This is a genomic window from Streptomyces colonosanans (assembly GCF_001866645.1).
GTDB classification, from domain to species: Bacteria; Actinomycetota; Actinomycetes; order Streptomycetales; family Streptomycetaceae; genus Streptomyces; species Streptomyces colonosanans.
Map to the genome: position 1 here is coordinate 1 of NZ_MLYP01000003.1, position 56075 is coordinate 56075.

General features: G+C 71.6%; 53 protein-coding genes and 4 pseudogenes (1 of these 57 running past the window's edge). 22 read left to right on the forward strand and 35 right to left on the reverse strand.

From position 1 onward, the window contains the following. Window positions 1-86: 86 nt before the first annotated feature. Complete coding sequence (locus tag BIV24_RS00915; RefSeq protein WP_071364157.1) at window positions 87-365, reverse strand: heavy-metal-associated domain-containing protein; 279 nt, start codon at window positions 363-365, stop codon at window positions 87-89. Between the two features lie 169 nt (window positions 366-534). Between BIV24_RS00915 and BIV24_RS00920 the strand changes: the two genes are divergently transcribed. The 6 genes from BIV24_RS00920 to BIV24_RS00945 all read left to right on the forward strand — a co-directional run bounded on the left by BIV24_RS00920 (window position 535) and on the right by BIV24_RS00945 (window position 7997). Next, window positions 535-1485, forward strand: coding sequence for a hypothetical protein (locus tag BIV24_RS00920; protein WP_071364158.1), 951 nt, complete (start codon window positions 535-537; stop codon window positions 1483-1485). Window positions 1486-1714: 229 nt separating this feature from the next. Next, the gene (locus tag BIV24_RS00925; protein ID WP_071364159.1) at window positions 1715-2395 is read left to right on the forward strand and encodes a hypothetical protein; all 681 of its coding nucleotides are present in this window, start codon (window positions 1715-1717) and stop codon (window positions 2393-2395) included. Then, window positions 2392-2934 (forward strand): SixA phosphatase family protein, encoded by a 543-nt coding sequence (locus BIV24_RS00930; protein ID WP_071364160.1) that lies wholly within the window; start codon window positions 2392-2394, stop codon window positions 2932-2934. Before BIV24_RS00925 ends, BIV24_RS00930 begins: the two co-directional genes overlap by 4 nt. A 92-nt stretch (window positions 2935-3026) precedes the next feature. Beyond that, a complete protein-coding gene (locus tag BIV24_RS00935) occupies window positions 3027-3653 on the forward strand; it encodes a YigZ family protein (RefSeq protein WP_071364212.1) in 627 nt (208 codons plus the stop codon). Window positions 3654-3855: 202 nt separating this feature from the next. Continuing rightward, complete coding sequence (locus BIV24_RS00940) at window positions 3856-5007, forward strand: exonuclease SbcCD subunit D (protein WP_071364161.1); 1152 nt, start codon at window positions 3856-3858, stop codon at window positions 5005-5007. Then, window positions 5004-7997, forward strand: coding sequence for an AAA family ATPase (locus BIV24_RS00945; protein ID WP_071364162.1), 2994 nt, complete (start codon window positions 5004-5006; stop codon window positions 7995-7997). The genes BIV24_RS00940 and BIV24_RS00945 overlap by 4 nt, the downstream gene beginning before the upstream one ends. Before the next feature lie 6 nt (window positions 7998-8003). On the opposite strand, the pseudogene BIV24_RS31105 reads toward BIV24_RS00945, so the two are convergent. The 3 genes and pseudogenes from BIV24_RS31105 to BIV24_RS00955 all read right to left on the reverse strand — a co-directional run. Next, window positions 8004-8150, reverse strand: a pseudogene (locus tag BIV24_RS31105) (Lrp/AsnC ligand binding domain-containing protein); the annotation flags it as partial. A 176-nt stretch (window positions 8151-8326) separates the two neighbouring features. Continuing rightward, on the reverse strand, window positions 8327-10021 hold the full coding sequence (locus BIV24_RS00950) for a DUF885 domain-containing protein (RefSeq protein ID WP_071364163.1): 1695 nt from the start codon (window positions 10019-10021) through the stop codon (window positions 8327-8329). A 55-nt stretch (window positions 10022-10076) separates the two neighbouring features. Next, window positions 10077-10580, reverse strand: a complete 504-nt coding sequence (locus BIV24_RS00955) for an Lrp/AsnC family transcriptional regulator (protein ID WP_071364164.1) — start codon at window positions 10578-10580, stop codon at window positions 10077-10079. A gap of 60 nt (window positions 10581-10640) precedes the next feature. Here BIV24_RS00955 and BIV24_RS00960 point away from each other — a divergent pair, with 60 nt between their 5' ends. Beyond that, window positions 10641-11864 (forward strand): trans-sulfuration enzyme family protein, encoded by a 1224-nt coding sequence (locus BIV24_RS00960; protein WP_071364213.1) that lies wholly within the window; start codon window positions 10641-10643, stop codon window positions 11862-11864. Between the two features lie 147 nt (window positions 11865-12011). Further along, window positions 12012-12647, forward strand: coding sequence for a LysE family translocator (locus BIV24_RS00965; RefSeq protein ID WP_071364165.1), 636 nt, complete (start codon window positions 12012-12014; stop codon window positions 12645-12647). Here the strand turns inward: BIV24_RS00965 and BIV24_RS00970 are convergent. Continuing rightward, window positions 12624-13091, reverse strand: a complete 468-nt coding sequence (locus BIV24_RS00970; RefSeq protein ID WP_071364166.1) for a hypothetical protein — start codon at window positions 13089-13091, stop codon at window positions 12624-12626. The genes BIV24_RS00965 and BIV24_RS00970 overlap by 24 nt on opposite strands. Window positions 13092-13285: 194 nt before the next feature. Further along, complete coding sequence (gene pdxR / locus BIV24_RS00975) at window positions 13286-14776, reverse strand: MocR-like pyridoxine biosynthesis transcription factor PdxR (protein WP_071364167.1); 1491 nt, start codon at window positions 14774-14776, stop codon at window positions 13286-13288. Window positions 14777-14823: 47 nt separating this feature from the next. Between pdxR and BIV24_RS36645 the strand changes: the two are divergent. Further along, a pseudogene (locus tag BIV24_RS36645) lies at window positions 14824-15228 on the forward strand (EamA family transporter); the annotation flags it as partial. Between the two features lie 492 nt (window positions 15229-15720). On the opposite strand, the gene BIV24_RS00985 reads toward BIV24_RS36645, so the two are convergent. After that, window positions 15721-16551, reverse strand: coding sequence for an alpha/beta fold hydrolase (locus tag BIV24_RS00985; RefSeq protein ID WP_071364169.1), 831 nt, complete (start codon window positions 16549-16551; stop codon window positions 15721-15723). 331 nt (window positions 16552-16882) lie between these two features. Here BIV24_RS00985 and BIV24_RS00990 point away from each other — a divergent pair, with 331 nt between their 5' ends. Both BIV24_RS00990 and BIV24_RS00995 read left to right on the forward strand, forming a co-directional pair. Then, on the forward strand, window positions 16883-17767 hold the full coding sequence (locus tag BIV24_RS00990; RefSeq protein WP_071364170.1) for an RNA polymerase sigma-70 factor: 885 nt from the start codon (window positions 16883-16885) through the stop codon (window positions 17765-17767). A gap of 253 nt (window positions 17768-18020) precedes the next feature. Then, complete coding sequence (locus tag BIV24_RS00995) at window positions 18021-18782, forward strand: GntR family transcriptional regulator (protein WP_071364171.1); 762 nt, start codon at window positions 18021-18023, stop codon at window positions 18780-18782. Window positions 18783-18866: 84 nt separating this feature from the next. On the opposite strand, the gene BIV24_RS01000 is transcribed toward BIV24_RS00995, so the two are convergent. Then, entirely contained in the window at window positions 18867-20024 is a 1158-nt protein-coding gene (locus BIV24_RS01000; protein WP_071364172.1) for an ROK family transcriptional regulator, read from the reverse strand. A gap of 80 nt (window positions 20025-20104) precedes the next feature. Continuing rightward, a pseudogene (locus BIV24_RS01005) lies at window positions 20105-20428 on the reverse strand (response regulator transcription factor); the annotation flags it as partial. Window positions 20429-20468: 40 nt separating this feature from the next. On the opposite strand from BIV24_RS01005, the pseudogene BIV24_RS31115 reads away from it, so the two are divergent. Further along, a pseudogene (locus tag BIV24_RS31115) lies at window positions 20469-20654 on the forward strand (ABC transporter permease); the annotation flags it as partial. 34 nt (window positions 20655-20688) lie between these two features. Here BIV24_RS31115 and mug read toward each other — a convergent pair. The 11 genes from mug to bioB form a co-directional block, all read right to left on the reverse strand. Then, on the reverse strand, window positions 20689-21261 hold the full coding sequence (gene mug, locus BIV24_RS01010; RefSeq protein WP_079167930.1) for a G/U mismatch-specific DNA glycosylase: 573 nt from the start codon (window positions 21259-21261) through the stop codon (window positions 20689-20691). Beyond that, a complete protein-coding gene (purB, locus tag BIV24_RS01015; protein ID WP_071364174.1) occupies window positions 21258-22700 on the reverse strand; it encodes an adenylosuccinate lyase in 1443 nt (480 codons plus the stop codon). The genes mug and purB overlap by 4 nt, the downstream gene beginning before the upstream one ends. A gap of 132 nt (window positions 22701-22832) precedes the next feature. Further along, window positions 22833-23615, reverse strand: coding sequence for an SGNH/GDSL hydrolase family protein (locus BIV24_RS01020; protein ID WP_071364214.1), 783 nt, complete (start codon window positions 23613-23615; stop codon window positions 22833-22835). A 118-nt stretch (window positions 23616-23733) separates the two neighbouring features. Next, complete coding sequence (locus tag BIV24_RS01025; protein ID WP_071364175.1) at window positions 23734-24747, reverse strand: hemolysin family protein; 1014 nt, start codon at window positions 24745-24747, stop codon at window positions 23734-23736. Beyond that, window positions 24744-26069, reverse strand: coding sequence for a hemolysin family protein (locus BIV24_RS01030; RefSeq protein ID WP_071364176.1), 1326 nt, complete (start codon window positions 26067-26069; stop codon window positions 24744-24746). Before BIV24_RS01030 ends, BIV24_RS01025 begins: the two co-directional genes overlap by 4 nt. Window positions 26070-26209: 140 nt before the next feature. After that, complete coding sequence (locus BIV24_RS01035; protein ID WP_071364177.1) at window positions 26210-26665, reverse strand: GNAT family N-acetyltransferase; 456 nt, start codon at window positions 26663-26665, stop codon at window positions 26210-26212. A 119-nt stretch (window positions 26666-26784) separates the two neighbouring features. Continuing rightward, on the reverse strand, window positions 26785-29352 hold the full coding sequence (locus BIV24_RS01040; RefSeq protein ID WP_071364178.1) for an ABC transporter permease: 2568 nt from the start codon (window positions 29350-29352) through the stop codon (window positions 26785-26787). 12 nt (window positions 29353-29364) lie between these two features. Next, complete coding sequence (locus BIV24_RS01045) at window positions 29365-30189, reverse strand: ABC transporter ATP-binding protein (protein WP_071364179.1); 825 nt, start codon at window positions 30187-30189, stop codon at window positions 29365-29367. 139 nt (window positions 30190-30328) lie between these two features. Beyond that, window positions 30329-31093 (reverse strand): dethiobiotin synthase, encoded by a 765-nt coding sequence (bioD, locus tag BIV24_RS01050; protein ID WP_079167931.1) that lies wholly within the window; start codon window positions 31091-31093, stop codon window positions 30329-30331. A gap of 1 nt (window position 31094) precedes the next feature. Beyond that, window positions 31095-32375: an adenosylmethionine--8-amino-7-oxononanoate transaminase gene (locus BIV24_RS01055; RefSeq protein WP_071364180.1), complete on the reverse strand. Its 1281-nt coding sequence runs from the start codon at window positions 32373-32375 to the stop codon at window positions 31095-31097. Then, window positions 32368-33564 carry a biotin synthase BioB gene (gene bioB / locus BIV24_RS01060; RefSeq protein WP_071364181.1) on the reverse strand — a complete coding sequence of 399 codons (1197 nt, stop codon included), beginning with the start codon at window positions 33562-33564 and terminating at the stop codon, window positions 32368-32370. Before bioB ends, BIV24_RS01055 begins: the two co-directional genes overlap by 8 nt. A gap of 147 nt (window positions 33565-33711) precedes the next feature. On the opposite strand from bioB, the gene BIV24_RS01065 reads away from it, so the two are divergent. Then, window positions 33712-34839 carry an 8-amino-7-oxononanoate synthase gene (locus tag BIV24_RS01065; protein ID WP_071364182.1) on the forward strand — a complete coding sequence of 376 codons (1128 nt, stop codon included), beginning with the start codon at window positions 33712-33714 and terminating at the stop codon, window positions 34837-34839. Window positions 34840-34905: 66 nt separating this feature from the next. On the opposite strand, the gene BIV24_RS01070 is transcribed toward BIV24_RS01065, so the two are convergent. The 4 genes from BIV24_RS01070 to BIV24_RS01085 all read right to left on the reverse strand — a co-directional run bounded on the left by BIV24_RS01070 (window position 34906) and on the right by BIV24_RS01085 (window position 37460). Beyond that, complete coding sequence (locus BIV24_RS01070; protein WP_071364183.1) at window positions 34906-35442, reverse strand: DUF6328 family protein; 537 nt, start codon at window positions 35440-35442, stop codon at window positions 34906-34908. Between the two features lie 80 nt (window positions 35443-35522). Next, window positions 35523-35996, reverse strand: coding sequence for a C40 family peptidase (locus BIV24_RS01075; RefSeq protein ID WP_071364184.1), 474 nt, complete (start codon window positions 35994-35996; stop codon window positions 35523-35525). A gap of 518 nt (window positions 35997-36514) precedes the next feature. Beyond that, window positions 36515-36817: a hypothetical protein gene (locus tag BIV24_RS01080; RefSeq protein ID WP_071364185.1), complete on the reverse strand. Its 303-nt coding sequence runs from the start codon at window positions 36815-36817 to the stop codon at window positions 36515-36517. Window positions 36818-36824: 7 nt separating this feature from the next. Continuing rightward, on the reverse strand, window positions 36825-37460 hold the full coding sequence (locus BIV24_RS01085) for an ATP-dependent Clp protease proteolytic subunit (protein WP_071364186.1): 636 nt from the start codon (window positions 37458-37460) through the stop codon (window positions 36825-36827). Between the two features lie 156 nt (window positions 37461-37616). Here BIV24_RS01085 and BIV24_RS01090 point away from each other — a divergent pair, with 156 nt between their 5' ends. Together BIV24_RS01090 and BIV24_RS01095 are read left to right on the forward strand one after the other, a co-directional pair. Further along, window positions 37617-37892 carry a type II toxin-antitoxin system Phd/YefM family antitoxin gene (locus BIV24_RS01090; RefSeq protein WP_071364187.1) on the forward strand — a complete coding sequence of 92 codons (276 nt, stop codon included), beginning with the start codon at window positions 37617-37619 and terminating at the stop codon, window positions 37890-37892. A 524-nt stretch (window positions 37893-38416) separates the two neighbouring features. Then, window positions 38417-40018 (forward strand): alpha/beta hydrolase, encoded by a 1602-nt coding sequence (locus BIV24_RS01095; RefSeq protein ID WP_071364188.1) that lies wholly within the window; start codon window positions 38417-38419, stop codon window positions 40016-40018. Between the two features lie 83 nt (window positions 40019-40101). Here the strand turns inward: BIV24_RS01095 and BIV24_RS01100 are convergent, their stop codons facing one another. Next, window positions 40102-40827, reverse strand: a complete 726-nt coding sequence (locus tag BIV24_RS01100; protein WP_071364189.1) for a lysophospholipid acyltransferase family protein — start codon at window positions 40825-40827, stop codon at window positions 40102-40104. 182 nt (window positions 40828-41009) lie between these two features. Then, window positions 41010-41192: a hypothetical protein gene (locus BIV24_RS01105; RefSeq protein ID WP_071364190.1), complete on the reverse strand. Its 183-nt coding sequence runs from the start codon at window positions 41190-41192 to the stop codon at window positions 41010-41012. Between the two features lie 230 nt (window positions 41193-41422). Between BIV24_RS01105 and BIV24_RS01110 the strand changes: the two genes are divergently transcribed. Continuing rightward, on the forward strand, window positions 41423-41899 hold the full coding sequence (locus BIV24_RS01110) for a TIGR00725 family protein (RefSeq protein ID WP_071364191.1): 477 nt from the start codon (window positions 41423-41425) through the stop codon (window positions 41897-41899). A gap of 81 nt (window positions 41900-41980) precedes the next feature. Here BIV24_RS01110 and rocD read toward each other — a convergent pair whose 3' ends face one another. From rocD to BIV24_RS01125, 3 genes are all read right to left on the reverse strand, one after another. After that, on the reverse strand, window positions 41981-43201 hold the full coding sequence (gene rocD, locus BIV24_RS01115; RefSeq protein ID WP_071364192.1) for an ornithine--oxo-acid transaminase: 1221 nt from the start codon (window positions 43199-43201) through the stop codon (window positions 41981-41983). Then, entirely contained in the window at window positions 43198-44010 is an 813-nt protein-coding gene (gene ddaH, locus BIV24_RS01120) for a dimethylargininase (RefSeq protein WP_071364193.1), read from the reverse strand. Before ddaH ends, rocD begins: the two co-directional genes overlap by 4 nt. A gap of 123 nt (window positions 44011-44133) precedes the next feature. Further along, window positions 44134-44649 (reverse strand): Lrp/AsnC family transcriptional regulator, encoded by a 516-nt coding sequence (locus tag BIV24_RS01125; RefSeq protein WP_071364194.1) that lies wholly within the window; start codon window positions 44647-44649, stop codon window positions 44134-44136. 99 nt (window positions 44650-44748) lie between these two features. On the opposite strand from BIV24_RS01125, the gene BIV24_RS01130 reads away from it, so the two are divergent. The 4 genes from BIV24_RS01130 to BIV24_RS01145 are packed head-to-tail and all read left to right on the forward strand — an operon-like array spanning window position 44749 to window position 48820. Beyond that, window positions 44749-45507, forward strand: coding sequence for a LytR/AlgR family response regulator transcription factor (locus BIV24_RS01130; RefSeq protein ID WP_071364195.1), 759 nt, complete (start codon window positions 44749-44751; stop codon window positions 45505-45507). Window positions 45508-45514: 7 nt separating this feature from the next. Then, window positions 45515-45895 carry a hypothetical protein gene (locus BIV24_RS01135; protein ID WP_071364196.1) on the forward strand — a complete coding sequence of 127 codons (381 nt, stop codon included), beginning with the start codon at window positions 45515-45517 and terminating at the stop codon, window positions 45893-45895. A 10-nt stretch (window positions 45896-45905) separates the two neighbouring features. Continuing rightward, entirely contained in the window at window positions 45906-47618 is a 1713-nt protein-coding gene (locus BIV24_RS01140) for a sodium/solute symporter (protein ID WP_071364197.1), read from the forward strand. Next, window positions 47615-48820 carry a sensor histidine kinase gene (locus BIV24_RS01145; RefSeq protein ID WP_071364198.1) on the forward strand — a complete coding sequence of 402 codons (1206 nt, stop codon included), beginning with the start codon at window positions 47615-47617 and terminating at the stop codon, window positions 48818-48820. Before BIV24_RS01140 ends, BIV24_RS01145 begins: the two co-directional genes overlap by 4 nt. Window positions 48821-48823: 3 nt before the next feature. On the opposite strand, the gene BIV24_RS32900 is transcribed toward BIV24_RS01145, so the two are convergent. From BIV24_RS32900 to BIV24_RS01165, 5 genes are all read right to left on the reverse strand, one after another. Continuing rightward, a complete protein-coding gene (locus BIV24_RS32900; RefSeq protein ID WP_107459133.1) occupies window positions 48824-48982 on the reverse strand; it encodes a hypothetical protein in 159 nt (52 codons plus the stop codon). Window positions 48983-49118: 136 nt separating this feature from the next. Then, a complete protein-coding gene (locus BIV24_RS01150; protein WP_071364199.1) occupies window positions 49119-50078 on the reverse strand; it encodes a cytochrome c oxidase assembly protein in 960 nt (319 codons plus the stop codon). Window positions 50079-50459: 381 nt separating this feature from the next. Next, window positions 50460-51485: a 6-phosphofructokinase gene (locus BIV24_RS01155; protein WP_071364200.1), complete on the reverse strand. Its 1026-nt coding sequence runs from the start codon at window positions 51483-51485 to the stop codon at window positions 50460-50462. Between the two features lie 162 nt (window positions 51486-51647). Further along, window positions 51648-52376, reverse strand: coding sequence for a type 1 glutamine amidotransferase (locus tag BIV24_RS01160; RefSeq protein ID WP_071364201.1), 729 nt, complete (start codon window positions 52374-52376; stop codon window positions 51648-51650). 31 nt (window positions 52377-52407) lie between these two features. Next, window positions 52408-53646, reverse strand: coding sequence for a MurT ligase domain-containing protein (locus tag BIV24_RS01165; protein WP_071364202.1), 1239 nt, complete (start codon window positions 53644-53646; stop codon window positions 52408-52410). A gap of 143 nt (window positions 53647-53789) precedes the next feature. Here BIV24_RS01165 and def point away from each other — a divergent pair, with 143 nt between their 5' ends. Beyond that, window positions 53790-54347 carry a peptide deformylase gene (gene def / locus BIV24_RS01170; protein WP_177198596.1) on the forward strand — a complete coding sequence of 186 codons (558 nt, stop codon included), beginning with the start codon at window positions 53790-53792 and terminating at the stop codon, window positions 54345-54347. A gap of 7 nt (window positions 54348-54354) precedes the next feature. Here def and BIV24_RS01175 read toward each other — a convergent pair whose 3' ends face one another. After that, window positions 54355-54999, reverse strand: coding sequence for a TetR/AcrR family transcriptional regulator (locus BIV24_RS01175; protein WP_071364204.1), 645 nt, complete (start codon window positions 54997-54999; stop codon window positions 54355-54357). Between the two features lie 189 nt (window positions 55000-55188). On the opposite strand from BIV24_RS01175, the gene BIV24_RS01180 reads away from it, so the two are divergent. Then, window positions 55189-56075 carry the 5' portion of an acyl-CoA dehydrogenase family protein gene (locus BIV24_RS01180; protein ID WP_071364205.1) on the forward strand. It continues 343 nt past the right edge of the window, so only the first 887 of its 1230 coding nucleotides appear in the window; its start codon is at window positions 55189-55191; its stop codon lies beyond the right edge, outside the window.

Genomic DNA, 56075 nt, shown 5'->3' on the forward strand with positions numbered 1-56075 from the left:
GCGTGGTGGTGGTCATGTCTGCTCCTCGCAGTGCGGTGGGGGGCGGGGCCGGACGAAGGTGAGGCGGCCCCGCCCCGGTTCGCGGGTCAGGCGGTGACGGTGGCGCGGCCGGCGAAGTCGTACCCGGCCTCGTCGACGGTCTTCGCGATCAGGGCGTCGAGCGCCTCGTCGGGCTCGGCCGCGGTGGTCACCGTGACCAAGCCGGTGCCGATCTCGACTTCGACAGCCTTGATCGCGTCAAGGTCGCCCACCGCCTTGGAGACGACGCCCTGGCAGTGGGCGCTGCCCACACCGTCGACCTTGTAGGTGGTCTTTGTCTCCGCCTTGGTGTGGCAGCTTCCGTCGGGGGTGCAGCAGTCAGCCATGGGATCTTCCTTGTCTCTTGATACCCCTGGGGGGTATGCCGTCGGTCTCTATGTATACCCCCCGCCCATATCTTGAGCAAGGTGGATCGAGAGGTTGACTTCATACCCCTGGGGGGTATGTTGGGTGTGCAAGCCGCCGGTAGGGCGGCATGGGACGAAGGAGTGAGCCATGAACACAGGACTGCGGATCACCGTCTTCGCTGCCGCGCTGGCCGCGACGTTCGGAGCCACCTACGGTGTGGGCAACGCGGTCGGCCCGATCTCACCCGAGGCGAAGGGCAGCGCTCACGGAGGGGCCCACGCCCACGGCCATGAGTCCGGCGGACATGAGCAGCACGAGGCGGCGCTACCCGGAGGCCTCGAGGTCTCCCAGGGTGGCTACACACTCGATCTGAAGACCCCGCACATCGAACCCGGAAAGGCGGGCGAGCTGCGCTTCGCCATCGTTCAGGACGCGACGGGCCGCGCGGCCACCGGGTTCGAACGCGAGCACGGCAAGGAACTGCTCCTGATCGTGGCCTCACGCGACCTGACCGTCTATCGCCACCTGCACCCGACGCAGGCCGCCGACGGCACCTGGTCCACCCCGGTGGAGTTGCCCAAGGCCGGCGCCTACCGTGTCTTCGCCGACTTCAAGCCCAAGGGTGGCGAAGGGCTCACACTCGGCGCCGACCTCGCCGCGCCCGGGACGTACCAGCCCGCCTCACTGCCGACGCACAACACCACCGCCCAGGTGGACGGCTACGAGGTGAAGCTCGGCGGAGCGCTTGCCGCCGGTACGGGTGGCGACCTGAAGCTGACCGTGACCAGGAACGGCACGCCCGTACGGGACCTCGAGCCCTACCTCGGCGCCTACGGGCACCTGGTCGCGCTGCGCGCGGGCGACCTCGCTTACCTGCACGTCTATCCGAACGGCGAGCCCGGGGACGGCGAGACCAAGCCGGGACCCGAGGTCTCCTTCATGGCGACGGCGCCGAGCACCGGCATGTACCGCCTCTTCCTGGTCTTCAAGCACGAGGGCAAGGTCCACACGGCGGCCTTCACGGTGCACGCGAGCGGAGCGGAAGGCGGCCGGCAGCAAACCTCGTCCTCGGAGGGGGAACACCACCAGGGGCACTGAACCGGGCCGCACCGGACGTCCCGGAGATCGCCGAGATGAAGAAGATGCCTGGTCAGCGGTGACTCACACGGTGCGGGGCAGCCGACACGGCGCTGCCCCGCACCGGCATGCCGCGTCCTGGCGCAGGACCGATCGGGCCACGGAGGCGCGCGTGCTCGGCCGGGGCGCGTCTGTCCGGAATGGGTCCAGGCTCCCTGCGCCGGGGCCGTCGCCCGCCTACGCTCGCCTCGTGCTCCGTATCACCGACGCCCGCAGCGGCGAGACCGTCGACATCCGCGGGCTGACCCGCGTCCACGCGCACGTCGCCGGGGCCGACACCTCGGCCCTGAGGGTGCTGCTGATGGCCGACGTGCTGGCCCGGGCCCTGGAACTCGGGAGAACGCCCGTCGTCACCGTCGCCGACGTACCCGCCGCGCTCCGGGCACGCGCCGACGATCTCGGCATCCGACGCGCCGAGCCGGACGCGCCGGGCGTCGGACGGGACCTGCACGTCACGGGGGTACAGGGCGCCGTCCCCGAGGGTGTGTGCGTCGAGGTCGCCCCGGCGACCGGACCCGCCGACACCACCGCCCCCTCGTCGGCCGTGCGCCTCGCCCTGCTCGCCCACCCCCGCCGGGATCCCGTCGACCTCGGCCCGGCCGCCCTGACCGAGGCGGAGGACACACTGGTGCGCTGGCGCAAGGCCGTCGCCACCTGGGCGACCCGGCCCTCCAAGCCCATCCCCGACCGGGTACGCAACGACCTTCGTGCCGCCTGGGAGGACGATCTCGACGTACCGGCCGTCCTGGAGGTGCTGCGACGCGTCGAGAGCGCCGAGGACGTGCCCGACGGGGCGCGGTTCGAGACCTACGCCTACGCGGACCGGCTGCTGGGCCTCGACCTGGCCCGGGAGATCGGAGCCTGGACATGATCGGCCGGGCCGCGGCGGGCCCGCTGCGCAGACTCGTCGTGCTGCGGCACGCCAAGTCCGCCTGGCCCGCCGGCGTCGACGACCACGAACGGCCGCTCGCGCCGCGTGGCCGCCGGGACGCGTCGGCTGCGGGCCGCGCGCTCGCCGAGGCCGACTGCCTGCCCGACCTCGCGCTGTGCTCCACCGCCGTCCGCGCCCGGCAGACCTGGGAGCTGGCCTCGGCCCAGTGGGGCACCCCGCCACCGCTGCGACTGGAGCCGCGGCTGTACGCCGCCGACGTCTCCGACCTGCTCGAGGCGGTGCACGCGGTGCCCGCGGAGGTGGGGACGCTGCTGCTGATCGGACACAATCCGGGGCTCGAGGATCTGGTGCTCGCCCTCGCCGGGGACGCGCTCGACGACGCGCTGGCCCGGGTCCGCACCAAGTTCCCGACTGCGGCGATCGCCGTCCTCGCCTGGCACGGCAGCGACTGGGGCTCCCTCGCCCCCGGCACGGCTCTGCTGACGGGCGTGACCGTGCCGAGGGGCAAGAAGAATTAGCGCGTGCCGCCGGTCCCGCGCCGGACGCGTGTGTGACCATCCGCTCGGGGTCGGCCTGCGGCGTCGGTGCGGCGAGCGCATACGCTGGCGTGATGCAGGACGAGTACCGCACAGTCGCCCGCGCGGGCGTGCACGAGACAGAGATCAACCGTTCCCGTTTCCTGTGCGCCCTCGCCCCGGCCGCCACCGAACAGGAGGCCCAGGACTTCATCGCCGGCGTCCGCAAGGAACACGCCGACGCCACGCACAACTGCTACGCCTACGTCGTCGGCGCCGACGCCGCGATCCAGAAGGCGAGTGACGACGGCGAACCGGGCGGCACCGCGGGTGTCCCCATGCTCCAGATGCTGCTGCGCCGTGACATGCGCTACGTCGTCGCCGTCGTCACCCGCTACTACGGCGGAGTGAAGCTGGGCGCGGGCGGGCTCATCAGGGCGTACGGGGGAGTGGTGGGCGAGGCCCTGGACGCGCTCGGCACGATCACCCGCCGCCGCTTCCGGCTCGCCACGATCACGGTCGACCACCAGCGGGCGGGCAAGGTGCAGAACGGTCTGCGGGCGACCGGCCGCGAGGTGCGGGACGTGCGCTACGGGGAGGACGTCACGATCGAGATCGGGCTGCCGGACGCCGATGTGGAGGCCTTCCAGGCATGGCTCGCCGACGCCACCGCCGGCACGGCCGGGTTCCGGCTGGGCGGAGAGGCGTACGGAGACGCGTGATACACGAACGAAAGATGTGAACCGGGCGTCACGGACATTTCCGACGGTCAGGCATCGGATGTGGGTGGCAGATCCGAGGTCCGTGGTGGTTCAGGTGCCGGCAGGCGTTAGCGTGGTAGGTGCCGACGGTGAGCCTGTGCCGGCTCGTGTCGGGATTCAGAGCGTGTGCGGTAGGGGGACAGGTGCGGGTCGGAGCGGTTTCTTGAGATTGCTGCACACATCCGACTGGCACCTGGGCCGGGCGTTCCACCGGGTGAACATGCTCGGCGCCCAGGCCGAGTTCATCGGCCATCTCGTCACGACCGTGCGCGAGCGCGACGTGGACGCGGTGATCGTGTCGGGAGACGTGTACGACCGCGCGGTGCCTCCGCTGGCCGCGGTCGAGCTGTTCGACACCGCCCTGCACCGCCTCGCCGATCTGGGCGTGCCCACGGTGATGATCTCCGGGAACCACGACTCGGCGCGCCGTCTGGGCGTCGGCGCGGGACTCATCGACCGAGCCGGCATCCATCTGCGTACGGAGCCCGCGGCCTGCGGAACACCGGTCGTACTGAGTGACACCCACGGTGACGTGGCCTTCTACGGTCTGCCGTATCTCGAACCCGCCCTGGTGAAGGACGAGTTCGGCGTCGAGCGGGCGGGCCATGAGACGGTGCTCGCGGCCGCCATGGAACGTGTCCGCGCCGATCTCGCCACGCGCGCGGCCGGTACCCGATCCGTCGTCCTCGCCCATGCCTTCGTCACCGGAGGCGAACCCAGCGACAGCGAACGGGACATCACGGTCGGCGGCGTGGCCGCGGTTCCGGCCGGTGTCTTCGACGGAGTGGACTACGTGGCGCTGGGCCATCTGCACGGCAGCCAGACCATCACCGACCGCGTCCGCTACTCGGGCTCTCCTCTGCCGTACTCCTTCTCCGAGGCCAGGCATCGCAAGAGCATGTGGCTCATCGATCTGGGAGCCGACGGCGCGGTCGAGGCGGAGCGCGTCGACTGCCCCGTGCCGCGCCCCCTCGCCAGGATCCGGGGGCGTCTGGAGGAACTGCTCGCAGGCCCCGGGCTGGAGTGCCACACGCAGGCGTGGGTGGAGGCCACGCTCACCGACCCGGTGCGGCCCGCCGAGCCCATGGCCCGGCTGACCGAGCGTTTTCCGCACACACTCAGCCTTGTCTTCGACCCCGAGCGCGCCCCCGAGGACCCCGGCGTGTCCTACGCGCGACGGCTCGCGGGCCGCTCCGACCAGCAGATCGCGGAGGACTTCGTGGCCCACGTGCGCGCAGCGGGCCCCGACGAGCGTGAACGGGCCGTGCTGCGGGAGGCGTTCGACGCGGTGCGCGCCGACGAGGGGGTCCTGTGAGGCTGCACCGGCTCGACATCACCGCCTTCGGCCCCTTCGGCGGCACCCAGAAGGTCGACTTCGACGAACTCTCCGCCGCCGGGCTGTTCCTGCTGCACGGACCGACCGGCGCCGGCAAGACTTCCGTCCTGGACGCCGTTTGCTACGCGCTGTACGGGGCCGTGCCCGGCGCCCGGCAGAGCGGCCAGGGGCAGACCCTGCGCAGCGACCACGCCGCGCCGCTCACGCGCACCGAGATCCGGCTCGAACTCACCGTCGCAGAACGCCGGTTGGAGATCACCCGGCAGCCGCCGTGGGAGCGCCCGAAGAAGCGCGGTACAGGCACGACGACGGACAAGGCACAGACGTGGCTGCGTGAGTACGACGCCGCGGCCGCCGCCTGGAAGGACCTCAGCCGCTCCCACCAGGAGATCGGCGAGGAGATCACCCAACTGCTCGGCATGAGCCGCGAGCAGTTCTGCCAGGTCGTGCTGCTGCCCCAAGGCGACTTCGCCCGCTTCCTGCGCGCGGACGCCGAGGCCCGCGGCAAGCTGCTGGGCCGCCTCTTCGACACCCACCGCTTCGCCGAGGTCGAGAAGCGCCTCGCCGAGCGGCGTAGGGCGGCGGAGACCGAAGTACGCGACGGGGACGCCGCGTTGCTCGCCGACGCCCACCGGATGCAGCAGGCGGCGGGGGACTCCGCGTCGCTGCCGGACCTCGCCCCGGGCGACCCCGGGCTCGCCGACTCCGTCCTGACCTGGGCCGCGGTGGCCCGCAGCACTGCCCGCGAACGGCTGACCATCGTGCACTGCGGGCTTACGGCCGCGGAGACCGCGCGGGCAGCCGCCGAGCGGGCCCTCGGTGACGTACGCGAAACGGCGCGGCTGCAACGCCGGTTCGCCGAGGCCCGGCAGCGGGCCGCGCTGCTCGAGGAGCGGGCCGAGGCCTACCAGGAGGCGCTGGCGCGCATGGAGCGCTCCCGCAAGGCCGAGGCCGTGGCGCCCGCCCTCGACCTGCGCGAGATCGCCGAGACCGAGCACCGGCGCGCCGACGAGGAGGAGGCACGCGCGCGTGCCCGGCTCCCACAGAGCTACGCGGACGCAGGAGCGGCCGGGCTCGCCGCCGCCGCGCGCCGCGCCACCGAGGAACTCGGCGGCCTGGAGTCCGCGCGTCGCGCCGAGCGACGCCTCGCCGAACTCGTCGCCGAGCGGGTCGACTTGGACCGCGAGGAGCGTGCCGACGAGGTTGTTCTCGACGATGCGGAAGGCTGGCTCGCCGCATGGGAGGAGACCCGTGCCGCCCTGCAGGAGCGGATCGACTTCGCCCAGCAGGCCGCCACCCGGGCCGAGCAGCTCGCGGTGCAGCGGGAACCCGCGCGGACGCGGCTGGCGGCGGCCCGTCAGCGCGACCGGCTCACCGAGGAAACCGAAACGGCCCGGGCCCGCGTACTCGCCTCCCGTGAAACCGCGCTGAAGGCCCACGAACACTGGCTCGACCTCAAGGAGCAGCGCCTCAGGGGGATCGCGGCGGAACTCGCCGCCGGGCTCGTCGACGGTGAACCCTGCGCCGTCTGCGGTGCCACCGACCACCCCGCGCCCGCGCGGAAGGTCGCCGGACACGTCGACCGGGAGACCGAGGAGCGAGCCCTCGCCGCCTACCGGGACGCCGATGAGGAGCGCGCCGAGGACGAACGGCGGCTCGCTGCCCTGCGCGAAACGCTGGCCGCCGCCACCGCCGAGGCCGGTGACGCCCCGACCGCCCGACTGGCCGAGCAGGCCGAGGAGTTGGAGAGGCTGTACGGCGCCGCACGGGAGGGCGCCGCACGGCTGCATGCCGCGCAGGAGGAGCTGAGGCGGGCCGAGGACGAGCGGGAACGGCGTACCGCGGCCCAGCAGCAAGCCGCACTCCGGGCGGCGGCCCGCGTCTCACGACGGGACACGCTGGATGGGGAACGCGCCACGCTGGAAGAGGAATTGAGCCGCGCCCGGGGTGGCGCCGGCAGCGTCGCCGAGCGCTTCGCCCACCTGGAGGAGCGGGCCGCCCTGCTGACCGAGGCTGCCGACACCGCCCGCACCGCCGAGGATGCCGCGCAGCGGCTCAAGGCCGCCGACGCGCGCCTGGCCGACGCGGCCTTCCGCGCCGGGTTCGACACCCCGCAGGCCGCGGCCGCCGCCCTCCTCGACGCCTCGGCCCACCGCGAGCTGCAACGCAGGCTGGACGCCTGGCAGCAGGAGGAGGCCGCCGTGCGCGCGGTCCTTGCCGAGGCCGACACGGCCGTCGCCGCCCAGCGGCCGCCCGCCGACCTCCAGGGCGCCGAACGGGCCACCGAGGCCGCGGCCCGGCGGCTCCAGGAGGCGGTCTCCGCCCAGGACGCGGCGGCCCGCCGCTGTACCGAACTCGACCGGCTCTCCGTGCGTGCCACTGCGTCCGCACACCGTCTCGCACCGCTGCGCGAGGAGTACGACCGGGTGGCACGCCTGGCGTCCCTGGCGGCCGGCACCTCCGCCGACAACGAACGCAAGATGCGCCTGGAGTCGTACGTGCTCGCCGCCCGCCTGGAACAGGTGGCCGCCGCCGCGACCGTACGGCTGCAACGCATGTCCTCGGGCCGCTACACCCTCGTCCACTCCGACGGCCGCTCCGGACGCGGCCGCAGCGGTCTCGGACTTCATGTCGTCGACGCCTGGACCGGGCGGGAGCGCGACACGGCGACCCTCTCCGGCGGCGAGACGTTCTTCGCCTCCCTCGCCCTCGCCCTCGGCCTCGCGGACGTCGTCACCGAGGAGGCCGGCGGGGTCCGCCTGGACACCCTCTTCATCGACGAGGGGTTCGGCAGCCTCGACGACCAGACCCTCGACGAGGTCCTCGACGTGCTCGACTCCCTGCGGGAGCGGGACCGCAGTGTGGGTATCGTCAGCCATGTCGCGGACCTGCGGCGGCGCATCCACGCCCAGCTCGAGGTCGTCAAGAGCCGGACGGGTTCGGCCGTCCGGCAGCGGGGAGTCGGCTGAGGCGGCTCAGCGGCCGAGGGGGCGGCGGGGGAGAGGTGAGGAGTACACCACGTTCGTCGTCACCGAGCCCAGCGTGCCGATCCTGCCCGACACCTCCTCCAGATGCCGCATCGAACGCGCCGCGACCTTGATGACGAAGCAGTCGTCACCGCTGCTGAGGCGGCGGAAGGCATACGGGCGGCGTACGTGGAACCCGGGCCGGAGGCGTGGACGGGGCTCGTACAGGTGCGGCGGCCCGGATCAACGGGCAGGTCATCGACACGGAGGGTGGCTTCTGACGCCGGCGGCCGGGCCCACCGCGTGATGGGGGCCCGGCCGCTGCGGCGCGGTCAGAGCGCGGACAGTTCGTCCACCAGGTCGTCCAGACCGAGCGAGCCCTGCGAGAGCGCCGCCATGTGCCAGGCCTTCGCGTCGAACGCGTCGCCGTGGCGCTTCCGCGCGTTCTCGCGGCCCTGCAACCAGGCGCGTTGGCCGAGCGTGTAACCGATCGCCTGGCCGGGCATCGAGAGATAGCGGATCAGCTCGCTCTCCACGAAGTCCGCCGGACGGCTGCTGTGCGCGCCGAAGAACTCCTGCGCCAGCTCCGGCGTCCAGCGCTCGCCCGGGTGGAACGGCGAGCCCGCCGGGATCTCCAGCTCCAGGTGCATGCCGATGTCGATGATGACGCGCACCGCCCGCATCATCTGCGCGTCCAGGTAGCCGAGCCGCCGCTCCGGGTCCGTGAGGAAGCCCAGTTCGTCCATCAGGCGTTCCGCGTACAGCGCCCACCCCTCGGCGTTGGCGCTGACCATGCCCACCGTCGCCTGGTAGCGCGAGAGGTTCTCCGCCACGTGCGTCCACTGGGCGAGTTGGAGGTGGTGGCCGGGGACGCCCTCGTGGTACCAGGTCGAGACCAGGTCGTACACCGGGAACCGGGTCTGTCCCATGGTCGGCAGCCAGGTCCGGCCCGGACGGGAGAAGTCCGCGGACGGCTGCGTGTAGTAGGGGGCCGCGGCGCCGCCGGGCGGCGCGATACGCGACTCCACCCTGCGCACCCGCTCGGCGAGTTCGAAGTGGGTGCCGTCCAGGGCGTCCATCGCCTCGTCCATCAGGCCCTGCAGCCAGACGCGGACCTCTTCGACTCCCTCGATGTGCGTGCCGTGCTCGTCGAGGTGCGCGAGCGCCACCCACGGGGTCTCGGCGCCGGGAAGGACCTTCTCGGCCTCCGCCTTCATCTCGCCGAGGAGGCGGTGATACTCGGACCAGCCGTACGCGTACGCCTCGTCGAGGTCCAGGTCCGTCCCGTTGAAGTAGCGCACCCAGCGGGCGTAGCGCTCCCGGCCGGCCGTGTCCGGCGCAGCCTCGATCGTCGGCGCGTACACATCGCGCATCCAGTCCCGCAGCTCGACGACGGCCGCGGTCGCCGCACGGGCGGCCTCGCCCAGCTCCGCCCGCAGTGCGCCGGGGCCCTGGGAGACGAAGTCCTCGAACCAGCCGCGGCCCTGGCCGTCCGTGTCCGACCAGTCGGTCAGCTGCCCGATGAAGGTCGCGGTCGCGCGCGGCCCGCCGTACAGCTTGCGCTCCAGACCGACGGCGAGGGACTCGCGGTAGCCGCGCAGCGCGGCCGGCACGGCGCGCAGCCGCTCGGCGACCGCCGCCCAGTCCTCCTCCGTCTCGGTGGGGGTCACCGTGAAGACCTCACGCACGGAGTGCACGGGGGAGTGCAGATTGCTCACCGTCCTCAGGCCCTCGTCGGCCTCGTGCACGGCGAGTTCGGCGGTGAGCCGCTCGCGCAGCAGACGTGCGCACCGGCGCTCGATGTCACTGTCCGCGCCGGGTCGGCGCTCCGCCTCGTCCAGCCGCGCCAGGGTCGCCCGCGCCAGCTCGGCGAGCGCCTCCTGGCCCGCGGGCGATGTGTCGGGCAGCTTGCGTGAACTCTCCTTCGCACCGAGGTAGGTACCGGTGACCGGATCGAGGGCGACGAGGGCGTCGACGTACGCGTCGGCGACTTCCCGGGGCAGGGGGCTCTTGGTGGTTTCTGACATGCGGACAATCCTCATACGGGGACATGGTCCGCGTCACGGAGATTCCGTGCCCGGTTTACCCCTGGGCGGCGCGTGCCGGCACGGCCTGTCCGGGCGGCAGCAGCGGACCGCAGTCCCACTGCTGGAAGATCAGCCGCGTCTCCACCCGCGCCACTTCGCGCCGCGCCGTGAATTCGTCGAGGACCAGCCGCTGCAGATCTGTCATGTCCGCCACCGCCACATGGACGAGATAGTCGTCCGGTCCCGTGAGGTGGAAGACGGTACGGGACTCGGGCAGCGCCCGGATCCGCTCAACGAACGGCCCCACCAACTCCCGCCGGTGCGGCCTGACCTGCACCGACAGCAGCGCCTCCAGACCGCGCCCCAGCTTCGCCGGGTCGAGCCTCAGCTGATGGCCGAGAATCACTCCCGAGCGGCGCAGCCTGGTCACCCGGTCCAGACAGGTCGAGGGTGCGACCCCGACCTGTGCCGCGAGCTCGCGGTAGGTCGTCCGGGCGTCGTTCTGCAACAGCCGCAGCAGATGGAGATCCACCGGGTCCAGTACGACGGTTTCGGCCATGTGTCGAACGTAACACGGTGTTCGGCGCCGTGACCCCGGCCGGTGTTCAGGCTGCGGTCCATGGACTCCCGTACTCATGACGCGTACGCAGCGCAGAACGGACACGCCACCGGGGACCTCCCGGCGCGCCGGGCGCTCGCCACCGAGGCCGTGCACGCCGGACGCGAGGACCTCGCCGAACTCGGGCTGCACGCCCCGCCCCTCGACCTCTCCACGACCTACCCCTGCCGCGACAGCCGTGCCGAGGCCGCCCGTATCGACGCCTTCGCTGCCGACGGTGCGGAGATGACCGGCCCGCCCGTCTACGGCCGGATCGGCAACCCGACCGTCGCCCGCTTCGAGACGGCGCTGGCCCGGCTCGAAGGCACCGAGAGCGCCGTCGCGTTCGCGAGCGGCATGGCCGCGCTCAGCGCCGTCCTGCTGGTACGGAACGCGCTGGGACTGCGCCATGTCGTGGCCGTGCGGCCGCTGTACGGGTGCAGCGACCATCTGCTGACCGCCGGGCTGCTGGGGTCCGAGGTGACCTGGACCGACCCCGCGGGCATCGCGGATGCGCTGCGCCCCGACACCGGTCTCGTCATGGTCGAGTCCCCGGCCAACCCGACGCTCGCGGAACTCGACCTGCGCGCGGTCGCCCACGCCTGCGGTTCGGTGCCGCTGCTGGCGGACAACACCTTCGCGACCCCGGTGCTGCAACGGCCCGCCGAGCAGGGGGCGCGACTGGTGCTGCACAGCGCCACGAAGTACCTCGGCGGGCACGGCGACGTGATGGGCGGGGTGGTGGCCTGCGACGAGGAACTGGCGCGCCAGTTGCGCCAGGTGCGCTTCGCGACGGGCGGGCTGCTCCATCCGCTGGCCGGGTATCTGCTGCTGCGCGGTCTGTCGACGCTGCCGGTACGGGTCCGGGCCGCGTCCTCCACGGCCGCCGAACTCGCCCGCCGCCTCGCCGCCGACCCGCGCGTCGCCCGCGTCCACTACCCGCGGATCGGGGGCGCGATGATCGCCTTCGAGGTGCACGGCGACCCCCACGCGGTGATCGGCGGAGTCCGTCTGATCACTCCCGCGGTGAGCCTCGGCAGCGTGGACACCCTCATCCAGCACCCGGCGTCCATCAGCCACCGCATCGTCGACGCGGACGACCGCCGGGGCGCCGGGGTGAGCGACCGGTTGCTGAGGCTGTCGGTGGGTCTGGAGGACGTCGAGGACCTCTGGGCCGATCTGGAGGGGGCGTTGGGGGCCGAGCGGGTCGAGAACCGGCGGGAGGAGGAGGTCGCCGGGCGGTAGCGCCGGGGAACCGGGCGCTGCCAGTGGCCGATCGTCCGGCTCTCGCACGCCGAGCGGCCCCGGCGCACCGCGCCAGGGTCGGTGCTCGGTCGGGGTTGCCCGCTTCCCTGCTCCGACCTGCTACGTCGTGCGTTACGGTGGCCTTCCATGGCAATGAGTACCGCACTGTGGTCCTTCGCTCTCGTCGTAGGGCTCCTCACGCTCACCCCCGGCCTCGACACAGCCCTCATCCTGCGCACCGCTGCTCTCGGCCGCCGCACCCGCGCCTGGGGAGTTGTCCTGGGCATCCAGACCGGCACCGTCCTCTGGGGCGCCCTGACCTCCCTCGGTGTGACCGCTCTGCTCACCGCGTCCCACCTTGCGTACGAGATCCTGCGCTGGGCGGGTGCGGCATACCTGCTGTGGATGGCGGCCCGCATGATCCGCGACACCTTCCGCGGTCAGGACGGGGCCCACGAGGAGGTCCAGGTCACCGCCGGAACCGACACCCTGGCCGGCGGCTGGCGGCAGGGAACCCTGAGCAACCTCCTCAACCCCAAGATGGGCGTCTTCTACGTCGCCGTCCTGCCCCAGTTCATCCCCGCCGACGCACCCCACTTCTCCATGGGCCTGCTCCTGACCGGCGTCCACCTCATGCTGGGCTTGATATGGTCCACCGTCCTCATCGCCTCGGCCAGCGCCCTGGGTACCTGGCTGCGCAAGCCCCGCGCCCGCCGGATTCTCGACCGCGTGACGGGCACGGTCATCGGCGCCTTCGCCCTACGACTGGCCGTCAGTGACTGACGCCTGATCAAGTGGCCGCGAAATGCGTTGACTTGACGTCGTACCTCTGATGTCAGGCACAGGGGCGAGCCCGAGATGGCCGTGGTGTAACGGACGAAGTGACCGCTGGGCGCTGGTCAGCGTCACCTCGGTGTCGTCGCTCCAGGAGCAGACCTCAAGCCGCGACAGACAGCCGCCCTCTGCGAAGACCAGGACCTCGCCGGCGCAGTCTCCGGCCTTCGTATGGATCCGGGCGTCAGCCGCCACGACGGTTCCCGGTCCGGACGGCGCCGGCTCCACCTCGCCCGTGTCGAGATCGAAGTAGGCGGTACCGCATCCGCATGTGCAGCGTTCTCGCACACGCAGGTACGGGCTCTGCTCGCGAAGCGCGAGGTGCACCGGGCCGTCCTTGCCAAGGACGGCATTCAGCACCAGGGCCATGTCCGCGGGCAGTGCTTCCGGCATGGCGCCACCGTATCGCCCGCCCCCGGGGCGGAGCCCACAATGCCCTACGGACGTGGTGCCGGGCCCACGGGAGCGCCGCGCCCCGGGGGATGACTCCGGTGCGCGGCGTCGTGATCGAGAGTACGCGAGCCGGCGGCCGAAGACGGAACCGGAACGGCCAAGGTCGTCACCAAGTCTGCTGCTTTACAGGGAAGTTACGGCACCGTGCTGCCCGGCCCGCCTCGTCGCGCGCGCATGGCGGCCGCCATCGCCGCTACGCCCTCCCGGATCCGGGAGGGTGACAGATGCGCGTACCCGAGCACCAGCCGCACCGCGTCGTCGGCCACCGTCCCGTACGCCGCCAGGGGACGCACCGCCACGTGGCCCACCGTCCGTTCCAGGAAGCGGTCCTGTGGCCCGTACCGGTCGGGCAGCCGGGCGATGACATGCAGACCGGCCGCGATCCCGGACACCTGGGTCCCGGGAAAGTGCTCCTCCAGAGCGGCCACCAGGGCGTCACGGCGCTCCTTGTACGCACGCTGACAGCGACGCAGATGCCGGTCGTAGTCGCCGCGCTCCACGAACCGGGCCAGCAGCGCCTGGTCGACGACCGGGTGCCCGAGGTCCATGGTCCGCTTCCGCTGAACGACCTCCTCGGCGATCGCCTCGGGGACGAGCAGCCAGCCGAGTCGCAGCCCCGGGGCGAGCGACTTGCTGACCGACCCCGTGTACACGACGTGCTCGGGATCGAGCCCCTGCAGAGCGCCCACCGGGGCACGGTCGTAGCGGAAGTCCCCGTCGTAGTCGTCCTCGACGACGAGCCCGTCGACCGAGCGTGCCCAGTGCAGCAGTTCGGTGCGCCGCCGCGCGGAGTACGCCATCCCGGAGGGGAACTGGTGGGCGGGAGTGGTGACGACGGCCTGGACCCGTGATGCGTACAGGGGCCTGATGGCCAGCCCGTTCTCGTCCAGGGGCAGTGCTACGGCGGTGGTGCCGGCGGAGGCGTACAGGGCGCCGTGCTCGGGGCTTCCCGGGTCCTCCACGCCCACGTCGCGCACCCCGCGCGCGTGGAGCACGAATCCCAGCAGTGTGATCGCCTGGGCCACCCCGGAGACGACCACGATGCGCTCGGGATCGGCGACCACACCTCTGCGCCGCGCGAGCAGACCCGCGAGCGCGGTGCGCAGGCGTGGCAGTCCGCGCGGGTCCGGATAACCCAGCGCGTGGTGGGGGAGTTCGGTCAGCACCGCGCGGTGGGCCGCCGCCCAGGCGGTACGCGGGAACAGCGACAGATCCGGTGTGCCCGGCAGGAAGTCGGCGCGGGCGCCGGGGGAGGAGCGCGGGGCGAGATCACGGGTGCGGGGGTCCGCCGCCCGCACGGCACCGCTCACCCAGGTCCCCGCGCCCCGGCCGGAGCGCAGGTACCCCTCGGCGGTCAGCTGCTCGTACGCCTCCGTCACCAGGCCTCGCGACACGCCGAGATCGGCGGCGAGTTCACGGCTCGACGGCAGCCGGGTGCCCGCGGCGAGCCGCCCGGAGCGGACCGCCTCCCGCAGCGCCGCCTGCAACGTACGCCCCCGCGCGCGTGCCGGTGCCCTGGCCGCTGGAAGCAGCACCTCCCAGGCGGCGGCCCAGGGCGCGGACCCGTCCGGCGCGGAGCGTGCCTCCTTCGGTGCCGTTCCCGAACTGGTCCCCGATGGCGTCATGGAAGTGGACCTTAAACCGGACCGCCGTCCTGCCTAGCGTCACGGGCATGAACGCCACCACCGCCCGCGGAGCCCTGCTCGCCGCGCTCGCCTGCGTCCTCGTCGGAGGATCCTTCACCGCCAACAGCGTCCTGGGCCACTACCCGTACGCGGGCGGACAGTTCCTGCGCTACTGCCTGGCCTGCCTGCTGCTCCTGCCCCTGGTCGGCCGGGGCGGTGCGGCGCCGCTGCGCGGCCTCGGGGCACCCGGGTGGGCGCGCCTCACCCTGCTCGCCGCGGTCGGGATGGTGGGCTTCAACCTTTCGGTGATCGCCGCCGAACGCTCCGCCGAACCGGCGGTACCGGGCGTGTTCGTGGGGTGCGCCCCGGTGGTGGTCGCCGTTGTCGTGCCGTTGCTGGAGGGGCGGCGGCCGCGGCGGCGCGTGCTGTGCGGGGCGTCGCTGGTGGCCGTCGGCGCCTTCACGGTCCAGGGGTGGGGACGCACCGACGGCGGCGGAATCGCCTTTTCCCTGTGCGCGCTCGCCGGTGAGGTCGGCTTCGCGGTGCTCGCCGTGCCCGTCCTGCGTCCGCTGGGACCGAGGCTGCTGTCGGCCACCGTCTGCGGGATCGCGGCGGTCGAGTCGGCGGCGGCCGGGCTGGTCGTGGACGGCGGGGACTGGCTGCGCGCGCCGGACCGCACGGAGGCCGCCGCGCTGCTGTGGCAGGCGGCGGTCGTCACCGTGGTCGGCTTCGTGTGCTGGTACATGGGCATGCAACGCATCGGCGCCGAGCGCGCCACCCTCTTCTCCGGTCTCATCCCGGTCGCCGCCGCCTGTACCGCGCCGATCGTCGGCACCGGTGCCTACGGGGCCGCGCAGGCCGCGGGAAGCGCCCTGGTCGGTGCCGGAGTGGCCCTGGGCTCGGGCGCGTTGCGCCGCCCGGCCGGGAGGCCGGGCGCAGGGCGCTCAGCGGCTGCCGTCCAGGATGACCCGCGCGACCAGCGCGGGGTCGTCATTCATCGGGACGTGCCCGCAGCCGGGCAGCCGGACCAGCCGGGCCTTGGGGATCATCTGCTTGGCGCGGACGCCCTGACGGCGCACCAGGATCCGGTCCCTGGTGCCCCACGCGACGGTGACCGGCAGCCCGGGGACGTCCTCGGTGAACCGGACGGACGCGCCCGCGCGCAGGCTCTCGGCGAACCCCTCCGCATGGGCCAGCGCGAGTGTCTCGGCGACGACGGCCTCGGGTGAACGGCGCCCGGGGCGGGCGTAGATCGTGCTCGTCAGCACCGTACGCCCGGCCGTCGTGTGCGACAGCCGCTCCACCACCGGCAGCGGCATGCTCCGCGCGGCCCGCCGCATCGCGGCCAGGACCGCGAACGCGTACCGTCGCTCGGCCGGGGTCCAGAACCCGGCCGGCGAAAGCGCGGTGACGGTCCGTACGAGCTTCTCGCGCCCCAGCTCCAGGGCCAGCAGACCGCCCAGGGAGTTGCCCGCCACATGCGGACGATCGATCCGCAGCGCCTCGCACAGTGAACCGAGCGCGGGCACCACGGTCGACAGGTCGTAGGCGAGCCCGTTCGGCAGGCCCGGGGAGGCGCCGAAGCCGGGCAGGTCGACCGCGATGACGTCGCGCTCGGCCGCGAGGATGTCCATGACCGGGTCCCAGGCCTGACGGTGATGGCCGATGCCGTGCAGCAGGAGGAGCGGTTCGCCGTTGCCCACGCGCGCGTAGGAGACGGTCACGGCCCGCGGGCCGTGCGGAGAGGGGACGGTGAAAGAGACCTTGGCGGCCATGTCGCTGCTCCTCGTCTGGGCACGCCGGCGAACTGTTGTAGACAGCTTGTCAGTAATTACTACCGGCAGGTAGCCCTTGGGCGCTGTGAACCACGCGCGCGTACATCACTCGGGGGTAACGCGTGTGTGGTGGACCAACGGACCCGGCATCCCTGGTCGTTGACCCGGACTGCCCGCCGCCGAATGGGGCGGTCCGCAACGCCCGTGTCCAGAACCGCGTACCGCACCGTCACCTCCGCAGCCGGCGACACCGGCCACCCGCGGCCATTGTGCTCGGCCTGACAGTGGTTCCGTCTGGACATGCGGGGAGCGCGTCGGATGGGATGGAACGGTGACCACCGACACCGCCTCCGAGGTCTTCGAAGAACAGCGTTCCGTCCTGATGGGCGTCGCCTACCGCATGCTCGGCCGGATCGCCGACGCTGAGGACGTGGTGCAGGAGGCCTGGCTGCGCTGGTCCCGCGCCGACCGCGACACCGTGCGTGAACCGCGCGCCTACCTCGTGCGCGTCACCACCCGGCTGGCCGTCGACCGGTTGCGTCAGGTGCAGGCACGCAACGAGGCGTACGTGGGTCCCTGGCTGCCCGAGCCGTACCTCACCGACTTCGGGGACACCGTCCCGGACGCGGCCGAACAGACCATGCTCGCCGACTCCGTCTCGCTCGCCGTTCTCGTCATCCTGGAGTCCCTCTCCCCCCTGGAACGGGCGGTGTTCGTGCTCAGAGAGGCCTTCGGGTACCCGTTTGCGGAGATCGCCGCCACCTTGGACCGCAGCGAGGCCGCGGTACGCCAGCTCGCTGGACGGGCCCGCAGGCACGTCGACGAACGGCGGCCGCGCTACGAGGTCGACCCGGCCCAACGCCGCAATCTGACCGAACGGTTCCTCGCCGCGTCCGTCGAGGGCGACCTCGACGGGCTGATGCAACTGCTGGCCCCGGACGTCCGGCTGGTCGGCGACAGCGGTGGCCACGTCAGGGCGCCCCTGCGGGTCCTGGAGACCGCTGACAAGGTCGGCCGGTTCGTCCTCGCCGTGGCCGGCCGGGATCTTCTGGACCCGACTCTCCGCTTCCTGGAGATCAATGGCGGCCCCGCCCTGCTGCTTCTGTCCGGCGGCAAGCCCGACAGCGCCATCCAGTTGGACGTCGCCGACGGGCGCGTGCAGTGCGTCTACGTCATCCGCAACCCGGAGAAGCTGACGTTCCTGCTGGGGGAGTAGCCGCCCACACATGACGGCGAGGTCTGCGTTCACGCACGTGCATGAACGCAGACCTCGCCGTCATGCCATTTCCGCCGCCCCCGCGAACACCGAGTGAACGCTCTGCGGCAGCGCACCTGCGCGAAGCGTAAGGGATCGAGGATTGGTCTTGACCAAGGGTGGGGGTCGCCCTATCGTCGCAGAGAAGTGCAACAACCTTTAATAAACAAGGGCGCTAAAACGCCGCCGGGCCGCGGCGATTGCGGAGGACAGGGTGGGGACCACGCAGCTGGAACCGGTGCCGGAGCCTAAGTACTGGCACCTCAAGACCGTTCTCACCGAAGCACTCGACTCCGAGTTCTCCGTGGGCGAGATCCTGCCCAACGAACGGGACCTCGCGGCCCGCTTCGGTGTCGCCCGTGCCACGCTCCGCCAGGCCCTCGAACAGCTCGAACTGGAAGGCAGACTGCAGCGCCGCCGCGGGGTCGGCACCACCGTCGCGCCACCTCGTATGGGCGTGGCCGTGGGATCCGAGCAGCACACCTGGCCGGGCGCGGCCGGCGACGACTGGCAGCCCACGGACTGCACGCTCGCCGTTCCGCCCGCCGCGGTGGCCGACCTCCTGGAGACCGGCCGCGACGGTCAGGTGCACACGGTGCGCCGCTTCCGCATGACGCACGGCCAGCCCGTGGCCGCCGAACTGCTCTACGTCCCGGACTCCTCGGTGCCCGCGCTCTCCGCGATCGACGCACCCTCCGGTGCGGCACGCGCGCGTGCCGTGCTGCGCGAACTCCAGCGCCTGGCACTCGAGGGCCAGGACCAGGCGGTCGAGCTGGGCTCGGCCGGTGCGGAGGACGCCAGAGAACTCGATCGGCTGCCCGGCGCGCCCGTCCTTCTCGTCACCACCCGCTTCCACGCCGAGGGGCGCACCGCGGCGGTCTCCGTGGCGACGTACCGCGCCGACACCTGCCGTCTGACGTTCGGTGCCTCCGGCGGCGTGGAGATCCACCACGACCCGCAGCGTCACGCCTCCTGACCCCAGCGCAGGAGGCCACGACCCCGCGCCGCGGGTCCATCGCGACACCCGCGGACGCGGCCGGGGCCGGCGACGCGGGCGGGTTCAGCGCCGCGCCGTCGCCGTGCCCTCCACCGCGAACAGCTGCTCCTCCACATGCTCCAGCGCCAGCCGCAGCGCTCCCGTCGTCACGGCGGCCTCGCCCAGCTGGGACAGGGTCACCTTCGGAGGGCGCAGACAGTAGCGGGCCAGCTCGTGGCGCAGTGGCTCCAGTACGCCGTCCAGGCCCGCCGCCCAGCCGCCGATGACGACCAGTTCGGGGTCGAGGGCCAGGACGAGGGCTGCCACGTCGTGGACGAGCCGCTGGATGAAGCGGTCCACGGCCGCGCGGGCGCGCTGGTCGCCCTCGCGGGCGAGCGCGAACACATCGGCGACCTGCTGCTCGTCCAGCGGGTGCAGCGGCTCGTCAGTGGTCGACAGCAGCGTCTCCGGGGCCGCCTCGCGGCCCAGCAGATGCAGCGCGCCGATCTCCCCGGCCGCCCCGCCGTAACCGCGGTGCAGCCGTCCGCCGATCAGCGAGCCGGCCCCGGGACTCAGCCCGGCCAGTACGAACACGATGTCGTCGGACTCGGTGGCCGCGCCCTTCCAGTGCTCGGCGACGGCCGCCGCGTTCGCGTCGTTCTCGACCAGCACCGGGCACTTGAAGGAGCGGCTGAGCCGCTCGCCCAGCCGCAGACCGGTCCATTCCGGCAGGGCCGTGCCCAGGCGCACGGTGCCGTCCGCCTCCACGATGCCGGGGCTGCCCACGCCGACCGCGCGCAGCGAGTCCCGCGCCACACCCGACCGGCGCAGCAGCTCGGCGACCGTGTCGCGCAGTCGCTCCAGGCGCTCGTCGGCCGACGCCGTCTCGGAGACTTCCTTGGAGAGGGTGCCCAGCTCCCGGCCGTCGAGGTCGGCGAGCAGCGCGGTCACCCGGTGCGCGCCGACGTCCAGGCCCAGCAGATGGCCCGCCTCGGCCCGGAACCGGAACCTCCGCGCGGGCCGCCCCTGCCGTCGGGTGGCGCCCTCCTCGGCGGCCTTCTCCACCACGAGCCCGACTTCGATCAGCCCCTCGACCACACCCTCGACGGTCGGCCGGGACAGCCCCGTCACCCTGGTGATCTCGGTGAGCGTCGCGCAGTCCACGGCGCGCAGCGCATGCAGCACCACCGCGGAGTTGATCCTTCGAAGCAGAGAGGGATCCCCGCCGGTCAGCCGCCCCAACGTCCGTCCTTCCAGCTTGTGCGCGTGTTGGGCGGATCGTACTCGGCGTCGCGCACGCCCGCGAGGGCCCGTCGTGCGGATCAGATCGGCGCGACGAACCCCGACTCGTACGCCGCGATCACCGCCCGGGTCCGGTCGCGCGCCCCCAGCTTGGCCAGCACGGCGCTGACGTGCGACTTCACCGTCTCCGTGCCGACGACCAGCTGCCCCGCGATCTCCCCGTTCGACAGACCGCGTGCCATCAGCCGCAGCACCTCCGCCTCCCGCCCGGTCAGCGCGGCACGCTCCATGACCGCCCGGGCCGCCCGGTTGCCGCCGCGATCCCCGTACTCGGCGGCCAACTGCCGTACCGATGCGGGGAACAGCAGCGACTCGCCCTCGGCGACCAGCCGCACCGCGTGCACGAATAGTGGCCCCTGCCGGGCCCTGGATCAGCCCACGGGCAGCTTCGTAGTCGGAGGAGCGTCGGGCACGGTCACGGACCTGCTGCCCGACAAGGCGGGACAGGTGGTCCTGCACAAGACGTCCGACGGGATGCTGGGGCCGTGGACGGGGCTCGCGGTGACGGCGGTGTGGGCGGGCGTGGCGCTGCTCGCGGGCGCCTGGCACCTGGAACGCCGGGACACCTGAGCGTATGCGGCGCCCGTGCAGCCCGGCGGCGAGTTCAGGCCCGGAGCCCGGCGCCGACCGGGGGGTTCTCCGCGGCCTTCCGCAACCGCCCGAACTCCTCCGCCATGGTCGCCGCCGTCCAGTGCGCGTTGAGGCCACTGGGGTTGGGAAGTACCCAGACCCGGGTGGAGCCGATCGTCCGCTGCTGCGGGCCGATGGAGGCCTTGCGGTCGTCGAAGGCCGCACGGTACGCGGTGACGCCGACCACGGCCAGCCACCGGGGCCGCAGCCGCTCCACCTTGGCGCCGAGGATCCGCCCGCCCTCCCGGTACTCCTCGGCGGTCAGCTCGTCGGCCCGCGCGGTCGGCCGCGCCACCACGTTCGTGATCCCGAGCCCGTACGACAGCAACTCGGCCTGCTCCGACGGTTCGAACCGCCGCGGAATGAAGCCGGACAGATGCAGCACCGGCCAGAAGCGGTTGCCGGGACGGGCGAAGTGATGGCCCGCCGCGGCCGTCATCAGACCCGGATTGATACCGCAGAAGAGGACCTTGAGGCCGTCCGCGACCACGTCCGGTACCAGACGGTCGCGGGCGGCCTCCAGCTCCTTCGGCGTGAACCGGGTCAGAGGATCGCCCCCGGGGCGTAGCCGGCGGCCTCCGGGTGCTGCTTCGCGATCTCCTCGATGCGGGCGACGACCGTGCCGACCTGGTCGGCCGCGGCGCCCGTGAAGGACAGCTTGTCGGCCATCAGGGCGTCCAGCTGGTCACGGTCCAGCGGGATGCGCTCATCGGCGGCCAGCCGGTCCAGCAGTTCGTTGCGCTCGGCGCCCTGCTCGCGCATCACGAGCGCGCAGGCGACGGCGTTCTCCTTGATGGCCTCGTGCGCGACCTCACGGCCCACGCCCGCGCGGACCGAGGCCATCAGCACCTTGGTCGTGGCGAGGAACGGCAGATAGCGGTCCAGCTCACGGGCGACGACAGCGGGGAAGGCGCCGAACTCGTCGAGCACCGTCAGGAACGTCTCCAGCAGACCGTCCAGCGCGAAGAACGCGTCCGGCAGCGCCACCCGGCGCACCACCGAGCAGGACACGTCGCCCTCGTTCCACTGGTCGCCCGCCAGCTCGCCGGTCATGGAGGCGTAGCCGCGCAGGATCACCATCAGGCCGTTGACACGCTCGCAGGAGCGGGTGTTCATCTTGTGCGGCATCGCGGAGGAACCGACCTGGCCGGGCTTGAAGCCCTCGGTGACCAGCTCGTGTCCGGCCATCAGCCGGATCGTCTTCGCCAGTGAGGAGGGCGCGGCGGCCAGCTGCACCAGCGCGGTGACCACCTCGTAGTCGAGCGAGCGCGGGTAGACCTGGCCGACCGAGGTGAAGCCCTGCGAGAAGCCGAGGTGCCCGGCGATCCGCCGCTCCAGCTCGGCGAGCTTGCCCGCGTCCCCGCCGAGCAGGTCCAGCATGTCCTGCGCCGTGCCGACCGGACCCTTGATGCCGCGCAGCGGGTACCGGCCCAGCAGCTCCTCGACCCGTGCGTAGGCGACGAGCAGCTCGTCGGCGGCGGTGGCGAAGCGCTTGCCGAGGGTGGTGGCCTGCGCGGCGACGTTGTGGGAGCGACCGGCCATGACCAGCTCGCCGTACTCGCCCGCGAGCTTGCCCAGGCGTGCCAGTACGGCCACGGTGCGGTTGCGCATCAGCTCCAGCGAGAGCCGGATCTGCAACTGCTCGACGTTCTCCGTCAGGTCCCGGGAGGTCATGCCCTTGTGCACGTGCTCGTGTCCGGCGAGAGCGTTGAACTCCTCGATCCGCGCCTTCACATCGTGCCGGGTGACCTTCTCGCGCTCGGCGATCGAAGCGAGGTCGACCTGGTCGAGGATGCGCTGGTAGTCGGCGATCGCCGAGTCCGGCACCTCGATCCCCAGGTCCTTCTGGGCGCGGAGCACGGCGAGCCAGAGCTGCCGCTCCAGCCTCACCTTCTGCTCGGGGGACCAGAGCGTGGCGAGCTCGGCGGAGGCGTACCGTCCGGCGAGGACGTTCGGGATACGGGGCTTTGCGGGCGCAGCAGTCACGTGTACGGATTCTACTGGTGATTCATGCAGGCCAGCGCTGCGGGCCGGTTCGGCGGAACCTACGAGGCGCTCGTCACGGGGGCGGTGTGGCCGGCGGCCGGGGCGATCCGCGGTCCCCGCCGGGACGTGGCCCTACGCGGCCGGTCCCTCGTACGGGAGCAGCTCCGGCCGTTTGGCCGGGAGGCCGTCGCCCGACGAGCGGCCCGTCAGCCGGCGTCCTATCCACGGCAGCAGATGCCGCTGGGTGAAGCGGACGTCCGCGGCTCGGCGGGCGAGCCAGTTCGGGCGTGCGGTCGGGGGCAGCGGCGTACGCCAGTGCGCGTCCTCCGCTGCGTAGCCGAGCGTCTGCCACACGGCCTCAGCCACCCGGCGGTGTCCCTCGGCCGTCAGATGCAGCCGGTCCACGTCCCACAGGCGCGGGTCGGCCAGCGACGGCGCCCCGTACAGGTCGACCACGAGCGCACCGTGCCGTGCAGCCAGGTCGTCGATGCAGGCGAACAGCTCCTCCATACGAGAGCGGAAGCGTTCGAGGACCGGGCCCTCACGGCCGGGGCTGCGCATCAGGACCAGCCGGTCGCACGACGGGGCCAGCCGCTCCACGGCCTCCGTCAGCAGACCCCGTACGCGCCCCATGTCGCACTTGGGCCGCAGCGCGTCGTTGAGCCCGCCGACCAGCGTGATCACATCGGGGCGCATCGCGGCGGCGAGGTCCACCTGCTCGTCGACCATCTGCCCGATCAGCTTGCCGCGCACGGCGAGGTTGGCATAGCGGAACTCGGGCGTCCGTGCGGCCATCCGGCCCGCGAGGACATCGGCCCATCCGCGGTAGGAGCCGTCGGGCAGCAGGTCCGACATGCCCTCGGTGAAGGAGTCGCCGACCGCGACCAGGCTGGTGTACGTGGGGTTCGTCTGCATGGCGCCGTCGATGGTATCCCGCAGACATACCTGCCGGTCGGTCACCCTGCGCCCGCACACGGGCGGGCTCCCCTGTCCTGGCGCGCAGGGACCGGCCGGTGGTGATGCGCACCGGCCCTCACACAGGCTGTCCGAACAGCTCCCGCAGGACGTCCTCCATCGTCACCAGCCCCGCCAGCCGTCCGTCCGCGCCCAGGACCGCCGCCAGATGCGTACGGCTGCCGCGCATCGCCGTGAGTACATCGTCCAGGGGCGTGTTCTCCCGCACCCGTGCGACGGGACGCATGTCGCGCAGCCGGAACGGCGCGTCCCGTGGTGAGGCGTCCAGCGCGTCCTTGACGTGCAGATAGTTGATGATTCTCCGGCCCTCGTCCACGACCGGGAAGCGCGAGAAGCCGGACTCGGCCGACAGCTGCTCCAACTGCTCCGGAGTGATGCCCACGCGCGCGTAGACGACGCGTTCCAGCGGCACCACCACGTCGCGCACGGGGCGGCGGCCCAGTTCCAGGGCGTCGTGCAACCGCTCCAGTGCTCGCTCGTCGATGAGCCCGGCCTCGCCGGAGTCCCTGACCAGGCGCGCCAGCTCGTCGTCCGAGAAGGTGGCTGTGACCTCGTCCTTCGTTTCCACGCCCAGCAGCGCGAGCAGCCTGTTCGCAAGGGCGTTCACCGTGAAGATCACCGGGCGCAGCACCCGGGACAGTTCGACCAGCGGCGGCACGAGCAGCAGCGCCAGGCGTACCGGCTCCGCGAGTGCCACGTTCTTCGGCACCAGCTCGCCGAACAGCATGTGCAGATACGTCGCGAGGGCCAGCGCGATCACGAACGACACAGCGCGGCCTGCGTTCGGGGGGATGCCCACCGTGTGGAACAGCGGTTCCAGCAGGTGCGCGATCGCGGGCTCGGTGACCACGCCGAGGACCAGGGTGCACAGGGTGACGCCGAGCTGCGCGGCGGCCAGCAGCGCCGACACGTGCTCCAGGCCCCACAGGACGAGCCGGGCCCGCCGGTCGCCCGTCTCGGCGTGCAGCTCGATCTGGCTGCGGCGGACGGAGATCAGTGCGAACTCGGCGCCGACGAAGAAGGCGTTCACGATGAGCGTCAGCAGACCGATCAGCAGCTGGGCGAGGGTCACCGTTCCCCCTCCCCGTCGGGGGGTGGTGCGTGCATGAGCACGCGCGCCGCCCTGCGGCCGGAGGTGTCCATCACGTCGAGGCGCCATCCGGCGACCACGACGGTGTCGCCCTCGGCCGGGATACGGCCGAGTTCGGTGGCGACGAGGCCGGCCAGGGTCTCGTACGGGCCCTCGGGCACCCGCAGCCCGACGCGTGCCAGCTGGTCGACGCGGGCCGAGCCGTCGGCCGAGTACAGCGCCCGGCCTGCCGCGTCCGTGCCGGCCGGGGCCAGATCGGGTGTCCACTGTGGGTCGTGCTCGTCGCGCACCTCGCCGACGACCTCCTCGACGATGTCCTCCAGCGTGGCGACCCCGGCGGTGCCGCCGTACTCGTCGATGACGACGGCCATCGTGTGCTTGCCGGAGAGCCGGTCCAGCAGCCGGTCGACGGTGAGGCTCTCCGGGACGAACAGCGGGTCGCGCATCACCTGGACGACCGAGTGGTGGGGCCGTGCCTCGGCGGGCACTGCCACGACGTCCTTGATGTGTGCGGTGCCGACGACGGTGTCGAGGTTGTCGCGGTAGACGGGGAAGCGCGACAGACCCGTCGCGCGCGTCGCGTTCGCCAGGTCCTCGCAGGTCGCCTGGGCGTCGAGGGCGATGACCTGGACACGCGGGGTCATCACGTTCTCCGCGGTCAGGTCGGCGAGGTTGAGGGTGCGGACGAACAGCTCGGCGGTGTCCGCCTCCAGCGCGCCCTCCTTCGCGGAGTGCCGGGCGAGCATCACCAGCTCCTGGGGGCCGCGCGCGGAGGCCAGCTCCTCGGCGGGTTCGATGCCGAGATGGCGCAGGACGCGGTTGGCCATGTTGTTCAGATGCCCGATGAACGGGCGGAACGCGGTGCTGAACCAGCGCTGCGGAGTGCCCACCCGCTTGGCCACGGCCAGGGGTGAGGAGAGCGCCCAATTCTTGGGCACCAGCTCGCCGACCACCATGAGGAAGATGGTCGACAGACCCGTGCCGAGGGCGAGGGCGAGGGACGCGGAGGTGGCGGGCGCCAGGCCCAACGACTTCAACGGGCCCGCGATCAGCTTGGCGATCGACGGCTCGGAGAGCATGCCGACCACCAGGTTGGTGACGGTGATCCCGAGCTGGGCGCCGGAGAGCTGGAAGGTCAGGCTCCGTACGGATTTCAGGGCGCCCGCCGCACCGCGCTCGCCGCGCTCCGCGGCGTGCTCCAGCTCGCTGCGCTCGACCGTGGTGAGTGAGAACTCGGCCGCGACGAAGCCACCGCAGGCGAGCGAGAGCAGGATCGCCACCAGCAGGAGGAGCACTTCGGTCATCGGGTCACCTCCGTCCCAGGATCGTCCAGGGACGCGACGACCGCGCGATGTCGGTAGGGGGAGGGTCGCCCGTCGGGGAACGCTCACGCCCTTCCATGGTGGAGCTCGACCCCCTCATGGTAAAGCTCTCGTAAAGCGGGTCAGTGTGCGAAGGGCTTGACCCAGCGCCGCCACTGCTCCTCGGGCGCATACCCCGCGGCCCGCCACGCGTGATGAGCCCTCTCGTTGCGCTCCAGGACCATCGCGTCCCCGCGGCGCCCCCCGAGCCGTACGAACCGCTCCGCCGCGGCGGCCAGCAGCGCCGAGCCGATTCCGAGTCGGCGCCGCTCGGGGTGGACGGCGAGCCGGTACAGATGGCACCGCCAGCCGTCGAAGCCCGCGATCACCGTGCCGACCAGCTCGCCGTCCCTCCCCCAAGGTCTCGACTCCGCTCGACCAGGGGGGACCCCCATCGCCAGGATCAGCGCCTCGGGGTCGCGGGCGACCAGCCGCGCCACGCCGTCCCGGTCGTCGCTGATGCTCGTGCCCTCGGCTGCCGCCTTCCAAAAGCTCAGCACGGCGTCGAGGTCCTCGGGCCCGGCGGCTCGTATCCGCAGATCAGTTAGTCATGCGGCGATCACATCATGCGCCGTGATCTCGGGCCTGCAATTCCAGCATGGGGACTCAAGGGCATGGGGACTCAAGGGCATGCGGACTCAATGACGTGCCGGGTGCGTCATTCGTGCGCGATGGCCGCCAGCACGTTCATCCGCGACGCACGCAGCGCGGGCAGCAGCGCCGCCACCACCCCCACCACGGCCGAACCCACCACCACGGCGACGATCGTGCCCCACGGGATGGCCAGCGCCTTCATACCCTTCAGCGCGAGGACCTGCTGCGCGCACACGCCCCACACGAGGCCCAGCGCCAGCCCGAGCACCGCCCCGAAGACGGCGATCACCACCGCCTCCAGCCGGATCATCCGGCGAAGCTGTCGCCGGGCGAGCCCGATGGCGCGCAGCAGCCCGATCTCACGGGTGCGCTCGACGACCGACAGGGCCAGGGTGTTGACCACCCCGAGCACCGCGATGACGATCGCCAGGCCGAGCAGCGCGTACACGAGGTAGAGCAGCACGGCGATCTGGTCGTGCACCAGTTTCTTGTAGTCGGCCTGGTCGCGGACCTGGACCTGGGGGTACGCGTCGAGGGTCTTCTCCAGACGGGTCCGCAACCGGTCCTTGAGCCTGCCGGGCGCGGCGTTGACGTACAGCACGGAGTCCTGTCCGCCCGGCACATACTTCTCGAGCGTCGCCATCCCGAAGAACAGCCCGCCCTGCACGCCGAAGCCCTGCGCCCCGCCCTGGTCAGTGAGCGCGCCGACTTTCAGGTCGGTGCGGCGTCCGCCCGGGAACTGGACGGGGATCGTGCTGCCGAGGTGGACACCGTGGTCCCTTGCGAACCTCACGTCCATGGCGACGGCGCCGTCCGTGAGCGCCCTGGCCGTGTTTCCCTGGGCATAGGTGATGTGGGCGACGTCGTCGAGCTGCGGATCGTAGCTCCCGGCGATGGTCTCGACGCGTTTGCCGTCCGGTAGCCGCACCGCCACGGCGGTGTGCCGCTCGCGGACGACGAGCCCGATGCCGTCGGCGGCGCGGACCCGGTCGGTGATCTCCCGCGGGAACGGGCGGAAGGTGCTGCTCTGCACCATGAAGTCGGCGCCCAGTGTCTTGTCGATCTGCTGGTCGAAGGACTTGGACATGGAGGTGCTCGCCACCGACATCCCGCCCACCAGGGCGAGCCCGACCATCAGGGCGGAGGCCGTGGCGCCGGTGCGGCGCGGATTGCGCAGGGCGTTGCGCTGGCTCATCCGCCCGACCGAGCCGAACAGCGCCGGGAAGGCAGCGCCCAGCACCCGGATCACCGGGCGTACCAGCAGGGGGCCGGCGATCACCGTCGCGACGAGCGTGAAGACCACGCCGATGCCGAGGAGGGAGGTGGCCGTCGCGACCCTCGTCGCCCGTGCCACGCCCGCCAGCGCGGCGACACCGAGTGCCCCGACGATCGCCCCCGCCACCGCGCGGACCTTCAACGGACGTCCCACACCGGCGACTTCCGCGTCCACCAGGGCCGCCATGGGGGAGACCGCGGCCGCCCGCCGGGCCGGGAGGTAGGCCGCCACGAAGGTGACGCCGACCCCGACGACATACGCCGAGACCGGAGTCACCCAGCCGATCACCATCTCGGTGGACCTGAGGTTCATACCGAACACGCTCATCAGCCGGATCAGCCCGGCCGCGAGCCCGATGCCGGCGGCGAGCCCGAGCGTCGAACCGGCCAGCCCCAGCAGCAGCGCTTCCGTCAGCACGGACCGGCGCACCTGCCGCCGGTCGGCGCCCAGGGCACGCAACAGGCCCAGTTCCCGGGTGCGCTGGGCGATGAGCATCGAGAACGTGTTGACGATGAGGAACACGCCCACGAGCACGGCGATGCCGGCGAATCCCAGCATCACGTACTTGATCACGTCGAGGAACGCGCCGAGCCGGTCGGTGTTGGACTTGGCCTGTTCGCTCGCGGTCCTCACGTCGTACGCGGACGAGGAGAGCGTGGCGACGATCCGCTGCTTGAGCCGGGCGTCGTCGACGCCGGGCGCCGCGTCCACCGAGATGCTCGTGGCCGCCGCGCGGTTGCCCAACAGCTTGGCCTGGGCGGTCGGGGTGTCCAGGAAGACCAGGGCGGCGCCCGGGTTGGTGGTGGTGAACGTGGCGATCCCGACGACCCGGACGGTGAACGAGCCGGGCTGCGCGAGGACCGTCAGCGTGTCCCCGATCCGTACGTTCCTGCGCCCGGCGGTGTCCGCGTCCACGAGCGCCTCGCCGGGGCCGCGCGGTGCGTGTCCGGAGGTGAGTTTCACCGGGCTGCGCTTGGTGACGTACCAGTTCTTGGCGATGGTGGGCGCGCCGGTGGTCGGTCCCACCGGGTCGCGCCTTCGGTCGACGACCGTGACGTCGCTGACCGCGACGTCCACATGGGCGGCCGCGACGCCGTTGACCTCGGCCACCCGTGCGGCCAGCGCCGCGGGCAGGGCCTCGGTGGCACCGGTGGGTAGCCGCGCGGCCAGGTCCTCCTTGGGGCTCACGGTCACATCGGCCGCCGTGGAGGCGAACAGCCGGTCGAAGGTCCGGGTGACCGTGTCCGAGAAGATCAGGCTGCCCGCGACGAACGCCACGGACAGCAGGACGGCCAGCGCCGACAGGGCCAGCCGTCCCTTGTGCGCGAGGAAACCGCGCAGTGTCGCCTTCAGCATGCTCGCCTCAGCTCAGTCCTCGTGACCAGCCGTGCCGTCGAAGGTTGCATCGGGGGTCTGGCGGCCTCCTCCGGCGAAGAGGCGCATGCGTTCGAGTACCGCCTCCGCCGTCGGCCGCTCCATCTCGTCCACGATCCGGCCGTCCGCAAGGAACAGCACCAGATCGGAGTGGGCGGCCGCGCCCGGGTCGTGGGTGACCATGACGACCGTCTGCCCCAGCTCGTCGACCGCCTCACGCAGGAAGCCCAGGACCTCGAGACCGGCCCGGGAGTCGAGATTGCCCGTCGGCTCGTCCGCGAAGATCAGCTCGGGGCGTGAGGCGAGCGCCCGCGCGCAGGCGACGCGCTGCTGCTGCCCGCCGGACAGCTGCGACGGCCGGTGTTTCAGCCGGTCGCGCAGGCCCAGCGTGTCGATGACCTGGTCCACCCACTGCTGGTCGGGTTCCTGACCGGCGATGTCCATGGGCAGCGTGATGTTCTCGGCCGCGTTGAGCGTCGGGATCAGATTGAAGGACTGGAACATGAAACCGATCCGGTCCCGGCGCAGCCGGGTCAGCTCGCGGTCCTTCAGCCCCGTGATCTCGGTGTCGCCGAGCCAGACCTGACCGGCCGAGGCGGTGTCGAGCCCCGCCAGGCAGTGCATCAGCGTGGACTTCCCCGAACCCGAGGGGCCCATGACCGCGGTGAAGCGGCCGCGCGCGATGTCCACGTCGACCGCATCGAGGGCGAGCACCGTCGTCTCGCCCGAGCCGTACGCCTTCGTCAGACCGCGTGCACGGGCGGCGAACCGGTCCGCCCCGGCACGGCCTGGGGCGTGCTCCGCAGCAGCAGTGGACAAGACCGCCTCCTCGGTCGTGGACGCCCCGGCGTCCCCGTCTTCGCTGTCTTGGCCGAGCGTAGTGTGATGTGCGGCGCACCCGGTATCCCCCAGAAGTCCACGCGCGTCTGCGCCACGGGTCGTGCCCCGGACACCCGGTTCAGCTCGCAGCGTCCCCCTGCTCGTCCCGCGCACGCCCGTCCTGCGGCCCGGCACCGACGGGCAGCACGGGCACCGTCCCGTCCCACCTCCCGCCGAGCCGGGGTGCCAGCCAGTCGGGTGCCCCGGCACGGAAGTCGGCGGGCGCGTACGCCCCGGCCCCCGCGGGCAGCGCGCCGAGCAACGGCGCCCCGGCCACCACCGGAAGATCCGCGAGGTTGCACCGTGCCGCGAGATCGGGTGCCTCGGGCCAGCTACCGATGACGACACCCGCCAAGTCCAGCCTTTGACGTCTGAGTTCACGGGCCGTCAGCTCGGTCGTGTTGAGCGTGCCGAGGCCCGCCGCTGCGACCACCACTACCGGCGCCGCCAGCAGCCGTGCAGCGTCCGCCAGGGTGCCACCCTCCTCGTCGAACCGCACGAGCAGCCCGCCCGCGCCCTCGACGAGCACCAGGTCGTGCTCGACGGCCAGTTTGGCGGCCGCCTCCGCCACCTCGTGCGGCCGCACCGGCGGCATCCCGGCACGCCGGGCCGCCGTGGCGGGCGCCAACGGCTCCGGATAGCGGCCGAGTTCGAGCGTGGTCAGCGCACCCGAGAGCCGGGCCACCTCGTCGGCGTCCCCGCGCTCGTCCGGACCCACGCCCGTCTGCGCCGGCTTGAGCACGGCCACGGACCGCCCCGCCGCGACCGCCACCGCGGCGACGGCGGCGGTCGTGACCGTCTTGCCGACCTCCGTGCCGGTCCCCGTGATCACCAGTACCGACATGTCATCCCTTCCGTGCCGCCGCGCACACCGCGCGGGCGATCCGTGCCACGTCCGCGTCATCGCTCACGTACGGCGGCATCGTGTAGACGAGGTCGCGGAACGGCCGCAGCCACACACCCTCCTGCACCGCGGCCCGCGTCGCCGCCGCCAGGTCCACCTCGTGGTCGAGCTGGACGACCCCGATGGCGCCGAGGACCCGCACCTCCCGCACCCCGGGCAGGGACGCCGCCTCCGCGAGCCCTTCCCGCAGCCCCGTCTCGATCCGCCTGACCTCCGACTGCCAGTCCTGGCCGAGCAGCAGGCCGAGCGAGGCGCAGGACACGGCGGCCGCCAGCGGATTGCCCATGAAGGTGGGACCGTGCGCGAGCACCGGCACCTCGCCCCGGGAGATCCCGTCGGCCACCCGCGGGGTGCACAGCGTCGCCGCCATGGTCAGGTAACCGCCGGTCAGCGCCTTGCCCACACACATCACATCCGGCGTCACCGCCGCATGGTCCGCGGCGAACAGCGCGCCGGTGCGCCCGAACCCCGTGGCGATCTCGTCGAAGACGAGCAACACGTCGTGCGCGTCGCACGCCTCGCGCAGCACCCGCAGATAGGCGGGGGAGTGGAACCGCATCCCGCCCGCGCCCTGCACCACAGGTTCGACGACCACCGCGGCCAGTTCGTCCGCGTGCCGTTCGACCATCGCGCGCAGATGGTCCGCGTACGACTCCTCGTACGCGGCCGGCGGCGCCTTGGCGAACACCTGCCGGGGCAGCACGCCTTGCCACAGCCCGTGCATCCCGCCCTCGGGGTCGCACACGGACATCGGGTTCCAGGTGTCGCCGTGGTAGCCGCCGCGCCAGGTCAGCAGGCGTTGCTTGCCGGGGCGGCCGAGCGAACGCCAGTACTGCAGGCACATCTTGACCGCGACCTCGACCGACACCGAACCGGAGTCCGCGAGGAAGACGTGCTCCAGCCCCTCGGGCGACATGTCGACAAGGAGCTTGGCGAGCCGGACGGCGGGCTCGTGGGTGAGCCCGCCGAACATCACATGGCTCATCCGCTCCAACTGGGCGCGCACGGCCTCGTTGAGCACCGGGTGGTTGTAGCCGTGGATCGCCGACCACCAGGACGACATGCCGTCGACGAGCTCGCCGCGGCCGTCAGCGAGCCGCAGGCGCACCCCGCTCGCCGACTCCACGACGAACGGCTCCTGGCGTCCGGGCATGGGACCGTACGGATGCCAGACGTGCCGCCGGTCCAGGGTCAGCAACTCGTCCAGGGGCAGCTCAGGCATTGGGCGCGAGATCCGTTCCGGCGCCCCGGCGGCGCACGGCGACCAGGTCCGTACGGGGCTCGCCCGCCTGCGGGTCGGGAGACGCGGCACCGGAACCACAGACGCCACCGCCCCCATGGGACCCGCATCCGGCCCTCTCGTGGGAGCCGCACCCGGCGCTCTCATGGGACCCGCACCCGCCCGCCGCCCGGTGCTCCGGCAGCGTCACCTGGTCCGCGCTCTCCACCTCGAACCCGGCGTCCGCGATCATCTCCAGGTCGGCCCGGCCCGCCTGACCCTCGCTGGTGAGGTAGTCACCGAGGAAGATCGAGTTGGCCAGGTGGAGCGCGAGCGGCTGCATCGTACGGAGGTGGACCTCACGGCCGCCCGCGATGCGCACCTCGACGTCCGGGCACACGAACCGCACCATCGCCAGGATCCGCAGACACCGCTGCGGGGTGAGGTTCCACTCCTTCGCGAGCGGCGTGCCCTCGAACGGGATCAGGAAGTTGACCGGAACCGAGTCCGGGTCCAGTGCGCGCAGCGAGAAGACCACGTCCACCAGGTCCTCGTCGGTCTCACCCATGCCCGCGATCAGGCCCGAGCAGGCGGACAGGCCGGCCGCGTGCGCCTTCCGCACGGTGTCGACCCGGTCGTCGTAGGTGTGCGTGGTGGTGATGTCGGCGTAGGTCGCCTCGGACGTGTTCAGGTTGTGGTTGTAGGCATCCGCGCCCGCGGCCCGCAACCGCTCGGCCTGGCCGTCGGAGAGCAGACCCAGGCAGGCGCACACCTCGACGTCCTCGTTCTGCTCCTTGATCGTCCGGATCGTCTCGGAGACCCGGTCCACGTCCCGGTCGGTGGGCCCGCGACCGCTCGCCACCAGGCAGACCCGCTTGGCACCGCCCGAGACGCCCGCCGCCGCGGCCTTCGAGGCGTCGTCCGGTTTGAGCCAGGTGTACTTGAGGATGTCCGCCTTCGAGCCGAGCCGCTGGGAGCAGTAGGAACAGTCCTCGGGGCACAGACCGGACTTCAGGTTGACGAGATAGTTGAGTTTCACCCGTCGCCCGAACCAGTGACGGCGCACCTTGGCGGCCGCCGCCACCACATCGAGCACATCGTCGTCGGACGTGGCGAGGACGGCGAGCGCCTCCTCGCGGGTCGGCGCCTCGCGCCGCAACCCCTTGTCCACCAGCGTGTTCAGCAGGTTCATGAGAGCCGATCCTGTCCTATGGGTGCACGTCGGGCCAAGGAGACTTCGCACAACAGGCACCGTTCGGGGTGTGGGTATCACCACACCCCGGACAGCCCGTCACGCCACTAGGGTCTGTGCACTGCCTACAAAAGCACCGGAGGACCCATGGCGTTCGGCTGGATCGACGAGCAGGCGCAGGCGCGTCGCCGGGCCGGACTCGTCCGCACCCTGCGCCCCCGCGCCGCGGACTCCCCGCTCCTCGACCTCGCCGGCAACGACTACCTGGGTCTCGCCCGCCACCCCGAGGTCACCGAGGGTGCGGCCCGGGCGGCTCGCCTGTGGGGCGGCGGCTCCACCGGCTCCCGGCTCGTCACCGGCACCACGGATCTGCACGGCGAACTGGAGCGCGAGCTGGCCGACTTCTGTGGCTTCGAGGCGGCCCTCGTCTTCTCCTCCGGCTACGCGGCCAACCTCGCGGCGGTCACCGCGCTGGCACCGCACGGCTCCCTGATCGTCTCCGACGCGGGCAACCACGCCTCGCTCATCGACGGCTGCCGCCTCGCGCGCGGCACCACTCAGGTCGTCGCGCACGCCGATCCCGACGCGGTCCGCAAGATACTCGGCACCCACCCAGGACCCGCAGTCCTGGTCTCCGACACGGTCTTCTCGGTGGACGGCGACGCGGCCCCACTGGCCGAACTGGCCGCCGCCTGCCGGGAGTCCGGCGCCGGAATGATCATCGACGACGCCCATGGCCTCGGCGTCCTCGGGACCGGCGGCCGGGGCGCCCCGCACGCGGCGGAGCTCGCGGGCGCGCCGGACGTGGTGGCGACGGTGACGCTGTCGAAGTCTCTGGGCAGCCAGGGCGGCGCCGTGCTCGGCCCGGCACCGGTGATCGACCATCTGGTCAACGCGGCCCGCACGTTCATCTTCGACACAGGGCTCGCCCCGGCCGCCACGGGCGCCGCACTCGCGGCGCTGCGCGTGCTGCGCCGCGAGCCGGAGCGCGCCGCACAGGCCCGCACGGTGGCGACTGCCCTGCACACCCGTCTCACGGCTGACGGTCACGAGGCGGTGCGGCCGGACGCCGCCGTCGTCTCGGTGCGGGCACCCTCCCCCGAGCAGGCGGTGGAGTGGGCGGCCGACTGCCGGGCGGCGGGAGTGGCGGTCGGCTGCTTCCGTCCGCCGTCGGTGCCCGACGGCATCTCGCGGCTGCGCCTGACCGCCCGTGCGGACCTCACCGACGAACAGATCGGGCACGCCGTGGGCGTGATCGGCGCAACGCGGCCCTGAGCCGGCACAACAGCCGTATGCCGTACGCCGCTACCCGGGCGACGCGTAGGAGAGTCCCTGAGGCGGTCACCGGGGCTGCTCCGGCGGTTCCCGGTCCGTCGCCGCTCCCGGGGCCGCCGGTGGCGTGAGCGCGGCGCGCCGCACCAGACGGGGCAGGACGACCCACAGCCCCACGCACACCAGGAACGTGCCCACACCGGCGGCGATCCCGGCATACCGGCCGAGCGACACATCCACCACCAGCAGCACCGCCCCGGTGAGGGTCAGCATCAGCACCCCCAGCCCGACCGTGGCGAGGCGGGAGGAGATCCGCACGATGACGGGCTTGATGCCCTGGTGGAAGAGCGCGCGGTGCAGCGCGGCGGGCGCCGTGAACAGGGCCGTGGCCACCACGGCGAGCAGGAGGGTCGTGACATAGGTGGCGCGCTGGACCGTGTCGAGGGACAGGAAACGCTGGGTGAAGGCCAGGGTCAGCAGGAACGCGAAGAGGATCTGCACCCCGTTCTGCGTGACGCGCACCTCCTGCAGCAACTCCGCGAAGTTGCGGTCGGCACGCTCCTGGGGCGTCTCGCGCCGCGCCGGGTGGGGACTTTGGTCGGCCATGGGGAACGAGTAACCGCTGCGGTCCCCCGCACGCCTCGTCGGGGTGACGGCGCACCGGCGCCGTCACCCCGACGGGCGGCTCAGCTGATCCGCCCGTACCACACGTTCTTCGTCCAGATCTTCTGGAGCCTGACCACGTCTCCGGTCTTCGGGGAGTGCCAGATCTTTCCCTTCCCGGCGTAGATGCCGACGTGGTAGACGGTCCGGCCCGAGTGGAAGAACACCAGGTCTCCGGCCCTGCGCTGCGAGACGGTGATGTGGCGCGTCTTGTTGTACTGCGCCGAGGCCGTGCGGGGCAGGCGCTTGCCCGCCTTCTTGTACGCGTAGAGCGTGAGCCCTGAGCAGTCGAAGCGACGCGGTCCGGTGGCGCCCCACTGGTACGCGGCCCCCTTCTTGGACGCCGCGATCTGGAGCGCCTTCGTCCCCGGCGAGGCGGGCGCCGCGCTCGCGACGGCCCCGGGGGCCACAATGCTGCCGCCGACGGCGGCGATGGTGAGAGCCGAGGCGGTACCGGCCCGGGTCAGGAGCGACGGGACACGATTGAGCGCAGTCATGCGCAACCCTTCGTCAGCCGCCTGTGAAGGATGACCTGTCGGATTCGGGCTGGCGAAGTAGCCCGGCCGCTCGCGCGGCTTCACCCCAAGGACCGTCCGGATCTCTCCGGCGGCCCGCCTTGCTGGGTCCTCCACTCCTGCCGATCCACTCCTGTCGACCGGACATCCGGGTGGCGGCAGGACTCGGCGTCCGCCCGGACCGCCCCGCCGCGGTGGCGGGGGCTTGTCGTCAGCAAGGGATCTTCACGCAAGGAAGTCCGAAAATCACAATGGAATCGGGATTTTGTGGTGTTCCTCACCACTCACCCGTTCGGGTTTACGCTGCTGCGTTCTAGGGGTGTTGAGGGGTGCGCGAGGCCCGGACCTGCATCGCAGTGTCCCGTGTCGCCTAGGGGGCAGGCACGTTGAGCGACTTTTCCGGTTTCCCGGAGGGGGGAGGGTCTACTTCGGTCGGGGGTAAGCCATTTGGTGCGTTTGAATCGGGTCGTGTCGTGATACGGCGACGAGTTGACCGCCCGTCAGTCTGCTCCGGGCGGCACGGTGAGACGAGCCGTGCGGCGTTCGCCGTCGAGGACGCGCAGGGCCCGGGTGAGGGTCGGGCCGTGCAGTTCACTCTCCCCGCGCTGGTGCATCAGTGCCAGTGCGTCCCGCAGCGCCGCCGCCTTGCTCACCAGGGCCTGGGCGGCGCGCAGTCCTCGGTAGGTGTCCCCGGAGCGCGCGGGGTTGATGCGGCCGAGCAGGTCGACCACATCGAGGTAGCCGTCGATCAACTCCGCCTCGGCGCGGGTCAGCGCGGGCAGCGGGGGAAGTTCGGGCAGCACCTGCGGCTCACCTCGCGCCGGGGGTGGTGCGCGACGTCTTGCGGCTCGGAATGACGCGGTCGACCAGTCCGTACTCCACCGCTTCCCGCGCGTCGAGGATCTTGTCCCGCTCGATGTCGGCGGCGATCCGCTCCGGGCTCTGCCCGGTGTGCCGTGCGAGCATCTCCTCCAGTTGCCTGCGGGTGCGTGTCAACTCCTCGGCCTGGATGAGCAGATCACTGGTCTGCCCCTGCACGGGCTCCGGCAGGGACGGCTGGTGGATCAGTACACGCGCGCCGGGCAGTGCGAACCGCTTGCCGGGGGTGCCTCCGGCGAGCAGTACGGCCGCGGCCGACGCCGCCTGGCCGAGGCAGATCGTCTCCACATCGCACCCCACGAACTGCATCGTGTCGTAGATCGCGGTCATCGCGCTGAACGAGCCGCCGGGAGAGTTGATGTACAGCGAGATGTCCCGGTCCGGATCCAGGTACTCCAGGTGCATGAACTGCGCCATCACATCATTCGCCGCCGTGTCGTCGACCGGTGTCCCCAGGAACACGATCCGCTCGTCCAGCAGCTTCGCGTACGGATCAAGGGTCCGGTGCCCGTAGCCGGTGCGCTCGGTGAACTCGGGCAGGACATGGCGGGCGGACGGTCGGATCATGGCTCGCGCCTCCTCGGATTCGTTCCTGTAAAAAATGTACAGGACGTACGTTCTGGCAAGAGGTGGAGCAAGCTGAGAGCGAACACGCAAGACGTCCCTGCGGGCGGGATCTTCCGCCCAGAGGGCTGGTCAGAGCATCGGACTAAGCTGGACGACATGGCCTACGAGATTTCGGTGACGCAAGCCAGGGCTGAGTTCGCCGACCTGATCAACCGCGTCGTGTACGGCGGCGAGCGCGTCGTCGTGACACGGCACGGAAAGCCTCTCGTCGCCCTGGTCTCCGCTGCCGACCTCGAGCGGCTCGCCGCACTGGACGCCGAGGAGGAGCAGGTGATCAGCTCGGTCTCCAGCGTCCGCGAGGTGGCCTCGACGCCGCGCGAGCGACGCCGCTTCGGCATCGCCGCGGAGCACCGGAGGCCGGGCACGTCCTGACGGCGGCCGTTCGGGAGTACGGGCCCCGACGCCGCGCCCCGGCGGCGCGGTGGGCCGGGTACGCGAGAGCGGAGGCGGCAGGACCGCGTACCGTTCCCGCGAACTGCGCTGGCTTCCGGAGTAGTTGATCCCCTCACAACACGGCTACGAGAGGCAGCCCGCACTCGACCGAGCGGTGACCAGGTGGGCCGTGCACTCCGGTGGACGGGACGCGCCCGCCGTGCCGGCCGGACAACGGATGCATCGACAACTCGCCGTCCTGCAGTCTGAGTTCGATCAGGCATTTACGCGGCCTCCGGGGGAGTGCACCGCCCTCACTCCGCCCGCCGCCCCCGACGTGCTGCGGATGCGCCGTGTCCCGGACGGGGCGTCACACGACGTCGGCTGAACGGAACTCTCCGCTCAACGGACAACCGTGTACCGCTTATCGGATTGGTAAAGAAGCCAGGTTCCCCTCTGTTCCGGCGACCTGACAGCAGAAAGGATCCCCGTACCAATCGAAACGATGTGCGGGGAGGTCCCACTTGAGGGGAATCACACCGACGAGACGAGCGACCGCGCTCGGCTCTGCGGGGGCGCTCGTCACTGCCACGCTGATAGCCGGCGCCATGGCCGCGCCGTCGGCCGCAGCCGACTCGGGCCAAGGTCAGGACCGTGAGGCGCGCGGTGTAGCGATCGCCGCCGAGCGGGCCGCCAAGACCGGGGTCGACTGGCTGCAGAACTGTCCGGCCGACTGGCGGCTGGCGAAGGACATCGAGTGCGGCTGGGTGACCGTTCCGCTCGACTATGCCCACCCGGACGGCAAGCAGATCAAGCTCGCCGTCGACCGGATCAAGAGCACGGGCACCGACGATGAGCGCCAGGGCGCCCTCGTCTACAACCCGGGCGGCCCCGGCGGCTCCGGGCTGCGCTTCCCGCTCCGGGTCACCAACAAGAGCGCCGTCTGGGCCAACGTGGCGAAGGCGTACGACTTCGTCGGCTTCGATCCGCGCGGTGTCGGCCACTCGGCGCCCATCTCCTGTGCCGACCCCCAGGAGTTCGCGGCGGGGCCCAAGGCGGACCCGGTGCCCGACTCCGAGGCGGACAAGCTCGCCCAGCGCAAGCTCGCCCGTGAGTACGCGGAGGGCTGCGCCGAGCGCACCGGCCTCGCGATGCTGCAGCAGATGACCACGCCCAACACCGCGCGCGACCTGGACGTCATTCGCGCCGCGCTCGGCGAGAAGAAGCTCAACTACCTGGGCGTTTCGTACGGCACGTACCTCGGCGCCGTCTACGGCACGCTCTTCCCGGGCCACGTCCGCCGCATGGTCGTCGACAGCGTGGTCAACCCCTCGCACGAGAAGATCTGGTACCAGGCCAACCTCGACCAGGACGTCGCCTTCAACGGCCGCTGGAAGGACTGGGAGAACTGGGTCGCGGCCAACGACGCCACCTTCCACCTGGGCACCACGCAGGCGGCGGTGGAGGCGAAGTGGCTCGAACTGCGCGCCACGGCGAAGAAGAACCCCATCGGCGGCGAAGTCGGCCCGGCCGAGCTGATCAACTTCTTCCAGAGCGCCCCGTACTACGACTCCTCGTGGGTGCCCGTCGCCACCGTCTTCAGCAAGTACGTCGCCGGTGACACCCAGGCGCTCATCGACGCCGCCGCGCCCGATCCGTCGGACACGGTGGGCAACATCGCCTCAGAGAACGGCAACGCCGTCTACACGGCCGTCGAGTGCACCGACGCCAAGTGGCCCACGAACTGGCAGAAGTGGGACCGGGACAACACCCGGCTCCACAAGGACTACCCGTTCATGACGTGGGCCAACGCCTGGATGAACCTGCCGTGCGCCACCTGGCCGGTCAAGCAGCAGACCCCGGTGAACGTGAAGACCGGTAAGGACCTGCCGCCCGTCCTGATCGTGCAGTCCACGCGTGATGCCGCGACGCCGTTCGCCGGTGCGGTCGAACTGCACCAGCGCTTCGAGGGCTCCCGCCTGATCATCGAGAAGGACGCGGGCTCCCACGGTGTGACCAACCTGGTCAACCCCTGCATCAACAGCCGGGTGAACACCTACCTGCTGACCGGTGAGACGGACAGCGCCGACGTGACGTGCACGCCGCACGCCACGCCGAAGCCGTAAGTCACCGCCAAGCGCGGGAGGAGGGGCGGCCGGATGCCCGGTCGCCCCTCCTCCCATGTGACCGACCGGCGCCGGCCTTCATGTCAACCGAGCGGCATCTTGGGGAACTTGCGCACCTTCTCCGCCTTCTGTGCGGCTTCCTCCGCCTTGACGTCCGCCGCGTACCGGTCGACGTACTCCTGCTCGGAGAGGGACATGATCGCGTACATGATCTCGTCGGTGACGGCCCGCAGGACGGCCTTCTCGTTCTCCAACCCGGCGTAACGGGAGAAGTCGAGGGGTTCGCCGAAACGGATCACCACGGAGCGCGGGCGGGGCATGACCTGGCCCGGCGGCTGGGCTTCGAAGGTGCCGATCATCGCGCAGGGAATCACGGGCACCTGAGCCCTCAGGGCCATCACCGCGACTCCGACCTTCCCCTTGTACAGGCGGCCGTCGTGCGAGCGCGTACCCTCCGGGTAGATGCCCAGCAACTCGCCCTTGCGCAGCACGCCGAGGCCCTCGCGGATCGCGGCCTGACCTGCCTCCTTCCCGGAGCGGTCCACCGGGATCTGCCCGATGTTGCGGAAGAACGCGGCCGTGAGGCGGCCCTTGACGCCGGGGCCGGTGAAGTACTCGGCCTTGGCGAGGAACGTGATACGGCGTTTGAGGATCGCCGGCATCAGGAAGTGGTCGGCGAAGGAGAGATGGTTGCCCGCGACGATGGCCGGCCCGGACGCCGGCACATGGCTCAGACCCTCGATGTGTGGCCGGAAGAGCAGTCTCAGCAGCGGTCCGAGAAGGACGTATTTGAGCAGGTAGTAGAACACGGCTCGCCCCTCACTCCGCCTCTGTCGGGCCGGGTCCCAAAGGTTACTCACCCCTGAGCGCCGGACGTCGAAGCGGCCGGGACCTGGGGTCGGGTACCGGCCGCTTCCGGATCGGCGGTGTGCTCGGGCGCGGCGGTGCCGTCGGCTGTGGTCCGGCGAGGCCCGCGCGGAAGTGTCTCCCGTCACCGGCGCTCGTCGTCCTCCTGCTCGGAAGGGGACTCGTCCGCCGGACGGCCGCGCTGCCGCTCCTCCTGCCGGTGCTGGCGCTCCTGTCGTGCCTGCTCCTGGGCGCCGAGGGTCTCCTCGGTCATGTCCTTGATATGGCCCGAGTCGTCCATGAAGCGATCACTTCTCCGGTCGATCATGTCGGTTCACTCCTCGATGACGGAGACAGGGGCCGTCACGCCCCCGATCAGCGTGGCACGAGTCGCATTTCCGTGCATACCGGTCAGATGAATGGTGTGAGGTGGTGGCCGACATCGCTCGGTGCCAGGTGAGCCCGCGCCGTGCGAGGGACCTCGCACCGCCACGTCCGGCGGGCCGTCGGCCGGAGCCGCCCGCGCGCCAGTAGCGTGCGCGCCGGAGGTGGGCCGACATGATGGTGCAGGTGGCGGTGTGCGGGCCGGGGCAGTGCGGCGAGCCCGAACGCACCCTCGCGTACGAGCTGGGCCGCATGCTCGCGGAACGGGGAGCCGCGGTGATCTGCGGCGGGCACGGCGGCGTGATGGCCGCCGTGGCGGCGGGCGCCCGGTCCCGCGACGGCCTGGTCGTCGGCGTGCTGCCGGGGGCCGATCGTGTCGGAGCCGGAGCGGATCTCAGCGTCGTGATCGCCACCGGTCTCGGGCAGGCACGCAACAGCGTGATCGTCCACAGCGCCGACGCCGTCGTCGTGGTCGGCGGATCCTGGGGCACTCTCTCGGAACTCGCCCTGGCCATGCGCCGCGGCGGCGTTCCCGTGATCCAGCTGGGCGACGGCTGGCGGCTGGTCGGCAGCGACGGGCGGGAAGTGCCCGGCGTACGGCACGCGCGGACACCTGCCGAAGCGCTGGACCTCACGCGGCTGTGGGAGTGAACCGCACCCCGGCCCGCGCGGTCGGCCGACGGCCAGAGCCGGAGCGGGGCTGACCACGCCCGCCCCGGCCACCGCGCCGCATCAGGCCATCAGCACCTTCTCCAGTGCCTCCAGCGCCGAGCGCAGCTCCTCGTCCGTGACCGTCAGCGGCGGCGCGAGGCGGATCGTGGAGCCATGGGTGTCCTTGACCAGGACGCCCTCGCGCATCAGGCGTTCGCTGATCTCGCGGCCCGTGCCGATCGCGGGGTCGACATCGACGCCCGCCCACAGGCCGCGTGCGCGGAATCCCACGACGCCCTTGCCGACGAGCGAGGCGAGGCCGTCGCGCAGCGCCACGCCCGCCTCGGCCGCCCTGCGCTGGAACTCACCCGTCCGAAGGAGGTCGACGACCGCCGAACCGACGGCCGCGGCGAGGGGGTTGCCGCCGAACGTCGACCCGTGCTCGCCCGGCCGCAGCACACCCAGGACGTCCCGGCGCGCGACGACCGCGGACACCGGCACGATCCCGCCGCCGAGCGCCTTGCCGAGCAGCAGAACGTCCGGCACGACCCCTTCGTGCTCCACCGCCAGGGTCGTGCCCGTGCGGCCGAGGCCCGACTGGATCTCGTCCGCGACGAACAGGCACCCGGCGCGGCGGGTGAGCTCGCGGACACCGGTGAGATAGCCCTCGTCGGGGATGATCACGCCCGCCTCGCCCTGGATGGGCTCGATCAGCACGGCGGCCGTCGTCTCGTCGACGGCCGCCTCCAGCGCGGCGAGATCGTTGTAGGGGACGATCCTGAAGCCCGGGGTGAACGGGCCGAAGCCCGAGCGGGCCGTCTCGTCCGTGGAGAAGCTGACGATCGTTGTCGTACGGCCGTGGAAGTTGTCGGCCGCCACCACGATCGTCGCCCGGTCGGCGGGCACGCCCTTGACCTCGTACGCCCACTTGCGGGCCACCTTGATGGCGCTCTCCACCGCCTCCGCGCCCGTGTTCATCGGCAGCACCATGTCCAGGCCCGTCAACTCGGCCAGCGACTCGGCGAATTCGGCCAGCTGGTCGTTGTGGAAGGCGCGGGAGGTGAGGGTCAGACGGTCCAGCTGGCGGTGGGCGGCCTCGATCAACACCGGGTTGCGGTGCCCGAAGTTGAGGGCCGAGTAGCCGGCGAGCATGTCGAGGTAGCGGCGGCCCTCGACGTCCTCCACCCAGGTGCCCTCGGCGCGGGCGACGACCACGGGCAGCGGGTGGTAGTTGTGCGCGAGGACCGGCTCCTCGGCGCGGATCAGCTCGGCGGACGAACGCGTACGAGCGGGTGCGGTCATGAACGCAGCTCCTGAGTGCAGCACTTGATGCCTCCGCCGGCCTTGTGGAACTCGGAGAGGTCGACGGGGACGGGGATGTATCCGCGGCGTGCGAGACGGTCGGCGAGGACGGTTGCCTCCGGCGAGATGAAGACGTGCAGGCCGTCCGAGACGGAGTTGAGGCCGAAGGCCAGGGCGTCCTCGCGGGTGGCGAGTACGGCGTCCGGGTACAGCCACTCCAGCACCTCGCGACTGCCCGGCGAGAACGCCTCCGGGTAGTACACGATGGTGTCGTCGTCGAGGACGAACAGCGCCGTGTCCAGGTGGTAGAAGTACGGGTCCACCAGCTCGAGGCTGATCACCGGGACCCCGAAGAACTCCTGCACCTCGCGGTGCGCCTCCCGTGTCGTACGGAAGCCGGTGCCGGCCAGGACGTACCGGCCCGCGGGGACCAGATCGCCCTCGCCCTCGACCACCGACTCGGGGCGGTGGACGTCGAAGCCCGCCGACTTGAACCAGGTGTCGTACGCGGTGGACTCCGGGCGGCGCTGCGGAGCGTGGAAGAGGGAGCCGAAGACCCGGCCCCGAAGGACGAGCGCGGAGTTGGCCGCGAACACCATGTCCGGCAGACCGGCCACCGGCTCCACGCTCTCCACGGTATGGCCGTGGGTGCGGTACGCGCTGATCAGCGTCCGCCACTGGCTCTGGGCGAGATCGACGTCGACCCGGACGTCGGGGTGCATCCAGGGATTGATCGCGTACTGCACGGCGAAGTGTCTGGGTTCACAGACGAGGAAGCGCCGCGGTTGCGGCAGACGGCTTTCGGGCACGGAAAGGCTCCTCCACTTCCTGTGGTACCGGCGGGGATTGACACCACGGTAGAAAGCGGAGGAGACGGTCGACAAGCAACTAAAGCTGCGTAGGTACGCAGGATTGCTGCGTCGTCAAGGAGGTCAGCGCACGTCTGCTGCGTCCCCCGGCGTGTCCTTCGGCGCGGGCTGACTGGCGCCCGCCTCCGGGCTCTCCGGGAGGAGATGGGTCAGCACCATGTAGCTGACCGTCTTCCGGATGAACGGCTGGGTACGGATCCGCTCCAGCACCTCCTCGAAGTGCTCCACGTCCGTCGCCCGCACATGCAGCAGCGCATCCGCGTCGCCGGTCACCGTCATCGCCGCGGTGATCTCCGGATGGTTGCGCACGACGTCTGCCAGCCGCCGGGGCGGCGCCGCCCCCTCGCAGTACACCTCGACGTACGCCTCCGTGCGCCAGCCCAGCGCCGACGGCTTCACCGTGGCCGTGAACCCGGTGATCACACCGGTCTCGCGCAGCCGGTCCACACGGCGTTTGACCGCGGTCGCGGACAGCCCGATGGTCGCGCCGATCTCCGCGAAGCTGCTTCTCGCGTTCGCCGTCAGCGCTGTGATGATCTTGCGGTCGAGTTCGTCGAACGCGGTCGGCCTGCTGCTCATGCCGGAACTGTAATCACAGCCGCGCAACCACTGTATTCAGCGAGAACGTCATGTTCCACGCATGTCCAGACGTACGGATTGCTCCTACACTCCACGTTCATGCTGCACGCCCTCGCCGTCGATGACGAACGTCCCTCGCTCGAGGAACTCCTCTATCTGCTGAACGCGGACCCGCGGATCGGCAGCGTGGCGGGCGCGAGCGATGCGACCGAGGCGCTGCGCCACATCAACCGCGCCCTGGAGGCCGGGTCCGACGGCCCCGATGCGATCGACGTCGTCTTCCTGGACATCCATATGCCCGGGCTCGACGGACTGGAGATGGCCCGGCTGCTCACCGGCTTCGCCCGGCCGCCGCTGGTCGTGTTCGTCACCGCCCACGAAGGCTTCGCCGTACAGGCCTTCGACCTCAAGGCCGTCGACTACGTCCTCAAGCCCGTGCGGCGCGAGCGGCTCGCGGAGGCCGTGCGCCGGGTCGCGCACCTGCGGGATGCCGCACCACGCATACCCGTGCACGAGCCCGATCCCGATCACATTTCCGTCGAACTCGGCGGGGTGAGGCGGTTCGTGCCCGTCGAGGGCATCACCCATGTGGAGGCCCAGGGCGACTACGCCCGTCTGCACACCTCCCAGGGCAGCCACCTCGTCCGGATCCCGCTGTCCACCCTGGAGGAGCGCTGGCGCTCGCGCGGCTTCGTCCGCATCCACCGTCGCCACCTCGTCGCCCTGCGCCACATCAGGGAACTCCGCCTGGACGCAGGCGCGGTGAGCGTCCTCGTCGGCCCCGTCGAACTCCAGGTCAGCCGACGGCACGCCCGCGAACTGCGGGACCTGCTGATGCGCCACACCGCGGGGCGGTGAGGCCGGCATGCCCCAGGACAGCAGCGAACGCCGTGTCGTCGTCAGCGGGCCGCCCCGGCGCACCCGGCTTCGCTCGCGCGGGCGGTACCCCCATGCCTCCGGCTACTACCGGCCCCGTACCGAGATCGCCGAACAGACGACGCTCGGCCACACCTATGTCCGCTCGCTGATGCGCAGCCAACTCAGGGCCGCGCTGTCCGTGTTCGCCGTCCTGGTGCTCCTGGTGGGACCCCTGCCCCTGCTCTTCGCCACCATCCGGAACAGCGGCCTGCAATGGGCCGTCCTCGGCTTCTGCCTCTACCCGCCGATGGTCCTGCTCGCCCGCTGGTACGTACGCCGAGCCGAACGCAACGAGAAGGACTTCGTCCGCCTCGTCGAGGACCGCTGAGGCACGATTCGTGAACCAGAACTACGCCGTTCCCGCGGTCGCCCTCGTCGTCCTGGCGACCGTCCTCGTCGGTGCCTTCGGCCTGCGTATCTCCCGCACCACCTCCGACTTCTACGTCGCCTCCCGGACCGTCGGCCCCCGCCTGAACGCGACCGCGATCAGCGGCGAGTACCTCTCCGGCGCCTCCTTCCTGGGCATCGCCGGCCTCGTCCTGGTCCAGGGCCCCGACATGCTCTGGTACCCGGTCGGCTACACCGCCGGCTATCTGGTCCTGCTCCTGTTCGTGGCCGCGCCGCTGCGCCGCTCCGGTGCCTACACCCTGCCCGACTTCGCCGAGGCCCGGCTCGCCTCGCAGCAGGTCCGACGGCTCGCCGGAGCCTTCGTCCTCGGGGTCGGCTGGCTCTACCTGCTGCCCCAACTCCAGGGCGCCGGGCTCACACTGGCCGTGCTGACCGGGGCACCTGCCCCGCTCGGCGGGATCATCGTCGCGGTCGTGGTGGTCGCGACCGTCGCCGCCGGCGGCATGCGCAGCGTCACCTTCGTACAGGCCTTCCAGTACTGGCTCAAGCTCACCGCCCTGTCCGTCCCCGCCCTCTTCCTGGTGCTGGCCTGGCAGGGCGACGGCGCGCCACGCGATGCCTTCGCCGAGCCGGTGACCTTCCGCGACCACCACGTCGTACGGATCGACCACAGCCTCCATCTGAGACTGTCCCGCCCGCTCGACGTCACGGCGACGGGCACCATCGACGGCCGGCGGTACACGGGAGAGCCCGTGGACCTCGACGCCGGCGTCCACCGCATCGAACGCGGCACCCGGCTGACCTTCGCTCCGGGCGCCCCCGTCCCCACCGCCGACCACGGCAGCAACGGCGGCATGTCGTCCTCGCTGGCGTCCGGCCGCCGGGAACGCCCGCTGTACGCCACCTACGGACTGATCCTCGCCACCTTCCTGGGCACCATGGGCCTGCCGCACGTCGTGGTCCGCTTCTACACCAGCCCGCACGGTGGGGCGGCCCGCCGCACCACCGTCGCCGTCCTCGCGCTGATAGGCGGCTTCTACCTGCTGCCGCCCGTCTATGGGGCGCTGGGCCGGCTGTACGCCCCGGAACTCACCCTTGCCGGGGACGCCGACGCCGCCGTCCTGCTGCTGCCTCAGCGGATGATCGGGGGGCTTGGCGCAGACCTGCTCGGCGCGCTGGTCGCGGGCGGGGCCTTCGCCGCGTTCCTGTCCACGGCGTCGGGACTGACCATGGCGGTCGCCGGTGTACTCACGCAGGACGTGCTGCCGGCGCGGGGCGTCAGGCATTTCCGGCTCGGCACACTGCTGGCGATGGCGGTGCCACTGGCAGCGAGCCTGCTGGTGGGCGGGCTTCCGGTCGCCGACGCGGTGGGCCTCGCCTTCGCCGTGTCCGCGTCGTCGTTCTGTCCGCTGCTCGTCCTGGGCATCTGGTGGCGGCGGCTGACCCCGCCCGGCGCGGCGGCCGGGATGCTGGCCGGCGGCGGCTCGGCGTTCGTGGCGGTGGCGGCGACCATGGCGGGATTTACGGGCACCGGCACCCTGCACGCGCTGCTCGCCTGGCCCGCGCTGTGGTCGGTCCCGCTCGGATTCCTGACCATGGTGCTGGTCTCCCTGGCCACGCCGCGGCGGGTGCCGGCCCAGACGGCGGCGATCCTGGCGCGGTTCCACCTTCCGGAGGAACTGAGGACGGAGGTGAAGGCATGAGCGGGTTCCTCGCCGGGCTGTGCGTGGCCGCCCTCCCTTTGCTCGCCGCCGGATTCTGGGCCGGCCGGCGCACCGCGCGCCCGGAGACCCTCGGCGGGCTCGGCACCCCCGTCGAGCACGCCACCTTCCAGACCCTGCACACCGCCTCCCTGGCCGCGCCCCCGCTGCGGGCCGGCCTCACCGAGGAGACGGCCCGCAAGTCCGCGCGCCGGCTGCGCACCCTGCTCGGCACCGACGCGCTGTGCCTCACCGACCGGGAGACCGTGCTGGCCTGGGACGGCGCGGGGGAACACCACCGCGACGAAGTGCTTCAGCGGCTCACCGGCGCACGGGAGACCGGCCGCGGCGAGGCTTTCCGCCTGCGCTGCGACGAACCAGACTGCCCGCTGCGCTGGGCCGTCGTCGCCCCGCTCACCGTCGACGACCGCGTACACGGGGCGCTGGTGGCGTGCGCGCCCCGCGAGTCCGCCGTCCTCGTCCGGGCCGCGGGCGAGGTCGCCCGGTGGGTGTCCGTGCAGCTGGAACTGGCGGACCTCGACCGGTCCCGTACGCGGCTCATCGAGGCCGAGATCAAGGCGTTGCGCGCCCAGATCTCCCCGCACTTCATCTTCAACTCACTCGCGGTGATCGCCTCGTTCGTGCGGACGGACCCCGAGCGGGCCCGGGAACTCCTCCTGGAGTTCGCGGACTTCACCCGCTACTCGTTCCGACGGCACGGCGACTTCACCACGCTCGCCGACGAACTCCATGCCATCGACCAGTACCTGGCGCTGGTGCGGGCCCGCTTCGGCGAGCGGCTCTCGGTCACCCTGCAGATCGCGCCGGAGGTGCTCCCGGTCACCCTGCCCTTCCTCTGCCTCCAGCCCCTCGTCGAGAACGCCGTCAAGCACGGCCTGGAGGGCACCGCCGACAAACGCCACATCAGCATCACCGCCCAGGACGCCGGCGCCGAGGCACTCGTCGTCATCGAGGACGACGGCGCCGGAATGGACCCCGCACTGCTGCGCCGCATCCTGGCCGGAGAGGTCAGCCCGTCGGGCGGTATCGGCCTGTCCAACGTCGACGACCGGCTGCGCCAGGTCTACGGCGACGACCACGGGCTCGTCATCGAGACCGCGGTGGGCGCGGGCATGAAGATCACCATCCGGTTGCCGAAGTACCAGCCGGGGGTGCATTCGGCGGCACGGCTGCCCCGGGAGTGAGCCTCAGGTGTTGTGCGAGACCACCATGCCGAGGGTGATCAGGCCGAGGACGGCCCAGCCGAACCACAACCAGCCGTTGCTGCCGAGCGCCACCGTGTAGGCCGTCACCATGACGAGCCCACCGACGGTGAGCCCCCCCATCGCCTTCGTTGAACCGGGCATCGCAACACCCTCCTCAGGGTTCGTTCCCCTCATGGTGCCCAGTTCTGTGCACTCCGCACCGGCCGAGATGAATACTGCCGTCGCACAGCAAAGGGGGCTGCCCGGCCCACCGGCCGGACAGCCCCCTCGCAGGAGCTCAGTGACTGCGTGCGTTGAGCGAGGCCAGATAGGCGTTGTACGCCTCGAGTTCCTTGTCGCCGTCGCGCGCCGCGGCCCGGTCCTTGCGCTTCGCCTGCCGCTGCTCCGAGGTGTACCACTGGCGGAGCAGCGCGAGCAGCACCAGTACGGAGGGGATCTCGCTGAACGCCCAGGCGATCCCGCCCGCAGCCATCTGGTCCGAGAGGGCGTCGATGCCGAGCGAGGCGGGCGGGTGCTGGTAGGTGCCGATCATCGGCGTGGTCGCCATCATCAGGGCGATGCCGAAGAACGCGTGGAACGGCATGCCCGCGAACAGTTCCAGGATCCGCATCATGTAGCCGGGGCGGTGCGGTCCCGGGTCGACCCCCATGATCGGCCAGAAGAACACCACGCCGACGGCGAGGAAGTGGATCATCATCGCGATATGCCCGGTCTTGGACTCCATCAGGAAGTCGAAGAGCGGGGTGAAGTACAGCGCGTACAGGCTGGCGATGAACATCGGGATCGTGAACAGCGGGTGGGTGATGACGCGCATGTAGTGGCTGTGCAGCAGCATCAGCAGCAGTTCGCGCGGGCCCTTGCGGCCGCGGCCCGCGGTCGGCAGCGCGCGCAGCGCCAGGGTCGTCGGCGCGCCGAGCAGGATCAGGATCGGCGACAGCATGCTGATCACCATGTGCTGCACCATGTGCACGCTGAACATGACCATGCCGTAGTCGTTCAGCTTGGTGCACATGACGAGCATGATCGTCAGGATGCCGACGACGAACCAGGCCGTGCGGCCCATCGGCCATTTGTCACCACGCCGGGTGAGACGTACGACGCCCCATCCGTACAGTCCGAGCGCGAGAAGACAGGCGATGAGGAAGAACCAGTCCGTGGACCACTCCAGACCCCGTGCCAGCGTGAACGGCGGCAGATCCATGATCATGCCGTTCATGCCGTGCCCGCTGTGATCCATCCGCCCGCTCCTGTTTCGTGGGGGTTGTGCCTGTCTGCCCGCAGCAGAGTGAAACCGCCTCCCCAGAGTAGAACCGCCCCCGGTCGCGGCTTCGACCGGGGGCAGTGCAGCGCGCCCGTAAGGGGCACGGGAAACTGTGCGTCACGTCAGGGGCAGCCGCAGCCGGCACGGCCGCGCCGCGCTCGCCGCGGTGTCACCGGGACGGCTGGTACGGTCCCCGACCTGCTGAGCGAGAGCCAAGCCGGCACCGCAACTCCTTTGCTTGCAGCGCCCAACCGGGCTGGTTCCCACCCGGATGATGTCGATCATGCAGGACCTGCTGGTCTGCCGGGCCGGTAGGCGACGTGAGTCAGAAACCCCCTGCTGCAGTTGGGGGAGGGTTCAAAGAACACACTCCGCCTCGGTGTACCGCTCCTGGGGCACCGTCTTCAGCGTCTCCACCGCCTGGGCCAGGGACACCATCACGATGTCGGTGCCGCGCAGCGCGGTCATCATGCCGAACTCGCCGCGGTGCACGGCTTCCACGGCGTGCCAGCCGAAGCGGGTGGCGAGGACACGGTCGTACGCGGTCGGCGTGCCACCGCGCTGGACGTGTCCGAGGATCACGGGACGGGCCTCCTTGCCGAGGCGCTGCTCCAGTTCCAGGGAGAGCTGGCGGGCGATGCCCGCGAAGCGCTCGTGGCCGTAGACGTCCTTGCCGCCCTCGTCGAAGTCCATCGTGCCCGGCCTGGGCTTGGCGCCCTCGGCGGCCACGACGATCGCGAACCGCTTGCCGGCGGCGAAGCGTTCGCCGACGCGTGCGGTCAGCTCATCGATGTCGAAGGGTCGTTCCGGCACGACGATCGCGTGGGCGCCGGCGGCCATGCCGGAGTGCAGCGCGATCCAGCCGGTGTGGCGGCCCATGACCTCCACGATCAGCACGCGCTGGTGGGACTCGGCAGTGGTCTTCAGCCGGTCCAGTGCCTCGGTGGCCACGCCCACGGCGGTGTCGAAGCCGAAGGTGACGTCCGTGACGGCGATGTCGTTGTCGATGGTCTTCGGTACGCCGACGATCGGAAGGCCGCCGTCGGACAGCAGCCGGGCCGCCTTGAGCGTGCCCTCGCCGCCGATCGGGATGATCGCGTCGAGTCCCAGTTCCGCGACATGGTCCCTGGCCCGCTCCACCCCGTCCCGCAGATGCTCGGGACGGACCCGGGAGGAGCCGAGGATCGTGCCGCCGCGCGCCAGGATGCCGTTCACGGCATCGAGGTCGAGCTTGAGGTAGTCGCACTCCAGGAGGCCCTTCCAGCCGTCCCGGAAGCCGATGACCTCGTCGCCGTGGTCGGCGACGGCGCGGTGCACGACGGACCGGATGACGGCGTTCAGGCCGGGGCAGTCACCGCCGGACGTGAGGACACCAATGCGCATGGTCCCAGATACCTTCTCCACATGGGCCGGGCACCGGACCACGCTGTCCGGATCGATCCCCGCCACCCTACGGCGGCAGGGGGCGAGGTCGCACCGCCAGTCCGTCTGCTGGACGTGCCCGCTCAGCTGTGCGGGCGGGGCGTCAGACGGGCCTTCGGCGCGCTACGCGGACTGCTGCGCGGCCGCGATGCGCTCGTCGCGCAGCGCCTCGTACCAGCGGTCGTCGACCGGCGGGAGGGCGTTGACGTCCAGCGCCAGTTTCAGCAGCAGGTCGGCGATCTGCGGGTTGCGCGCGAGGACGGGACCGTGCATGTACGTGCCGAAGACCGTGTCGTTGTACGCGCCCTCCGTGCCGTCTCCCGTGCCGTTGCCCCTGCCCTGCCGCACCTGCGCGAGCGGGCGGGCGGTCGGGCCGAGGTGGGTGACGCCCTGGTGGTTCTCGAAGCCGGTGAGCGGGGGCAGGCCGAGCCGCGGGTCGATGTCTCCGAGGACGTCGCCGACGCAGCGCTCGCCCTCGCCGCGCACCGAGACCACGTCGAGCAGGCCGAGGCCCGGCTCGCGCTGCCCGAGGTCGTTGATGAACTCGTGGCCCAGGATCTGGTAGCCGGCGCAGACCGAGAACACGATCGCGCCGTTCTGCACGGCCTGGTACAGGTGCCCGTCGCGGCGCAGCCGCTCGGCGGCGAGCCGCTGCGGACGGTCCTCGCCGCCGCCGATCAGGTAGATGTCGCCGGAGGTCGGGATCGGCTGGTCGCTGCGCACGTCGAGGCGGGCCACGTCGAGGCCGCGCTGCCGGGCCCGGCGTTCCACGACGAGCGCGTTGCCCTGGTCGCCGTAGGTGCTGAGCAGGTCGGGGTAGATCCACACCAGCCGGAGGCTGTTGTCACTCATCGATGATCGTCCTTAGGGGTCGGTGCGGGGATCAGTTGCCGACGCGGCGGCGCAGGTCCTGGAACGCGGTGTAGTTCGCGATGACCTCGATCCGGCCCGGCGGAGCCAGCTGGACGGCCTGGTCGATGTTCTCGCACACCTGGAAGGACTGGTTCGCGACCTCCAGGCGCACGGCGAGGTCCAGTCTCCGGTCACCGATGACGAAGATCGGGTGGCCGGTGAGCTGCGTGTAGTCGACGTCCCACAGCCAGGAGGTGTCGGTGCCGTCGGCGCCGCGCGCGTTCACGGAGAGGATCACCGGGGTCGGCGGGGGATCGATCAGCGAGAAGGTCTCCAGCCAGCCGGCCGGGTTCTTCGCCAGTAGCAGCCGCAAGTCGCGCTCCATGAACTGGACCACGTCGTAGCGCCCGGCCACGGCCTGCACCTGGTACATGCGCTCCAGAGCGACCTGCGGGGGCACGCCGAAGACGGCGGCGACGGCCGCGGAGCTGGCGGCGTTGGCCTTGTTGGCGCGGCCCGGCAGCTGAAGGTGGATCGGCCAGGCCGAGCCGTGCGGGTCGAGGACGTGGTCGCCGGACAGCGCCCAGCTCGGGGCCGGCCGGCGGAAGCCGCACTCGCCGCAGTACCAGTCGTCGCCGGGGCGCTGCATCACACCGCCGCAGGACGGGCAGGACCAGGCGTCGTCCTTCCACATCTGGCCGGCCGCGACCCAGATCACGTTGGGCGACGACGAGGCGGCCCACACGACCAGCGGGTCGTCGCAGTTGGCGACGATGACGGCCTTGGTGCCGGACAGGCCCTCGCGCCAGTTCTCGGCGAGCATACGGGTCTCGGCGGCGCGGTCGAGCTGGTCGCGGGAGAGGTTGAGCAGCGCGATGCACTTCGGGTCGGTGTCCCGGGCGACCCCGGCGAGGTACTTCTCGTCGACCTCTATGACAGCGAACTTGGCGTCCGAGCCGCCCGCCAGCGCCGAGGTGATGCCGGCGGGCATGTTGGCGCCGAGCGCGTTGGAGACGACCGGGCCCGCGGCGCGCAGTGCCTCCGCGATCAGGCGGGTGGTCGTGGTCTTGCCGTTGGTCGCCGAGACCAGGATGACGTCCAGGTTCTGGGCGAGCCGGGCGAGGAGGTCGGGGTCGAGCTTGAGCGCCACTCGGCCGCCGATCACCGATCCGCTGCCGCGCCCCGCGGCGCGCGATGCCGCAGCGACCGCCTTGCCCGCGGTCACGGCCAGCTTGGCCCGCGGCGTCAGCGGGTCCGAGTTGCCTGCCATCAGTTCCCGATCCTCCTTGCGTACGGCGCGCGCCCCCTGTCCCGGCAACGTGCGGGCCTCAGCCTATCGAGATCCACTCACACACCCGAATCGCGGCACCGCCCCGGTGCCCGCGCGATATGAAGGACCGTACCCTTGCCGCCATGCGACACCGCTCCATACCGGGCGCCCGCGGGCGCGTCCGGCCGCTCACCCTGCTCGGTGACCGTCTGCTGCGCACACCGTGCGCGGAGGTCACCGCCTTCGGCCCCGAACTGGCCCGGCTCGTCGAGGACATGTTCGCCACGATGTACGCCGCGCAGGGCGTGGGACTGGCCGCGAACCAGGTCGGGGAGTCGCTGCGGGTGTTCGTGTACGACTGCCCGGACGACGAGGACGTGCGCCATCTGGGACATGTGGTCAACCCACGGCTCGTGGAGGCCGCCGGTGTGGTGCTGCGCGGTCCGGAGGGGTGTCTGTCCCTGCCAGGGCTGGAGGCGGGGACGGAGCGGTACGACCAGGCGGTCGTCGAGGGCTTCACGGTGGACGGCGAACCGGTGCGGGTGCACGGCACCGGGTGGTTCGCCCGGTGCCTGCAGCACGAGTGCGACCACCTGGACGGGGGCCTGTATGTGGACCGGCTCGGCGGCTGGCGCCACCGGAGGGTGATGCGGCAGGCGGCCAGGGCACCCTGGAGCCGCCGGGAAGACGCGTCGCGGTAGCGGCGCGTCAGAACCCCGGTCCTCCCGCGCGGTTCCCGGCGGCGGCCAGCCGCCCCCACAGCAGGTCCGCCAGGCTCCGTACCAACTCCGCCCGGGAACAGGGCTGTTCGCCGAGCCACCAGTCCCCGGCGGCGTGCATCATGCCGACGATGCCGTGTCCCCACACCCGGGCGAGCCGGTGGCTGTCCGGGCCGAGGTCCACCCGTTCCTCGACGACCTGGGCCAGCTCCTCGCCCATGCGGCGCAGCAAGGGAATGGAGTGCCTGCCCGTGTCGAAGCCCTGCTCGCTCTGTGAGCCGCCCTCCGCCGGATGCATCAGGAAGCGGTACACCTGCGGCCGTGCCTCGATCGCCGCGAGGTAGGCGTCCAGCGTGGACTCGACCCGTTCCCGCCGATCGGCCGGGGCGTCGAGTGCCGCCCGCAGCGAGGCGAGCAGGGCGTCCGTGTGGCGTTGGGCGAGCGCGGCGTACAGCCCGCCCTTGTCGCCGAAGTGGCGGTAGAGGATCGGCTTGGTGATTCCGGCCTCTGCCGCGATGGCGTTCATCGAGGCGCCGGGGCCGTCGCGCAGCACCACCCTGTCGGCGGCCTCCAGCAGCTCGCGCCGTCGGTAGTCGGCGGACCGCTGCTGATCGGTCCGCTGCCTGGTCTCCATGATCTCTCCCCACCCGTGCTGATCGGTGACGCCTGCGCAACGTAACACCGAAAGCCTGGTCGACATCGAACGAGCTGACGACTCTGTTCGTGGTCGCTTCACCGTCGGTTCGGGAGTTGACTTCCCCTACTGGCAAGTAACACACTTTGGTTACCGCAAGTAACATGCTGGCGCAGTGCTGGAGGGGACATGGCCGAGTTCACCATGGAGCTCAACGACGAACAGAAGGAGGTCCGGGACTGGCTGCACGGCTTCGCCGCCGATGTGATCCGCCCCGCCGCCGCCGAATGGGACGAGCGTGAGGAGACTCCCTGGCCGGTCATCCAGGAGGCCGCGAAGACCGGCATCTACTCCCTCGACTTCTACGCCCAGCAGTACTTCGACCCCACCGGCCTCGGCATTCCGATGGCCATGGAGGAGCTGTTCTGGGGTGACGCGGGTATCGCCCTGTCGATCGTCGGCACCGGCCTCGCCGCCGTGGGCGTGCTCGCCAACGGCACCGAGGAGCAGATCGGTACCTGGATCCCCCAGATGTACGGCGACGTCAACGACGTCAAGGTGGCCGCGTTCTGTTCCTCAGAGCCCGACGCCGGCTCCGACGTCGCCTCGATGCGTACACGTGCCGTGTACGACGAGGCCAAGGACGAATGGGTGATCAACGGCACCAAGACCTGGGCGACCAACGGCGGCATCGCCAACGTCCACGTGGTCGTCGCGGTGATCGACCCGGAACTGGGCTCCAAGGGCCACGCCTCCTTCATCATCCCGCCGAACACTCCCGGCCTGTCCCAGGGCCAGAAGTTCAAGAAGCACGGCATCCGCGCCTCGCACACCGCCGAGGTGATCCTCGACGGCGTCCGCGTCCCCGGCTCCTGCCTGCTCGGCGGCAAGGAGAAGCTGGACGAGCGGCTCGCCCGCGCCCGCGAGAAGGCCAGGAAAGGCGGCATGGGGAGGGTGAAGAACGCGGCGATGGCGACCTTCGAGGCGTCCCGTCCGGCCGTGGGCGCGATGGCCGTGGGCACCGCGCGGGCGGCGTACGAGGTGGCCCTGGACTACGCGAAGACGCGCGAGCAATT

Excerpts from the sequence above, each read along its gene's own strand:
- BIV24_RS01135 (WP_071364196.1), top strand. The coding sequence starts at position 45,515 with ATGCCCCAGGACAGCAGCGAACGCCGTGTCGTCGTCAGCGGGCCGCCC.
- BIV24_RS32900 (WP_107459133.1), bottom strand. The coding sequence starts at position 48,982 with ATGCCCGGTTCAACGAAGGCGATGGGGGGGCTCACCGTCGGTGGGCTC.
- BIV24_RS01150 (WP_071364199.1), bottom strand. The coding sequence starts at position 50,078 with ATGGATCACAGCGGGCACGGCATGAACGGCATGATCATGGATCTGCCG.
- BIV24_RS01130 (WP_071364195.1), top strand. The coding sequence starts at position 44,749 with ATGCTGCACGCCCTCGCCGTCGATGACGAACGTCCCTCGCTCGAGGAA.
- BIV24_RS01040 (WP_071364178.1), bottom strand. The coding sequence starts at position 29,352 with ATGCTGAAGGCGACACTGCGCGGTTTCCTCGCGCACAAGGGACGGCTG.
- BIV24_RS01065 (WP_071364182.1), top strand. The coding sequence starts at position 33,712 with ATGGCGTTCGGCTGGATCGACGAGCAGGCGCAGGCGCGTCGCCGGGCC.
- bioD (WP_079167931.1), bottom strand. The coding sequence starts at position 31,093 with ATGTCGGTACTGGTGATCACGGGGACCGGCACGGAGGTCGGCAAGACG.
- BIV24_RS00985 (WP_071364169.1), bottom strand. The coding sequence starts at position 16,551 with ATGGCCGCCAAGGTCTCTTTCACCGTCCCCTCTCCGCACGGCCCGCGG.
- BIV24_RS01125 (WP_071364194.1), bottom strand. The coding sequence starts at position 44,649 with ATGAGCAGCAGGCCGACCGCGTTCGACGAACTCGACCGCAAGATCATC.
- BIV24_RS01020 (WP_071364214.1), bottom strand. The coding sequence starts at position 23,615 with ATGCAGACGAACCCCACGTACACCAGCCTGGTCGCGGTCGGCGACTCC.
- BIV24_RS00930 (WP_071364160.1), top strand. The coding sequence starts at position 2,392 with ATGATCGGCCGGGCCGCGGCGGGCCCGCTGCGCAGACTCGTCGTGCTG.
- BIV24_RS00920 (WP_071364158.1), top strand. The coding sequence starts at position 535 with ATGAACACAGGACTGCGGATCACCGTCTTCGCTGCCGCGCTGGCCGCG.
- BIV24_RS01175 (WP_071364204.1), bottom strand. The coding sequence starts at position 54,999 with ATGGAGACCAGGCAGCGGACCGATCAGCAGCGGTCCGCCGACTACCGA.
- BIV24_RS00965 (WP_071364165.1), top strand. The coding sequence starts at position 12,012 with ATGGCAATGAGTACCGCACTGTGGTCCTTCGCTCTCGTCGTAGGGCTC.
- BIV24_RS01070 (WP_071364183.1), bottom strand. The coding sequence starts at position 35,442 with ATGGCCGACCAAAGTCCCCACCCGGCGCGGCGCGAGACGCCCCAGGAG.
- BIV24_RS00955 (WP_071364164.1), bottom strand. The coding sequence starts at position 10,580 with ATGGCCGAAACCGTCGTACTGGACCCGGTGGATCTCCATCTGCTGCGG.
- BIV24_RS01145 (WP_071364198.1), top strand. The coding sequence starts at position 47,615 with ATGAGCGGGTTCCTCGCCGGGCTGTGCGTGGCCGCCCTCCCTTTGCTC.
- BIV24_RS00970 (WP_071364166.1), bottom strand. The coding sequence starts at position 13,091 with ATGCCGGAAGCACTGCCCGCGGACATGGCCCTGGTGCTGAATGCCGTC.
- BIV24_RS01090 (WP_071364187.1), top strand. The coding sequence starts at position 37,617 with ATGGCCTACGAGATTTCGGTGACGCAAGCCAGGGCTGAGTTCGCCGAC.
- BIV24_RS01085 (WP_071364186.1), bottom strand. The coding sequence starts at position 37,460 with ATGATCCGACCGTCCGCCCGCCATGTCCTGCCCGAGTTCACCGAGCGC.
- def (WP_177198596.1), top strand. The coding sequence starts at position 53,790 with ATGCGACACCGCTCCATACCGGGCGCCCGCGGGCGCGTCCGGCCGCTC.
- BIV24_RS01165 (WP_071364202.1), bottom strand. The coding sequence starts at position 53,646 with ATGGCAGGCAACTCGGACCCGCTGACGCCGCGGGCCAAGCTGGCCGTG.
- BIV24_RS01030 (WP_071364176.1), bottom strand. The coding sequence starts at position 26,069 with ATGACCGAAGTGCTCCTCCTGCTGGTGGCGATCCTGCTCTCGCTCGCC.
- BIV24_RS00915 (WP_071364157.1), bottom strand. The coding sequence starts at position 365 with ATGGCTGACTGCTGCACCCCCGACGGAAGCTGCCACACCAAGGCGGAG.
- rocD (WP_071364192.1), bottom strand. The coding sequence starts at position 43,201 with ATGACCGCACCCGCTCGTACGCGTTCGTCCGCCGAGCTGATCCGCGCC.
- BIV24_RS01075 (WP_071364184.1), bottom strand. The coding sequence starts at position 35,996 with ATGACTGCGCTCAATCGTGTCCCGTCGCTCCTGACCCGGGCCGGTACC.
- BIV24_RS00950 (WP_071364163.1), bottom strand. The coding sequence starts at position 10,021 with ATGTCAGAAACCACCAAGAGCCCCCTGCCCCGGGAAGTCGCCGACGCG.
- BIV24_RS00960 (WP_071364213.1), top strand. The coding sequence starts at position 10,641 with ATGGACTCCCGTACTCATGACGCGTACGCAGCGCAGAACGGACACGCC.
- pdxR (WP_071364167.1), bottom strand. The coding sequence starts at position 14,776 with ATGACGCCATCGGGGACCAGTTCGGGAACGGCACCGAAGGAGGCACGC.
- BIV24_RS01055 (WP_071364180.1), bottom strand. The coding sequence starts at position 32,375 with ATGCCTGAGCTGCCCCTGGACGAGTTGCTGACCCTGGACCGGCGGCAC.
- BIV24_RS01160 (WP_071364201.1), bottom strand. The coding sequence starts at position 52,376 with ATGAGTGACAACAGCCTCCGGCTGGTGTGGATCTACCCCGACCTGCTC.
- bioB (WP_071364181.1), bottom strand. The coding sequence starts at position 33,564 with ATGAACCTGCTGAACACGCTGGTGGACAAGGGGTTGCGGCGCGAGGCG.
- BIV24_RS01105 (WP_071364190.1), bottom strand. The coding sequence starts at position 41,192 with ATGATCGACCGGAGAAGTGATCGCTTCATGGACGACTCGGGCCATATC.
- BIV24_RS01155 (WP_071364200.1), bottom strand. The coding sequence starts at position 51,485 with ATGCGCATTGGTGTCCTCACGTCCGGCGGTGACTGCCCCGGCCTGAAC.
- BIV24_RS00935 (WP_071364212.1), top strand. The coding sequence starts at position 3,027 with ATGCAGGACGAGTACCGCACAGTCGCCCGCGCGGGCGTGCACGAGACA.
- BIV24_RS01110 (WP_071364191.1), top strand. The coding sequence starts at position 41,423 with ATGATGGTGCAGGTGGCGGTGTGCGGGCCGGGGCAGTGCGGCGAGCCC.